Here is a 57,110-nt window from a genome sequence, read left to right on the forward strand (position 1 = left end):
CGGACGCCCTGCTGGAGGCCGAGCTGGGCGTGGACTCGGTCAAGCAGGTCGAGCTGCTCGCACGGGCCTCGCAGCACTACGGGCTGCCCGCGCGGGGCTCGGACTTCCGGCTCGCCGACTACGACACCCTGGACCGGATCGTCGACCTGATCGAGGGCGAGCTCGGACTCCACCAGCTGGAAGGCGCTGCCGCATGAGCCCGTCGGGAGAGCTGGCGGGGAAGGTCGCGCTCGTCACCGGCGGTGCCAAGAACGTCGGCAGGGCGATCGCCACGAAGCTGGCCGAGCGGGGCGCCCACGTCCTGATCAACTACTTCCACTCGCACGAGCAGGCAAAGCGCACCCAGGAGGAGCTGCGGGCCGGAGGCGCCGAGGTGGATCTGCTCCGGTTCTCGGTGGCCCGGCCCGAGCAGGTCACGAAGATGTTCGCGGAGATCGAGCGCAAGTTCGGCAGGCTCGACATCCTGGTCAACAACGCGGCCGACGGCGCGCTCGTACCGGTGGACGAGGTCACCGACGACCACCTCGACAAGGCGATCGACACCAACTTCAAGGGCGGCCTGCGCTGTGCGCGGGCGGCGGCGCCCCTGATGGCGCGCGGTGGCGGCGGTTCCATCGTCACCGTCTCCGCGCTCGGCGGCTCCTCCATGGTGATGGCCAACTACCTGGCCTGTGCCCCCGCGAAGGCCGCGGCCGAGGCCGCGACCCGCTATCTGGCCGTCGAGTTCGCCCCTGACAACATCCGGGTCAACACCGCGTCCGCCGCGGTGCTGGCCACCGAGGTGGCCGACGCGTTTCCGGACGCCGCCGCCATGCAGGCCGCCGTCGTGGCGGGTACGCCGCTGGGCAGGTTGGGCCGGCCCGAGGAGTTCGCGGAGGTCGTGGCCTTCCTCGCGTCGGAGCGGTCCGGCTGGATCACCGGCCAGGTGCTGCTCGCGGACGGCGGACTGAGCCTGGGGGCGCGCCTGATGTCCCCCGAGGCAGCTCCGGTCACGGACCGGGCGCAGGGCGGGCCGGCCGTTGTCGGGGAACCGGCCGGCGAGGCGCCGGTGGCCGAGGCCGTGGTGGCCGGCGAGCCGGTGGCCGGCGAGCCGGTGGCCGAGGCGCCGGCCGTCGGGGAGCCGGCCGTCGGGGAGCCGGCCGTCGAAGAGCCGGCCGGGGAGGGCTGGGACGAGGAGATAGCCGTCGTCGGGATGGGGCTGGCCGTCAGCGGTGCCAGCAGCCCCGACGAGTTCTGGCAGTTGCGTACGAGCGGCCGCGAGCTGTTCATCGAGGTTCCCGAGGACCGCTGGGAGCGGGCCAACTTCTCCTCGTCGGACCGCACCGACGAGGACAAGTCCTACCAGGACACCTGCGTCTTCATCACCGACTTCCAGCCCGTGGAGGGCGCGCTCCGGGGCCTGTCCGCCGAGCCGGACGAGTCCGAGCTGACCACCGCGTGGCTGCGCCACTCGCTCGTGCAGGCGCTGGACGGGGTGCACCGGAAGCAGGACGACCGCTACTCCTTCCACGTCGGCTACACCGCGGACGGCAGCCAGCACCTGGAGGAGGCCGGGGTGCTCGCCGCGACCAGGCACCTCGCCTCGGAGATCACGGACGGGCTGGACATCGGGGCGGTGGACCGCGAGCGGCTGCTCGCCGGCGTCGACCGCGCCCTGTCCGGCCGCTACCACCGGGGCGCCGCCGCCGCTCCGCGCTTCCTGCCGCACCAGGTCGGCCACGAGGCCATGGCGGGCGTGCTGCCCGAGGGCACCCAGTTGCAGATGGTGGACACCGCCTGCTCCTCCTCCCTGTACGCCATCGACATCGGCATCAAGGGCCTGCTCATGGGCAAGCAGGACATCGCGGTGTGCGGCGGGGCCTTCGCACTGGCGCCGCGCGGCACCGTGCTGTTCTCCAAGCTCAAGGGGCTGTCCCAGCGGGGCGCGGTGCACGCCCTGGACGCGGACGCCGACGGAGTGATCTTCGCGGACGGCGCCGGCGTCGTCGTCCTGAAGCGGATGAGCCGGGCCCGGGCGGACGGTGACCGGGTCCTCGGCGTGCTCAAGGCGTTCGGGTCCTCCTCCGACGGCAAGGGCAAGGCGGTGTACGCGCCGAGTTCGGCCGGACAGAGCCTGGCCGTGCGCCGCGCGCTGGAGGCGGGCGGCGTCGACGGGGACGACATCGACTGGGTCAACGCCCACGCCACCGGCACTCCGGCCGGTGACCTCGCCGAGTTCACCACCCTCCGCCAGTACTACGGGGTCGGCCGTTCCGCCGCCGTGACCTCGAACAAGTCCCTGATCGGGCACACCGGGTGGGCTGCCGGTGTCGTCTCGCTGATCGAGTCGGTGCTGGCTCTCCAGGAGGAGACGATCCCGGGGCAGTTCCGCTTCCGCGGTGCGCCCGACAGCTTCGAGCTGAGCACGACGGAGCTGGACATCTCCAGCAGCCCGCGTCCCTGGCCCGCCTCGCCGTACCGGTGCCGTACGGCGGCGATCTCCGGCTTCGGCTTCGGCGGCACCAACGCGCACCTCATCCTGACCGAGGAGTCCCCGGAGTCCCCGGAGTCCCTCGCGTCCCCCGTACGGCCGCGGCATCGGCCGCTGCCCGACACGGACCGGATCGCCGTCGTCGGCTGGTCCGCCAAACTGCCCGGCGCGGAGAGCCCGCAGGACGTACGGGCGTGGCTGTCCGGTGCCCACGAGGTGGCGGCTACGTTCGGCGACAAGTATCCGGCGCCGCCGTTCCAGCAGGTCCGGATGCCTCCGGCGACCGTACGGACCATCGACCGCTGCCAGCTGATGATCCTCCAGTGCGCGCACTCGCTGCGCGACCAGCTCCACGACTTCTGGCAGGAGCACGCCGACCGTACCGGTGTCGTCATCGGTCACATGGGGCCGACCCGGGCGGCGATGCAGTACGCGGCCCGCTGCTACCTCGACGACATCGAGCGGTGCCTGCGCGACGACGCCGCTCTGGGGAACTCGCCGTATCTGACCGGTCTCCTGGGCGCCCTGCGCGAGCGGGTCCGTTCGCTGGTGCCGCCCTCGAACGAGGACTCCTTCCCGGGCATGATGCCCAACGTCATCTCGGCACGGGTCGCCAACTACTTCGACCTGCACGGACCCAACCTCACGGTGGACACGGGGCTCGCCTCCACGCTGTCGGCGTTCGCCACCGCGACCCGCTACCTGCGCAGCGGGGAGTTGGATTTCGTCCTGGCCGGCGGCATCAACGGCAACAGCCTGCCCGAGTACCGGGACCTGCTGACCGAGGTCTTCGACGGCCCGCCCGCCGAACTGGCCGAAGGAGCGTTCCTGTTCGGCCTGACGACCGAGAGCCGGGCCCGCCGGGCGGGACTGGAGGTGCTCGCGTACGTCGACGAGGCGGCGGCGGGGCGCCGGAGCGCGGCCGGCGCGGTGCTCGACTGCGGTTCCGACGGGGACTTCGGGGGCTACCTCGGAGCATCGGGCGGCGCGGAGATCCTGCGCGCGCTCCAGCGGCCCGTCGGCACCACGGAGATCCGCTGCCACGAGAACGGGACCGACGCGGCCACCCGGCTCCTGGTGTCCGCGCCCGACGACGCCCCGACCCCGACCCCCGCCACTGCCCGGGCCGTGCCCGAGGCCGAAACGATGGTGCAGCGGTACGTCACCTCGCTCCGCCCCGACCCCGGCGTGCCCACCGGCCGGGTCGGCGCGGCCGTGCCGGACGGGGCACTGGTCCTCACCGACCGCCGGGAGCTGGCCGAGCGCTTCGCCGGGACGGCCGCCCGGGTGACCGTCCTGAGCACCGAGGAGGTCGAAGCCACCCCGCAGGACGTACGGGCGGCCCTGGAGTCCCTGCCGGGCCGGCTGCGGCACCTCGTCGTGGTGAGCGACCTGTCCCTGACCACACCGACCGCCACGGCCCTCACCTCGGACGCGGCCCCGGTCACGGCCCTGCACGACCTGACGTTCCTGGTGGTCCAGCAGCGTGCCGAGGAACTCGACGACCCCGCGGCTTCGGTCGTGCTCGCTCTGCTGGGCGCGGCGACGGACGGCGTGCCGCACCCGTTCGCCGGGCTGTTCACCGGCCTGGCCAAGTGCGTGGACCTGGAACTCGCCGAGGCGTCCTGCTTCGCCCTGCTCACCTCCACCGGTGACCCGGCCGAGGCCGCGGCGCTCGTCGGCAAGGAACGGGCCACCGGGCGGGTCTTCCCCGTCGTGCACCACGACGGCGGGCGCCGGCTCGTCCCCGCGCTCACCCGCCGCCCTGCCGAAACGGAAGCAACCGCCGGAACGGGCGGACGCGAGCCGCTGGAGCGGGACTCGGTGGTCCTCGCCCTCGGCGGCGCGCGCGGCATCACCGCCGAACTGCTGACGGCCCTCGCCGAGCGGTACCGCAGCCGGATCCACGTACTGGGCAGCAACCCGGTCGACGACTACCCGGCCGAGGTCTTCGAGGGAACGGACGAGGAGTTCGCGGCCACGCGCGCCGCCTACATCACCGCCCGGCTGCGGGAGGGCGCCGGCCCCGTCGCCGGAATCAACAGGCGGTTCGACCGGATGGTGGACGCACGGGCCGCCCGCCGGAACCTCGCGCGGATGGCCGCGCACTGTGGCGAGGGCCGGGTGACGTACCTGCCCTGCGACGCCCGTGACGAGTCCTCCGTACGGGCCGCGGTCGACGCGGTCATGGCGGAGCACGGGCGGATCGACCTCGTGATCAACGCACCCGGGCTCAACCGGTCCGCGCTGATCCGTGACAAGGACTTCGGGGAGTTCCGCGGGATCCGCGACCTCAAGGTGGCCGCGCACCGGAACCTGCACCGCGCCCTGGCCGGGCGCCCCCCGCGCATGTGGTGCGACTTCGGTTCGCTGCTCGGGTACTTCGGCCAGCGGGGTGAGGCCGACTACGCGTCGGGCAACGACTACCTCGCCACCGCCGCCGCGCATGCCGCGACGACCACGGGCACGGACGAGTTCGTCGTCGGCTGGACGCTGTGGGACGAGGTGGGCATGGGTGCCGACCCGCTGACCCGCGACTACTTCAAGCGGGCGGGCTCCTACAGCCACATGCCGGTCGCCGAGGGCATCGGCCACTTCCTGGCCGAACTGGGCGGCTCCCGGGGAGCGGCGTCGACGGTGCACCTCGGTGACGCCGAGCGGGCCACGGTGGAGACGTTCTACCCGGGCTACCTGGGCCGGGAGGCCGGGGACGGCGGGGCGAGCGGGGAGAGCGGGGCGAGCGGGGAAGGAGGCGGCAAGGGCCGGTTCTACCTGCGGCGGGCCGTCGGGGTCGAGCGGCAGGACGGCCAGGACGCCGTCCGCTTCGAGTGCCGGTTCGACCTGGACTCGGACGCCTACCTGGAGCACCACCGCGTCCGCGGCATCGCCACCCTGCCCGGGACCTTCGTCACCGAGATGGCGGCCGAGGCCGCCTTGGCCCTGGTGCCCGGCGGCCGCGTCGTGGCGTTCGAGGACCTGCGCTTCCTGCACTTCCTCCAGGTGCGCCGCGACGTGCGGCAGTCGCCCAAGCGGATCACCGCCCGGGTCGTCGAGCGGGCCGGCGATCTGACCACCGTCGCCGTGGACGTCTCGCACGACGTGATCGCCCCCTCGGGGGTCCTGCTCCGCGCCGACCAGCCGCACTTCACGGCGCGCGTCCTGGTCGGACCCCGGTTCCCCGACGCCCCGCGGTGGCCGACCTGGGAGGCCACGGTGGAACGCCCGGTCGTCGACCCGTACCACGTCACATCGGCGCCGGTGCTGCTCACCGGCCCCTTCGAGGCGACCACGGAAACCCGTCGGCACCCGCAGGGCGCCCGCTCCACCTTCCGGCCGCGGCTGGAGACGGATCCGGGCCCCTGGAACTCCTTCCTGATGCCGACGGTGCTGCTCGACGCGCTCGCCCGGACCGGGGTGCTCGATCCGGCCGACGGCCTGGTCCCGGTCGCGGCCCCGCTGTCGATCCGGCGCATCGACCTCTACCAGCAGGCCAACGACCTGGAGCTGACCGCACGGCACGGACAGCTGGACCTCTACGTCACCTCCCCGGGCTTCTCGGGGATCGGCGGCGGCGAGGGGCGGGCCGAGAACCGCTTCGTCGCGGTCGCGCCCGACGGGCGGATCGTGGCGCAGATGAAGGGCCTGGACGCCGTGGTGATCGGCCGCCTCGACCCGCTGACGAACGTGGTGCACCCGCCCGCTGCCGCCGCGGCCGACACGGTCCCGGCCGGAGCGGCCGGATGAACGCGATGACGACGCCGATCACCACGGCGCCCGCCGCCGCATCGGCCACGGCACCGGTCACGGGACCCCCCGCCGCATCGGCCACGGCGTCCGCCGACGGAACGCGGCCGGTGCACCGCATGGTGTGGAACCTCGCACCGGCCGGCCCCGCGCCCGCGGCCCGTCCCCTGGCGGGCCGCACCGTCGTGGTCGTCGCGGCCGAGGGAGAGACGGCCGACCGGGTCCGCGCACTGCTGCGCGAGCGGGGCGCCGAGGTGACCGACGCCGGAGCCCCGGCCGACGCGGGAGGACCGGGCGGACAGGTCCCCGACACCGTCGTCGACCTCACCCTGGCCGAACCGTTCGCACCGGGTGCGGGGCGGCAGTGGCCCGACGCGCTGGCCCGTACGTTCGCGGTCCTGCGCAGCTGCTACCCGGGCTGGAGCACGGAGACGGCCGCCGGTCGGCTCACCTACCTCGCCGTCACGTACCTCGGCGGCGGCATGGGCTACCACCCGGACGACGACCTGGCCCAGCCGCTGGGCGGTCTGTGGGCCGGGCTGGCCAAGACGCTCCACCGGGAACTGCCCAACTGCGCGGCCCGGGTCCTCGACGTGCCGCTGGCGGACGCCGGGCGGCTGCCCGCGCTGGTCGCCGACGAGCTGCTGCTCGGCGGGCTCAGCGAGATCGGTCACCGGGACGGCCACCGCTGGACCCTCATCCCCGAGGCCGCCGGACCGGGCCCCGCCACGCTGGCCTTCGACGCCTGCGACACGCTGCTCATGAGCGGGGGCGGGCGGGGGATCGGCATGGCCCTGGCCCGTCGTCTCGCCGCCGAGCACGGAATGCGGGTCGTGGTCACCGGCCGCTCCGCGCTGCCGGCGCCCGCGACCTGGGCGGACCTCACCCCCGAGGCCCTCCAGGAGCGGCGCCGGGAGCTGTGGGCGCAGCACGGTGCGGGGCGTCCGGTCACCGAGATCCGCCGGGACATCGCCCGGGCGGAGAGTACGTGGGAACTCGTCGGGAACCTGCGCCGTGCCCGGGCCGACGGCCTGCGCATCGACTACCGGTCCTGCGACGTCACCGACCGCGAGGAGGTCGAGGCGCTCGTCGCGGGCCTGCCCGGGCTGACCGCCGTCATCCACAACGCGGGGGTCGACCGGCCCGTCCGGCTACCGGGCAAGTCCGATGCCGGCATCGCCGAGGTCGTGGCCACCAAGGTGGACGCGTTCGTGCACCTGTTCCAGGCCGTACGGGAGAGGGACCTGAAGGTCTTCTGCACGGTGGGTTCCCTCACCGGGCGGCTCGGCGGGATGGTCGGCCAGTTCGACTACGCGGCGGCCAACGAATGCCTGGCCCGGCTCGGCCTGTGGGCCCGGCGGCAGGTTTCCTTCCCGGTGATGACGCTGGCCTGGCCCACCTGGGCCCGGCTCGGTCTGATCGCCAACTTCGAGGCCAGCCTGCGGTACATGGCCGCGATGGGGGTGGCCGAGGGCCTGGACCACTGGCACGCCGAACTGCTCGCCGGTACGCGCGGGGAGGTCAGTTTCGTCGGGCCGCTGGGACAGGCGCTGGATCCGGTGCAGGCGGTCAGCTATCCGCTGGCGGAGTGCCTGCCCGGTTTCGCCGAGACCTATCCGAAGATCTTCCACCTCGGGGTGCCCGAGTACTTCCGGCCGCACGAACGGCTCGTCTCGCTGGTCGAGTTCGACCCGGACAGCACTCCGGCCGTGGGTGACTTCACCGTGCACGGCGAGCCCGCCGTGCCGGTGGGGCTGCTCCTGGAGAACGCCGCGCGCGCGGCCGAATGGATCGTGCCGGAGCACCTGCCCCACCAGGTCCTGCTCGCCGTGGAGGATCTGTCGGTGCCCTGGGCGCTGCTGCGCCCGGGTGCGGACGGGCGGATCCGGCTGCGCCGCGAGGTGCGCGGCCGCGCCGCGGACGGCCGGTGGCACGTCGAGGTCACCTTCCGCGCGGAGGAGTCCGGTCCGTGTGCCCGGATGCGGCTGGTCTTCGGCAGCCCGGACGACACGGACCGGCCCGAACCGGCGCCGGCCGCCGCCCGGCACGGGGGCGAGGCCACGCTGTTCACCCGGGCGCCCGTACTGAGGTGGCAGGGGCTGGCCGTACCGCTCGCCGGCTGGCGCCGGGAAGGGGCCGGCCGGCTCGTCACGGAGGTGGGCAGCGCTCATCCCGGCGATCTGTGGGCGGTGCCGCGGCCCCCGTCGTGCGCGATGCCCGTCGCCGCCGTGGAGAACATCGTGCGGGCCGTGTCCGAGCGCATCCCCGGGCTGCCCAGCACCCCCGACCCGCTGACCGTGCACGCCATCTCGATGCGCGGCCCGGTGCCGGACCGCACCCGGATCACGGCGGATCCCGCCCTCGGCGTCTGGCGCGTCACCGATGCCGCGACGGGCGCCCCCGTGGCCGTGGTCCACCGGCCCTGCCACACCGACTGACCCACTGAACCGAGGGAGACGTTCCATGTCCGACACCAGCGCCAACCGCCGCCTGCTGGAGCACTACTACGAGGAGTGCCTGAACAAGGGCAACCTCGACGCCGTCTACGAGAAGGCCGTCCCGGAACACGTGAGCCACGGCACGGTGGCCGAGGGCTTCAGCGGGCTCGAACACCTGCGGGAATGGGTCCGGATCCAGCGGGCCTCCTTCCCCGACCTGCACGTGACCGTGGACGAATGGATCGAGGAGGGCGACCGCAAGGTCGTCCAGCGGTTCACCGCGCGCGGCTCCCACACCGGGGAGAGCTACTACGGCATCGAGCCGTCCGGCCGGAGCTTCGAGATCTGGGGCATCGTCATCGACCACTTCGAGGGCGGCCGGATCGTCGAGAGCTGGTTCTCCATGGACAGCATGGAACTCGTCAAGCAGCTCGGGGCCTTCGGGTGAGCACGCGACGCCCCGTCGCGCTCGTCACCGGATGCTCGTCCGGCATCGGCCGGGCCACCGCCGTCAGGCTGCACCGGGCCGGATTCCGGGTCGTCGCCACGGCCCGCGACCCCGGCACGCTGGCGGAGCTGCGGGAGCTGGGGGCGGACACCCGGGCCCTGGACGTCACCGACGAGGAGTCGCTGCGTACGGCCGTCGAGGGCGTCCTCGCGGAGCACGGCCGGATCGACGCCCTGGTGAACAACGCCGGCTACGGCCTGTCCGGCACCTTCGAGGAGACCGGAATCGACCGGGTGCGCGAGCAGTTCGAGACCAACGTCTTCGGTCTGGTCCGCCTCACCCAGCTGGTGCTGCCGGGCATGCGGGAACACGGCGGCGGCACGGTCGTCAACGTCTCCTCGATCTTCGGCCGGTACGCGGCCCCGGGCGGCGGTTTCTACCACGCGAGCAAGCACGCGGTCGAAGCGCTCAGCGACGCGCTGCGGCTGGAGGTCTCCGGCTTCGGCGTGCGCGTGGTGGTCGTCGAGCCGGGCCCCGTCCACACCGCGTGGGGCCGGACCTTCGTCGGCCACCTGCCGCCGCCCCGCGAGGACTCCCCGTACCGGCGCTTCCACGAACGGACGGCGGAGTACTACGACGCCGTCTACAACCGCACCCGCACGACCCTGGCCGGCTCCTTCGCCATCGAGGCGGACCAGGTCGCCGCGGCCATCGAGAAGGCGGTACGGGCCCGCAGGCCGCGGGCGCGCTACCCGGTCGGGCTGCTCGCCGCGAGCACCCTCGCGCTGCGGCGGCTGGTGCCCGACTCCGTCTTCGACAGCGCGTTCATCCGCCGGCAGTTCCCGGTGCCGTAACCAGTCGATCCTTGAGGTGACGACAGCATGACGACCACGTCGCGTACGGCGGCCCCGCGGCAGATCCCGGGGCCGCGAGGGGTGCCGGTCCTCGGCAGCCTGCCCCAGTGGAAGAAGTCCACCGCCGAATTCCTGCTCCAGGTCCAGCGCGACTACGGCGAGATCAGCCGTATGAAGCTCGGTCCGCAGACCGTCCATTTGGTGTCGGCCCCGGACGCGGTCGGCCGTGTACTGAAGGAGAACAGCGGCAACTACGTCCGCGGAACCCTCTACGAGCAGTTCAAGACCGTCATGGGCGAGGGCCTCCTCACCACGGACGGCGACTTCTGGAAGTCGCACCGCCGGGCCGTCCAGCCCGCGTTCCTGCGCAAGGCCGTGACCGCCGTCGGCCCCTACGTGGTGGACGCGACGAACGAGATGCTCGACGAGTGGGAGGAGCGGGCGCGTCGCGGCGAGCCCGTCGACCTGATCACCGAGACGCTGAAGCTGACCCTGGTCACGTTGAGCCGCTCCCTGTTCGGCTTCGACGTCAGGCCCGCGGCGCCCGTGCTCAAGGACGTCGTGGACAACGTCGTCGAGGTGATGTTCAAGCACGGTTCGGTGACCGAGATGCTGCCGTCCTGGCTGCCGACGAAACGCAACCGGACCATCGCCCGTGACCGCAGGGTCTTCGGCCGTCTCGTCGAGGAGATCCGCGAGCGGCACGCGCGGACCGGTGAGGGCCGGCTGATGGAACTGATCGAAGCCGCCACCGACCCGGTCACCGGGGAGCGGTGGAGCGACGAGGAGATCCGCGACGAGATGCTGACCATCTACCTCGCCGGGCACGAGACCACCGCCGTGGCCCTGCTGTGGACGCTGGTGTCCGTCGCCAACAACCCTTCCGTACAGGACGAGATGGACGAGGAGATCACCCGGGTCATGGGCGGCCGGACGCCCGGCCCCGAGGACGTGGAGGGCCTCCAGTACACCAAACAGGTCATCGACGAGTCCTTGCGCATGTACCCGCCGATCTGGGTCTACCCGCGCGATGCCGTGGGCGAGGACGAACTCGGCGGCTACCCCATCCCGGCCGGCTCCTCGGTCCTGCTCTCGCCCCTCGTCTCCCACCGCAACCCCCGCTTCTGGGACAACCCGGAGGCCTTCGACCCGCACCGCTTCGATCCCCATCTGGTCAAGCAGCGGCCGAAGATGGCCTACTTCCCCTTCGGTGCGGGCGCCCGCATGTGCATCGGGAACTACATGGCGCTGCTGGAACTGCGGATCGCCGTCGCGATGATCAGCCAGCGCTTCCGGCTGAGCCTGCTGCCCGGCAACTTCATCCGCTACGGGGACACCTCGATCTCCCTGCGCCCGATGAGCGACGTCTGGGTGAGGCTGCACCCGCGCGAGTCCGGGTCCGCCGCCCCGGCCGCGGCCGGGGCGTCCGATGCGGCCTCCCGTACGGGCGTCATGCCGTGACCGCGGTGGCCTGCCCGCAGGAGGTCGTCTCCCGCGACCCGCGCGACGGACGCGAGCTGGGCCGCTACCCGGTCCGCTCCGCCGCCGAGGTGGGCGCCGCCGTCGAGGACGCCCGCGCGGCGGCACGCGTCTGGTGGGGCATCGGCCACGACGCCCGTCGCAAGCACCTCGACGACTGGCGGCGGCTGATGCTGCGGCGCTCGGACGAACTGGCCGGCCTGATCTCCGCGGAGACGGGCAAGACCAGAGCCGACGCCCAGCTCGAAGTGATCCTGATGGTGGACCACCTGCGCTGGGCGGCGGCCCACGCGGAGAAGGTGCTGCGGCGCCGCCGCGTCAGCCCCGGGCTGCTGATGTTCAACCACAGCGCCACCGTCGAGCACCACCCGCTGGGCGTGGTCGGGGTGATCGGACCGTGGAACTACCCGGTGTTCATTCCGATCGGGCCGATCGCCCACGCCCTGGCGGCCGGCAATGCCGTGGTGTTCAAGCCCAGCGAGTACGCCTGCGGGACCGGGCAGTGGCTCGCCGACACCCTGGCCGAGGCCGTGCCCGGGCACCGGGTCCTGCGGGTCGTACCCGGCTTCGGGGAGACCGGCGGGGCGCTCTGCCGGTCGGGGGTGGACAAGGTGGCCTTCACCGGCTCGACCGCCACCGGGAAGCGGGTGATGGCGGCGTGCGCCGAGAGCCTCACCCCGGTGCTGCTGGAGTGCGGGGGCAAGGACGCGGTGATCGTCGACGCCGACGCGGACCTGGCAGCGGCGGCGGAGGCCGCGGTGTGGGGCGGCCTGTCCAACGCCGGCCAGACCTGCGTGGGCGTGGAGCGGGTCTACGTGCACCGGGCGGTCGCCGAGCGGTTCACCGCGCTCGTCGTCGCGCACGCGAAGCAGGTGCGCGCCGGGGCCTCGCGCGACGCGGACATCGGGCCGATGACCACGGCGGAGCAGCCGGACACGGTCGCCCGGCACATCCGTGACGCCCTGGCCCGGGGCGGTACGGCACTGCTCGGGGGCCCCGGTTCGGTGCGCGCCCCCTACGTGGACCCGGTGGTGCTCGCCGAGGTGCCCGAGGACGCGGCCGTCCTCACCGAGGAGACCTTCGGACCGGTCATCGTGATCAACCGGGTCGACTCCATGGGTGAGGCGGTCGACAAGGTCAACGCCTGTGCCTACGGGCTCGGCGCCGCCGTCTTCTCGCGGACGCGGGGCCCCGAGATCGCCCGGCGGCTGCGGACCGGAATGGTGTCGGTGAACTCGGTGCTGGCCTTCGCCGGAGTGCCCGGACTGCCCTTCGGTGGTACCGGGGCCTCCGGATTCGGCCGGGTACACGGACCGGAGGGGCTGCGGGAGTTCTCCCGTACGCAGTCCGTGACCCGGCAGCGGATGCGGCCCGTGCTGCAACCCCTGTCCTTCCGGCGCACTCCCCGCACGATGGACGTCCTCATGCGTCTCGTCCGGGCCGTGTACGGCTGAAACCCGCCTGTCCATTGAAACCCGCCTGTCCATTCCTTCTGTGAACACCGGAGCTGACGTGGGAATACCGAACGAGACCGATGTGCTGGTCGTGGGCAGCGGCCCGGCCGGCGCCCTGTTGGGCTGTCTGCTCGCCCGCCGGGGCATCGACGTACTCGTCGTGGAGAAGCAGCACGATTTCGAACGGGACTTCCGGGGCGAGAGCCTCGCCGCGCCCTCGGTCATCGCGCTGCGCCGGCTCGGGTTCGGCGCGGACCTGGAGCGGCACGGCTATCTGGAGAGCTCCGGGGTCACCATGTGGCTGGAGGGGCGGCGGATCTTCCACGTCGACTACCGCCGCTTCTCGCTCGGCACCCTGCCGATCGAATTCCCGCAGCCCCCGCTGATCCGTGCCTTCCACGAGGCCGCCGCCGGGCTGCCGCACCACACCTTCGCCTCGGGTACCCGGTTCACCGGACTGCTGGAGGAGGACGGGGCGGTGCGCGGCGCGGTGCTCAAGCAGGCCGACGGTACGGCGGTCGAGGTACGGGCCCGCCTCGTCGTGGGCGCCGACGGACGCTTCTCCAAGGTGCGCAAGGCGGCGGGGTTGGACCCGCGGATCGTCCAGGCCGAGCGGGACCTGCTCTCCTTCCGGCTGCCCCGGCCCGACGGATGGGCCCTCGAATCGGAGCTCGTTGTCACCGGAGACCGGCACTTGGCCGTACTGCCGACGTACCCCGATGCCCTGCGGGTCAGCCACAACCTCCCCAAGAAGGGACTGGGCGAGTTGCGCAAGGCGGGCATCGGTGCCTTCCGCGAGCGGGTAGCCGCCATCGATCCGCGGCTGGCCCCGCTGATCGAGGAGCACCTGCGGTCCTGGGACGACACCGGCTTCCTGGAGGTCTTCAATGCCCAGGTGGACCGTTGGGCGCGGGACGGACTGATCCTCATCGGGGACGCCTCCCACACCTGCACGCCCACCCTCGGCCAGGGCGTCAACCTCGCCTTCCAGGACGTGGTCGGAGTGACCCCGCTGATCGCCGCCGCGCTGGCCCGGGGCGGACGGGGCGGCGTGGTGAGGGCGGACGTGTTCGCCGCCTTCGTCGCGGAGCGCCGCAAGCACAAGGAGTTCGTGACGGGGTTCCAGCGGCGCCAGGAGACCTCGCTCGCGATGAGCACGCCCTGGCAGACGGCCCTGCGGCGGGCCCGGATGCGGACGCTGAACGCCCTGCCGCTGAAGTACCGCGTCTTCGACCGGCTGCTGAACCTGCCGCACGCGATCGCCCCGGACGACGCGCGCTGAGCCCGGCCCGGGCCGCAGCACCGGCATGCAGCAGCACCGGCATGCAGCAGCCGAAAGACCCACGACCGCGAGACCCACGACCCCGAGACCCACGACCGCGAGACCCCACGACCGCGAGACCCGCAGCACCGAGAAAGGAAGCAGCGTCATGCCCGCACTGCCCGCCGTCAGCCGTGAATGGCACCTCGTGGCCCGCCCCGAGGGCGAGCCGAAGCCGGAGGACTTCGCCCTGCGCACGGCCGCCGTCCACGCGCCCGCCGAAGGCCGCGTCCTGGTCCGCAACCTCTACTTCTCGGTTGACCCGTACATGCGCGGCCGGATGGGGATCACCCCGGGCTACGCCTACTTCCCGCCGTACGAGCTGGACGAGGTGCTCGGGGGCCACGCGGTCGGCGAGGTCGTCGCCTCGAACGCGCCCGGTTTCGCGGTCGGCGACCACGTCGTGCACTTCGGCGGCTGGCGGGAGTACGCGGACGCCGCCGCCGCCGAACTCACCAAGGTGGAGGCCGCGGAAGGGGTCCCGCTCACGGCGTACCTCAGCGTCCTCGGCATGACCGGCCTGTCCGCGTACGCCGGGCTCTTCGAGGTCGCCGCCTTCAAGAAGGGCGACGTGGTCTTCGTGTCCGGAGCCGCGGGGGCCGTCGGCAGCCAGGCCGGCCAGCTCGCCCGGCTCGGAGGCGCCGCACGAGTCATCGGATCGGCGGGCACCGACGAGAAGGTCGCGGCGCTCACCGGCCGGTTCGGCTTCGACGCCGCGTTCAACTACCGCACCGCGCCCGTCGCCGAGCAGCTCGCCGAAGCCGCTCCCGACGGCATCGACGTGTACTTCGACACGGTCGGCGGCGACCACTTGGAGGCGGCCATCGGCTCGCTCAACGAGCACGGCCGGGTGGCGCTGTGCGGGGCCATCGCCCAGTACAACGACGTCGAAGCGCCGCCGGGCCCGCGCAACCTCGCGCAGGCCATCGGCAAGCGGCTCAGCCTGCGCGGGATGCTCGTGACCGATTTCGAGGCCCTGCAGCCGCGTTTCGTCGAGGAGGTCTCGGCCCGGATCCGCTCCGGCGAACTCACCTGGCGCGAAACGGTCGTCGAGGGCATCGAGAACGGTCCGCAGGCCTTCCTCGGGCTCTTCCGGGGCGACAACACCGGAAAGATGATCGTCCGCCTCGGCCACTGACCGGTGACGGGTGACGCGACGACCGGCACGCAAGCAGCGGACGAAGAGGGAGGGAACATGGCCGTAGTCGGCAGGCATGCCGTGGTCGTCGGGGGATCGATGGCCGGGCTCATGGCGGCCCGGGTCCTCGCGGAGCACTTCTCCGCGGTGACGGTGTTAGACCGGGACGAGCTCCCCGCCGCACCCGGCTCGCGCCGCGGCGTGCCGCACGCGGAGCACGGGCACGCGCTGCTGCTCGGCGGCAAGCGGAAACTGGGGGAGCTGTTCCCCGGGATCGACGCCGAGCTGCTCGCGGCGGGTGCGGTGGCCTTCGACCCCGGACTCGACCTGCTGATGCACCAGATGGGCGCACTGCGCCGCCGCTTCCGCAGCGGCGACCAGGGCCTCAGCCTCACCAGGGCCCTGCTGGAACACACCGTACGGGCCCGGGTCGCGGCCCTGCCCACAGTGGAGGTCCGCGACCGTACGGCGGTGTGCGGACTGACCGGCACGGCCGGACGGGTCACCGGAGTGGAACTGGAGGGCGGTACGACGCTTCCCGCCGACCTCGTCGTCAACGCCTCGGGGCGCGGGGGCGCGGGCGCCGACCACTGGCTCCGCGCGCTCGGCTGCCCGGCCCCGGTGACGGACGCCGTGAAGGTGGACGTCGGCTACACCACCCGGCTCTTCCACCGGCAGCCCGGTGAACGGCTGAGCGACGGAGGCCTGTTGCACCTGATGGCGGGTGCGAACGGCGACAAGCGGGCCGCCGCCGTGTTCGCCGTCGAGGGCGACCGCTGGATGGTCACGCTCGGCGGCTGGCACCGCGCCCACGCACCCACCGATCCGGCGGGCTTCGCCGACTTCGCCTCCGGCCTGCCCAGCCGGTCCGTACGCGACATCGTGGCCCGCTCCGAACCGGTCTCCGACGGCGAGGCGAAGAAGTTCACCTTCCCGGCCGCCCGCCGCCGCCGCTTCGAACGGCTGGCCGTCCTGCCGTCCGGCTTCGTCGCCATCGGCGACGCGCTGTGCAGCTTCAACCCGCTGTACGGGCAGGGCATGACGGTCGCCGCCCTGGAGGCCGTGGCGCTCGGCCGTGCCCTGGGCCCGGCGGGCAGTACGGGCGCCGCCATGGCCCGCTCCTACTACTCGGCCGCCGCCAGGATCATCGACGCGCCCTGGCAGATGGCGACCGGGGGCGACTTCGCCCACCCCGAAACCACCGGACCCAGGCCGCGCGGCACGGCCTTCCTCAACTGGTACACCGGCCGCGTCCTGCTGGCCAGCCACGTCTCCGTACCGGTCAACCGCGTGCTGATGGACGTGCAGCAGCTCCTCGCACCGCCGACCGCGGTGCTGCGTCCCACCACGGCCGTACGGGCCCTGTTCGCCGCCCGGCGCTCTCCGGCGCTCGGCGCGGCCCTCATCCGAATGAAGGAGAACTCCCATGTCTGACACGTACGAGGACCCGACCCCGCTGACGGGTGCGCGGGAGTTCGCCGGCCGGACGGCCCTGATCACGGGCGGCGGCTCGGGCATCGGCCGGGCCGTGGCCCACCGCCTGGCCGGGGCCGGGGCGGCCGTCGTCGTCACCGGCCGGGACGGGGCCAGGCTGGAGAAGGTCGTCTCGGAGATCGAGGAGCGCGGCGGCCGGGCCCTGGCCTTCGTCGCCGACGTCACCGATCCGGACGCTGTCGGTGCGTCCGTCCGCGCGGCCGTCGACACCTTCGGCGGACTGCACCTGGCGGTCAACAACGCCGCGATACCCGGCCCCGCGGGCATCACCGGGGAGTTTCCGCCCGCAGCGTTCCAGGAGGTCATCGCGACCAACCTGGTCGGTGTCTTCAACAGCCTGCACCACGAACTGCCGGCGATCGTCGCCTCGGGCGGCGGCGCCGTCGTCAACATGGGCTCCATCCTGAGCGTGAAGGCGCTGCCCGGATCGCCCGCGTACACCTCCGCCAAACACGGACTGATCGGACTGACGAAGACCTCGGCGCTCGAATACGCCCCGCTGGGCGTGCGGATCAATGCGGTGGGGCCCGGTTTCGTCGAGACGGATTTCCTGGTGGATTTCGACGGGCCCACCAAGGCCCATTTCGCGGCGCTGCATCCGGCGGGCCGGTTCGGCACCACGGAGGAAGTGGCGGAACTGACGGCCTTCCTGCTCTCCGACCGGGCGTCCTTCGCGTACGGCAGCTATTACCCGGTCGACGGAGGTTACGCGGCCGCCTGAGCCCGCCCGGGGGGTCTCGGCCGGTGGGCACACATTGCGGTAACCACTATTCAATGTCACCCCCGGCTTTTCCGCAGCACATAATTGAACAACCGGTACGTTTTCCTGGGTCTCACCGGCCCCGCACGAGGCCGGTGAGATGCGTCACATCCCCACCGGATCCCTCACCTCTGAAGCAACCCGGTCGACTGTGGTCGCTTTGTCGGGATACTTCGCCCGCGTGACGGCCTTCCCCTGGCCGGCCGTGCGGCGGTGTGACCCCGACGACGTCGATCTTGATGGCGAAAAAACTGAACGCATGTTCAACTGGCGGCTGTTGCTGAAGGCAAACGGGGGCTTTCGCGATCACGCTCAGTGATCGGATTGCTGTGTTCAGAACGGGGTGCAGGACGTGTCCGGTATCAATGCGTTACGGAGTGGTGTCGGTCGAGGATTCGCCGAGGAATCGGCTTCGGAATTCTCCCGGCGCATGCTGACTTCCCTCCCGCGTCGCGATCAGCGGGAGCGGGGGGAATGGTACGTATCGGGGCTGCTTTCCCTACCGGGGCGGAAGTCCATGCGTTCCATAGCGTCCCTGGTGGGCGGAAGTGCCGCCGAGCAACGGCTCCAGCACTTCATCAGTAAGTCCTCCTGGGAGTGGGAGCCGGTGCGCAGGGCGCTGGCCGCCCACGTCGACCAGGTCCTGGCGCCGCAGGCCTGGGTGGTGAAGCCGATGGTGGTCCTGAAGACCGGGGACCAGACGGTCGGGGTGCAGGAGTCGTTCGTCTCCCAGCTCGGCAAGGTGGCCAACAACCAGCGCTCGTACAGCGTCTGGCTGGCCAACGAGGAGCGGAGCGTGCCGGTCAACTGGCGCCTGGTGCTGCCCGAGAGTTGGGTGGGCGACGAGGAACGCCGCCGGCAGGTCGAGATCCCGGACGACGTCGGCGACAGCCGGCGCGGCCCATGTGCGCTCGAAGCCGCGCTCGAAGTCGCCGACGGATGGGGCCTGCGGCGCCGGCCGGTCGTGATGGACGCGCGGGAGTACGCGGCGGCCGAGTTCGTACGCGGCCTCGCGCGCGCGGGCCTCCCCTTCGTCCTCAGGATCGACTGCGCCACCCCCCTGGTGCCGTACGACGTGTCCGCTCCGGGCCGCCCCGGCCGGCCGGTCGGGGCGCGGGAGCTGGTCGCGGGCCTCAGATGGGCCTCGCGTGAGGTCGGCCGGGTCGAACCGGGCAGCCACCCGGCCCCGTCCGCCCTGGTCAGCGGGACCAAGGTGGTCCTGCCGCAGCGGCCGGCCGGTGCGGGGCGCCGGGATCCGGGACGGGAGGGCGGAGCCGGGCCGCTGTTGCAGCTGGTCGGCGTGTGGCCGGGCGGTACCCGCCGGCCCCGGGAGCTGTGGCTGTCGAACCTGACCGAGGTCCCGCCGGCCGTCCTGCTGCGGCTGGGCCGGCTCACGGCGCGGGCCGACCGCGACTTCTCCGAGGTGAGCAACCGGGTGGGGGCCATGGACTTCGAGGGCCGCACCTTCGGCGGCTGGCACCGGCACATGACCCTGAGCTCGGTCGCCCACGGCTTCGTGACCCTTTCCGCGTCCCGTCGCCAGGAACGCGAACGGGCCCGGCGCGGCCTCCTCTGCATGGTCTGACCGGATCCCCCGGCGGGTGCGCGGAGCAGCAAATTCCGCCGTACGGCGACCAGTACAGTACGGATCCAGCGTTCGATTTCGCAGGATCATCCAGGTGAAGAGGTTGAAATGGCGTCTCAGACCCGGGGTGCTCGAACGCGGCAACAGCTGTTGAACGCGGCCGCTTCGGCCTTCCTGGAGTACGGGTACGAGGGCGCCAGCATCGGCGAGATCACGAAGCGCGCGGGCCTCACCAAGGGAGCCGCCTACTTCCACTTCAGTTCCAAGGAGGCGCTGGCCCGGAGCGTGCTCGCCGAAGCGGTGACGCTGGGCGGCGTGCTGCCGCAGAAGCTCAAACTGCAGGAACTGGTCGACATCACCATGGCGCTCGCCTACCGCCTGCCGCGGGATCCGGTGCAGGCGGCGGCGCTGCGCCTCGCGGTGGACAATGCCGCACGACGGCTGCTCGGCACCGCGTGGCCCGAGTGGATCGTCGTGGTCACGGAGGTCCTCGAAGAGGCGAAGCGCCGCGGGGAGGTGCTGCCGCACCTGGATCCCGTACAGACGGGCCGGGTCCTGATGAGTGCCTGGACCGGCATGTCGCTGGTGCTGGACGAGGTGCCCTGCGGCGCGGACCTGGAGTACCAGATCAGTTCGCTCCTCGACCACTTGCTGCCGTCCATCGCGGTCCCCGCGGTGCTCGCCCAGCTGGACACGGCCCCGGGTCGCGGGGCCCGGGTCGCGACCGGACCGGTCGGGGCGGTGCTCTGACACTGCCGTACGAAAGCTCCCCCGGCCCGTGCGAACGCGGGCCGGGGGAGCTTTTTCCGTACGGCTGCCCGGCCCTCGGGATCGGCGGTGAGGCGCTCGGTGCGGGAGGCGGCCAGGGTGGAGAGGACCGCGACCCCGAGGGCCCTGCCGATCTGCTGGGTGGTGAAGTAAGGGCCCGCGGGTGTCCCCCGTACGGCCCAGTCGCAGGGCCGCCGGGCCCGGGGTGTCCGAGAGTGGGGGCAGGCACCGAGCCAGGGGGCCACACACGCCGGAGGCGCACGCACATGGGACTCTTCGATTTCCTGAAGTCCGACAAGAAGAAGGAACACGAGGCGGAGAAGACGCGGGAACAGGTGGAACAACGGTCCGCGGCGGCTTCCCCGCCCGCGGCGCCCAACGCGCCGGCCGACATCGGATCCAAGTACACCGACGCGGCGGCGGCCACCAAGGCGGCCGCCGACCGGATGGCCGCGGCCGCGCCGCCGAAGCCGGCCGCGACGCACGCCGCGCCCGGCCCGACGTCCGCCGCGCACAAGGCGGTGCCCGTGGCGCCACGGCCCCCGGGCACGCCCAAGTCCGCCGCGGCGCCGCCCAGGAGCACCGCGCCCGGGGCCCCCGCGGCGCCCAGCCCGACTTCGGCCGCGCACAAGGCCGTTCCGGTGTCTCCCAAGCCCGCGGCCGCGCCCAAGCCGGCGGCGGCGAAGAAGCGCACCTACACGGTCCGGGCCGGGGACTCGCTGTCCGCCATCGCCCGCCGCGAGCTCGGCAACGAGGGCCGCTGGCGCGAGCTCTACGCCATGAACCGGGGCGTCGTCGGCCCCAACCCGGACCTCATCCACCCGGGCATGGTGCTCACCCTCCCGGGCTGATGCCGTGACGCGCGAAGGGGCCCGGATCCTGGTGGATCCGGGCCCCTTCGCGTACCGCCGTTCCTCGGAGCCGCTCCCGTGCGGGGGCCGCTGCCTTCGGAACCGTTGGTCAGAGCTGCTTGTTGGGGGTGCCCTCCGGGTCGGCCCCCGCCTCGCGCTCCTTCTGCGCCAGTTCCTCGTCGAAAGCGGCCGGGTCGGCGTCGCGGTCCGACAGCTCGGTGGCCGCCGGGGGCTCCACGAGCCAGTCCGGGTTGGACTGGCGGTCCCACCACTTCCAGGCGGCGAAGGCGCCCAGTGCCACGACGCCGAACAGGGCGACGCCGCGCGCCGCCCGACCGCACTTCGCGCGCCGTTCGTGGCGGCGCACCAGCTTCTGGACCTCCTTCGCCGACACCTGGCCGCGCAGCGCCGCGAAGGCGGCCGTCGACCGGGAAGCGGCCTCCTCCGCCACGGGCGTGGCGGCCGCGATGGCGCTCTCGATCCTCGGCTGGGTGTAGTCGGCGGCCTGCCGCGCCGCGTGGCGCGTGGAGACCACGGCCTGCGTCGCGGCCCGGTCCACGCCCGGCGGTACGTGGGTGCGCGCCTGCTTCAGGCGTGGATGCACATGGCTGTCGTACGTCGTACGGGCCTGCCGGGCGGCCTCGTTGGCCGCGTTCGACATGATCGGCGCCAGTCGCTCATTCGCCTCGTGTGCGTAGTGCACAGCCGCGTCCTTGGCGGTTTCCGCGTACGGCGCCACCACTTCCGCTGCGTGCCGGACGGTATCCCTGGCGCTTTCGGCGGCCAGGCGCACGCTGTCCTTGCGGGTCACGGGATTCTCCTCCTCGGTGGCGGACACGGTTCACCTTTCCACCCTTGCTCGGATCATGCCTGCCCTGACGCCGCCGGGCATGTGTGACAGGGCATACGGGTGGAGGATTTCTGTACGGCGCTGCCCTCCGTGGGAGGATCGGGACTGACAGTGATGACTATGGAAGGCAGACTCGTGGCCGAGAAGCTCTACGCCACCCTGAAGACCAACCACGGCGACATCGAGATCGAGCTGCTGCCGAACTTCGCCCCCAAGACCGTCCGCAACTTCGTGGAACTCGCGACGGGCGCCCGCGAGTGGACCCGACCCACGGACGGCCAGAAGACCACGGCCCCGCTCTACGACGGCACCGTCTTCCACCGCGTCATCAGCGGCTTCATGATCCAGGGCGGCGACCCGCTCGGCAACGGCACCGGCGGCCCCGGCTACCAGTTCGCCGACGAGTTCCACCCGGACCTTGCCTTCACCAAGCCCTACCTGCTCGCCATGGCCAACGCCGGGCCGGGCACCAACGGCTCCCAGTTCTTCATCACGGTCGCCCCGACCGCCTGGCTGACCCGCAAGCACACCATCTTCGGCGAGGTCAGCAGCGCGGCGGGCCGCAAGGTCGTGGACGACATCGCCTCGGGCGCGACCAACCCGCGCACCGAGCGGCCGGTCGACGACGTGATCATCCAGTCCGTCGTCATCGAGAAGCGCGGCGCGAGCCTCGACAAGGGCTGACCGCTCCCCCGACCCGCCTCCCGGGAACCTTTCCGCCCCGCCCGTCCGTCCTGGTTGTGTACCGGACCGGCGGGGCGCCGCTGTCCCGCCGCCGATCGAGGGGACCGATGGACACCGACCGTCTGCCGGGCTGCTACCGCCACCCGGACCGTGACACGGGCATCACGTGCGCCCGCTGTGAGCGCCCCATCTGCCCGGAGTGCATGATCAGCGCCTCGGTGGGCTTCCAGTGCCCCGAGTGCGTGCGCGGCGGCTCGGGTACGGGGCACGCGGCCGCGGCCAACACCCCGCGCACCGTCGCGGGCGGGATCGTCGCCGGCGATCCGGTACTCGTCACCAAGGTCCTGATCGGGATCAACGCGGCCGTGTTCCTCGCCGCGTTCCTCGTTCCGGGGCTGGCCATCCAGCTGGAGCTGCTGGGCCGCTACGTCGAGTACTGGGGAGCCCCCGTCGAAGGGGTCGCCACCGGCCAGTACCACCGGCTGCTGACCTCGACGTTCCTGCACGTCGAGTGGTGGCACATCATCGGCAACATGCTGGCCCTGTGGGTGATCGGCGGCCCGCTGGAGGCGGCCCTGGGCCGCGTCCGCTACCTGGCGCTCTACCTGCTGTCCGGGCTCGGCGGCAGCGCGCTCGTGTACCTGCTGACCGCGCCGAACACCCCGACGCTCGGCGCCTCGGGCGCCATCTGCGGACTCCTCGGCGCCACCGTCGTCCTCGCCCGCCGGCTGCGGTACGAGATGCGGCCGGTGATGGTCACGCTGGTGCTGATGTTGGTGGTGACCTTCGTACCGTTCGGCGGCAGCTGGTCGGTGTCCTGGCAGGCCCACATCGGCGGGCTGGTGACCGGTGCGCTGGTGGCGCTGGGCCTGCTCGGCCCGGCCACGGGCAGGAAGCGCACACTCATCCAGTGGGGCACGTGTGCGGCGGTGTTCCTGCTGGCGGTGGCGGTGGTCCTGGTCCGGACGGCCGCACTCACCTGATCACACCGGCGTCAACTCTCCACAGAGTTATCCACAGATCTTCTGCCTTTTCCTCAGGTGTGGATGACGCTGTGGATAACTCATGGGGAGAGCTTGCGTTCCGGCGCCGGATGCGCCTCGGGCCGGCGCCGGACGCGTGCTACTTCCACTGCGTGGAGACGCCGAACCCCGCTGCGATGAAGCCGAAACCGACCACGATGTTCCAGTTGCCCAGGGCCTCGACCGGCAGCTGGGTATCGGTCACGTAGAAGACGACGATCCACGCGAGACCGATGAGGAAGAACGCCAGCATGACCGGCGCGACCCAGCTGCGGTTCGTCAGCCTGATCGTTTGCGCCTGCTTCGCCGGCGGCGGGGTGTAGTCGTCCTTCTTGCGGATACGTGACTTCGGCACGAGGGGCTCTCCTGTCGATGCGCTGGGGGACCTTGCCTGCCCCGGGCGTCCGTTAGCCTAGTGGACCTGTGGCGTTGAAGGAGAAGGGTACGTTGAGCAATTCCGACGACTCCTCCGCGGGTCCCCGTATGCGGGCCGGATCGGTCCGGCTGCTGACGGCCGCCGTTTTCGCCCTGGCCGGCCTCATTTTCGTCACCAGCTTCAACACGTCCAAGGGTACGAACATCCGCACGGACACGTCTCTGCTGAAGCTGTCCGACCTCATCCACGAGCGCAGCGCCGACAACGCCGAGCTGGAGAGGAGCGCCGCGGCCCTGCGCCGCCAGGTCGACGCCCTCGCCGACCGCGACGACGGCAGCACCAAGGCCGAGGACGCCAAGCTGGCCGCCCTGCGCACAGCCTCGGGCACCGAGGAGCTCTCCGGCAAGGGTCTGACCGTCACCCTGAACGACGCGCCGCCGAACGCCACGGCCCGCGTCCCGGGCGTGCCGGAACCACAGCCGAACGACCTCGTGATCCACCAGCAGGACCTCCAGGCCGTGGTGAACGCCCTCTGGCTCGGTGGCGCCGAGGGCATCGAGGTCATGGGACAGCGGCTGATCTCCACCAGCGCGGTGCGCTGCGTGGGCAACACCCTCATCCTGCAGGGCCGCGTGTACTCGCCCCCCTACAAGGTGTCGGCGGTCGGTGACCCGGGCGCGTTGCGCAAGGCCCTGGCGGACTCCCCCGCGCTGCAGAACTACCAGCTCTACGTCAACGCCTACGGGCTGGGCTGGAAAGTGGACGAGGAGAAGAAGCTGACACTGCCCGGCTACTCCGGCACAGTGGACCTCCACTATGCGAAGCCGCTGGAGTCCGCCGCGCCCTGACGTCGTACTGCGCCTGGTGGTACGGACGTTCAGCGAGGTGTGCCTGACGGTCGGCACGCTTATCGTCCTCTTCGTCGCCTACGTGCTGCTGTGGACCGGGGTGAAGGCCGACCGCGCCATGGACGGCGAACGGGACCGGCTGCGCGCCGGCTGGGCCGCCGCGGCCCCGGGGGCTCCCTCGGCCCCGTCCCCGCCCTCCCGGCGGCCCGGGGAACCCGCCGCGGCCCCGGCCGCGACCGCGGCCCCCGCGCCCCCTCCGACGGGCGGTCGGGCCTTCGCCGAGATGACCGTCCCGCGCTTCGGCGCCGGCTGGACCAAGCCCGTCCTGGAGGGCACGGACCCCGAGCTGCTGAAGAAGGGCGTCGGCCACTACGCGGGCTCGGCCCTGCCCGGCGGAACCGGCAACTTCGCCGTCGCCGGGCACCGGCGGACGTACGGAGACCCGTTCAAGGACGTCCCGAAGCTGCGGGCGGGGGACACCGTGGAGGTCCGGGACGCCACGCACCGGTACACGTACACGGTCCGCGCCCCCGCCCTGCGCGTCCTGCCCACCGAGACGGGGGTCGTGGACGCGGTACCGGAGAAGTCCCCCTTCACCGCGCCCGGCAAGTACCTGACCCTGACCACCTGCGAGCCGGAATGGGGCCACAGCCACCGTCTCGTCGTCTGGGCGGAACTCACGGACACCCGCTCCGCGGAGCCCGCCCGAGCAGGGGGATCGTCCGGGTGACCCACCCCGCGGGGCCGCTGCCTTTAGGCTGTGGCGGTACCGCCCCCGCGGTGCGTGGAGCGAAAGGGACGCGGACGGAATGTACGGCTGGATCTGGCGGCACCTGCCGGGCAATGCGTGGCTGCGCGCGCTGATCTCACTCGTACTGGTCCTGGCGGTGGTGTACGTGCTGTTCCAGTACGTCTTCCCGTGGGCCGAGCCGCTCCTTCCGTTCAACGATGTGACGGTGGACGAGGGATCGGGAGCCACTCCGTGAGCGCGCGCATTCTGGTTGTCGACAACTACGACAGCTTTGTCTTCAATCTGGTCCAGTACCTCTACCAGCTCGGCGCCGAATGCGAGGTGCTGCGCAACGACGAGGTCGAACTCTCCCACGCCCAGGACGGCTTCGACGGCGTGCTCCTTTCCCCCGGACCCGGCACTCCGGAAGAGGCCGGCGTCTGCGTCGACATGGTCCGCCACTGCGCCGACACCCGCGTCCCGGTGTTCGGGGTCTGCCTCGGCATGCAGTCGATGGCCGTCGCCTACGGCGGCGTCGTCGGCCGGGCCCCCGAGCTGCTGCACGGCAAGACCTCGCCCGTGGTGCACGAGGGCCTGGGCGTCTTCGCCGGACTGCCCTCCCCCTTCACCGCAACCCGCTACCACTCGCTCGCGGCCGAGCCCCTCACCCTGCCCGACGCGCTGGAGGTCACGGCGCGCACCGAGGACGGGATCATCATGGGCCTGCGGCACCGGGAGCACGACGTCGAGGGCGTGCAGTTCCATCCCGAATCGGTCCTGACCGAGTGGGGGCACCGGATGCTCGCGAACTGGCTGGTCCGCTGCGGGGACGCGGGAGCCGTCGAGCGCTCGGTGGGGCTGGCCCCGGTGGTGGGCAAGGCCGTCGCGTGACGACGGTCGCGCCGTCCGCGCCCACCGAGGGCCGGGCCGCGCGGCGCAAGGCCGCCCAGGAGGCCGCGAAGCGCTCGCACGCACGGGGGCGCCGCCGGGGCGGGCGGGGCCGCAGGCGCGGCCGTCCACGCTCCGGGGGGCCGGTCGTGGTGCTGAGCCGGGCGGTCGGTGAGCTGTTCATCACTGTCGGCCTGGTGATGCTGCTGTTCGTCACCTATCAGCTCTGGTACACGAACCTGCTGGCGCAGCGGACCGCGAACGGGGCCGCCGGCTCCCTGCGGCAGACCTGGGAACGCGCCCCGGACCCGGCGACGGCCGGCGGGAGCGCGCCCCCGCCGGCCGCCTTCGAACCGGGGCAGGGGTTCGCGATCCTGCACGTCCCGAAGCTGGACCTGAAGGTGCCGGTCGCGGAGGGCATCAGCAAGCCGAAGGTGCTGGACCGGGGCATGGTCGGGCACTACGGCGAGGGCGCGCTGAAGACGGCGATGCCGTCCGACCCGCAGGGGAACTTCGCGGTGGCCGGCCACCGGAACACGCACGGCGAACCCTTCCGCTTCATCAACAGGTTGGCGCCGGGGGACCCGATCGTCGTGGAGACGCGGGACGCGTTCTACACGTACGAGATGACCTCGATCCTGCCGCAGACTCCTCCGACGAACGTCTCCGTGATCAAGCCGGTGCCCGAGGGCTCCGGATTCACCGGCCCGGGCCGGTACATCACACTGACGACCTGCACTCCCGAGTTCACGAGCACCTACCGGATGATCGTATGGGGCAGGATGACCGAAGAACGCCCCCGCAGTCAGGGCGCACCGCCCGCGCTGAACAGCCCGTAAGGACGAATCCGCAGTGTCTCGTGCCCGCCGCCGCTCCGCACCGCCGCCCCGAAACCGCAGCGTGATCGCCGGGTTCCTGAGCCTGCTGGGGGAGCTCCTGATCACGACGGGCCTGGTCCTGGCCCTGTTCGTGGCGTACTCGCTGTGGTGGACGAACGTCCTCGCGGACCGAGCGGCCTCGGCGCGCGGCGACGAGATCCGCCAGCTCTGGCAGGAGAGCCCGCCGCCCGCCGCCGGCGCGCCCGCCGAACCCGGCGCCCTCGACACCGGGGACGGCATCGGCTTCCTGCACGTACCGGCGATGAAGAACGGCGAGGTGCTGGTCAAGCCGGGTACCGCGCCGGACATCCTGGACGACGGGGTCGCCGGGTACTACACGGAGCCGGTGAAGTCCGCCCTGCCCTGGGACGCCAAGGGCAACTTCTCGCTGGCCGCGCACCGTGACGGGCACGGGGCGAAGTTCCACAACATCGACAAAATGAAGAACGGCGACGCGATCGTCTTCGAGACCCGGGACACCTGGTACGTGTACAAGGTCTTCGCCGAGCTGCGGCAGACCTCGAAGTACAACGTGGACGTCATCAGCCCGGTCCCGAAGGAGTCGGGCCGTACGGCCCCCGGGCGCTTCATCACGCTGACCACCTGCACGCCCGTCTACACCTCGAAGTACCGGTACATCGTGTGGGGCGAGCTGGTGCGGACGGAGAAGGTGGACGACAAGCGGACGCCGCCGGCGGAGCTGCGCTGAGTGCTGTCGGCTCGTGTTTCACGTGAAACGGGCCCTCAGCCGTTCACGTGAGACAGGGTCTCCGTCGTTTCACGTGAAACAGGCCCGGCCCCTCTCCTTGGAGAGGGGCCGGGCCTTGTTCGTGCGGGGTGGGGCGGGCGGTCAGCGGCCGCCCAGGCCGCCGATGAAGCCTCCGCCGCCGCCGTTGTTCCCGCCGCCCTGCTGGCCGCCCTGGCCGCTGCCGGGCGAGGTGTGGACGTTGATGACGGTGCCCGCCGGCTGCGGGGTACCGGCCGTGGGGTCGGACTGCAGGATCGTGGCGTTCTCGTCCGCCGGGCCGGACAGCACCGATCCGAAGACCAGGCCCGCCCGCTTGAGGTCGTCCTTGGCCTGGGCCACCGTCCGACCGAACAGCAGCGGTACCGGGGTCGGCGCCGCCGCCGCCTTGGCGATGCTGACGTTGACCGGGGTGTCCTTGGTCAGCTGCTCACCCGGCTGGTACTGCTGCTGGACGATCGTTTTGGGCGCCGCCCCGGGCTGCTCGACCTCGGTGGTGCTGCCGAGCTTCAGCTTGGCGGCCGTGAGCAGCTTGATCGCTTCCTCCCGGGTCTTCCCGGTGAGGTCCGGGACGGTGCCCTTGGAGACTTCCTTGGAGACGATCAACTTGATGACCGAGCCCTTCTCGGCCTCGGTCCCGCTCTTGGGGTTCTGCTCCAGGACGATGCCCGGGCTGGCGTCGGACGACTCCCTGAGTTCCTTCTCGACCTGGAAGTTCTTGTTCTTCAGCGTGGACTCGGCGAGCTCGTACTTCATGCGCACCACGTCGACCACCGGGACCTTGGGGGCGCCCGCGGACACCTTCACCTTGACCTCGGTGCCCTTGTCGACCTTCAGGTCGGCGGCCGGGACCTGCGAACAGATGTTGCCCTTCGGCTGGTTGTCGCAGGGCTCGTCGCCCTCCTTGACCACCTTGAGGCCCACGCTCTGGGCCCGGCCCTGTGCCGATTCGAGGGTGTCGCCGATGAACTTCGGCACGTTGGGCCGGTTGTCGGCGGTGTTGCTGGAGAGGGCCTGGCCGATCAGGATCGCGCCGACCAGGACCAGCACGCCGGCGAGGACGAGCAGGACCGTGGAGGCCCGGCTCTTCTTCTGGCGGCGGCCGTGGCCGTTCTGGTCGTAGCCGCCGCCGTGGCCCTGGTCCCCGTAGCCGTTGTCGCCCGGGGGCATCGGCGGCAGCATCGAGGTCTGGCCCGAGTCGGGGGAGCGCAGGGCGGTGGTGGGCTGGTCGTAGCCCTGGTGGCCGTAGCCGCCCTGGTCGGGGTAGCCGTACCCGGCCGCTCCCATGGAGGCGGTGGCGGCGACGGGCTGGCCTTCGAGGCAGGCCTCGATGTCGGCCCGCATCTCGTCCGCGGACTGGTAGCGGTAGTCGGGGTCCTTGACCAGTGCCTTGAGGACGATGGCGTCCATCGTGGGCGTGATCTCGGGGTCGAAGTTCGACGGGGGCTGGGGCTCCTCGCGGACGTGCTGGTAGGCCACGGCCACCGGGGAGTCCCCGACGAACGGCGGCCGGACGCACAGCAGCTCGTAGAGCAGGCAGCCCGCGGAGTAGAGGTCCGAGCGCGCGTCGACCTGCTCGCCCTTGGCCTGCTCGGGGGAGAGGTACTGGGCGGTGCCGATCACGGCGGCCGTCTGCGTCATCGTCATGCCGGAGTCGCCCATGGCGCGGGCGATGCCGAAGTCCATGACCTTGACCTGTCCGGTCCGGGTCAGCATCACGTTGGCGGGCTTGATGTCGCGGTGCACGATGCCGGCACGGTGCGAGTACTCCAGGGCCTGGAGGATGCCGATGCACATCTCCAGGGTCCGCTCGGGCAGCAGCTTCCGGCCGGAGTGGAGCAGCTCGCGCAGGGTCGAGCCGTCGACGTACTCCATCACGATGTACGGGATGGAGATGTTGTCGACGTAGTCCTCGCCGGTGTCGTACACGGCGACGATCGCCGGGTGGTTGAGCGACGCGGCCGACTGGGCCTCACGGCGGAACCGGGCCTGGAAGGACGGGTCGCGGGCGAGGTCGGCGCGCAGGGTCTTGACGGCGACGGTACGGCCGAGCCGGGTGTCGTGGCCGAGGTAGACCTCGGCCATGCCACCACGGCCGAGCACGTGGCTCAGCTCGTACCGGCCGCCGAGGCGACGCGGCTCTTCCATAACGTTTGCAGCCCTCTCCGTCAGTCCCGACCGCACCGGTGTGTGGTCCGGCGGTGTGCTGTTCGCGGCAAGGCTACCGGCCGATCGTCGGTGATCCGTTCGTGACCACAGGCTGATATCGGACCGGTACCGGGCACTCGGACCCCGCCCCCGCGTGTCATCCCTTGTTCTTCAGTACGGCTTCCATGACGGCCTTGGCGACGGGAGCCGCCTGACCGCCGCCGCTGATGTCCTCGCGGTCGGCGCCGCTGTCCTCGATGACCACGGCGACCGCGACCGGCGAGGTGCCGTCGGGGTTCTCGGCGTAGGAGATGAACCAGGCGTAGGGGCGCTTGGCGTTCTTCTCGCCGTGCTGGGCGGTACCGGTCTTGCCGCCGACGACGGTGTCCTTGATCTTGGCGTTGCTGCCGGTGCCCTTGTCGACGACGTTGACCATCATCTGCTGGAGCTTCTGCGCGTTCGCGGCGGAGAGGGGTCGGCTCATCTCCTGCGGCTCGTGCTTCTCGATCACGTCGAGGTTGGGCGCGGTCAGCTGGTCGACCATGAACGGCTTCATCAGCTTGCCGTCGTTGGCGATGGCGGCGGAGACCATGGCCATCTGGAGGGGGGTGGCGGCGGTGTTGAACTGGCCGATGGAGCTCTGGGCGTTGCCGTCCCGGCCCATGGTCTTGTCGTAGACGCTCGCGAAGGCGCGGACCGGGGTGTCGATGGTGTCGTTGAAGCCGAACTTCTCGGCGGTCTGCACCATCTTGTCGCGGGTGACCTTGTCGCCCAGGTTCGCGAAGACCGAGTTGCAGGACACCCGGAGCGCTTCGTTGAGGCTGGCCTTCTCGCAGCCGCTCGCGTGGTTGACCATCGGCGTGCGGGTGCCGGGCAGGATGTACGGCTCGGGGGTGTCGGTCGGCGCGTTGATGTCGGTGACGACGTCGTTCTCGAGCGCGGCGGCGGCGGTGACCACCTTGAAGGTGGAGCCCGGCGGGTAGGTCTCGCGCAGGGCGCGGTTGACCAGGTTCTTGTCCGGGCTGGCGTTCAGATCGGCCCAGGCCTTGCCGTCGGCCTGGGAGAACCCGGCGAAGCTGGACGGGTCGTAGGACGGGGTGCTCGCCAGGGCCAGGATGGCGCCGGTGCGCGGGTCGATGGCGGCGGCGGCGCCCTTGCGGTTGCCGAGACCGGTGAAGGCCGCCTTCTGGGCGGCCGCGTTCAGGGTGGTGACGACGTTGCCGCCCTGCTTCTTCTCGCCGGTGAACATGCCGATCGTGCGGTCGAAGAACAGCCGGTCGTCGTTGCCGGTGAGGATGCCGTCGTCGATGTTCTCCAGCTGGGTGGAGCCGAACACCTGCGAGGCGTACCCGGTGACGGGCGCCCACAGGGGGCCGTCGACGTAGGTCCGCTTGAACTTGAAGTCGCTGCCGGGGGTCTCCGCGGAACCCGTGATGGGCTGCCCGCCCTGCACGATGATGTTGCCGCGCTCGGTGGCGTACTGGGCGATCAGGACCCGACGGTTCTCCTTGCGGGTGCTGAGGTCCTCGGCCTGGACGTACTGCAGCCAGTTGGTCCGGATGAGCAGCGCGAGGACGAGCAGCCCGCAGAACAGCGAGATGCGGCGCAGGGGCTTGTTCATGACGGGCGGACCACCTGGGTCATCTCGGAGTCGGGGGACGGGGCGGGGGCCGGGGCGGGTCGGCGTGCGGTGTCGCTGATCCGGATGAGGATCGCGATGAGCACCCAGTTCGCGAGGACCGAGGAGCCGCCCGACGCGAGGAACGGCATGGTCATGCCGGTGAGCGGGATGAGGCCCATGACGCCGCCGGCGACGACGAAGATCTGCAGGGCGAAGGCGCCGGAGAGCCCGATGGCGAAGAGCTTGCCGAAGGGGTCGCGGGCGGCGAGGGCGGTGCGCACGCCCCGTTCGATGATCAGGCCGTAGAGCAGGAGGAAGGCCATGACGCCGGTGAGGCCGAGTTCCTCGCCGACGGTGGAGAAGATGAAGTCGGAGTTCGCGGCGAAGCCGATGAGGTCGGAGTTGCCCTGTCCCCAGCCGGTGCCGAGCACCCCACCGGAACCGAAGCTCATGATCGACTGGCCGACCTGCTCGCAGGCCCCCGACGTCGCGTAGCAACCGAAGGGGTCGAGCCAGGCGTCGACACGGGCCTGGACGTGGCTCGCGAAGGACGCGACGACCACGGCCCCGCCGATCGACATGAGCAGACCGATGACGATCCAGCTGGTCCGCTCGGTGGCCACGTACAGCATGATCACGAACATGCCGAAGAACAGCAGCGAGGTGCCGAGGTCGTTCTCGAAGACGAGGACGAGCAGGCTCATCGCCCAGATCATCAGGATCGGGCCGAGGTCGCGTCCGCGCGGCAGGTAGAGGCCCATGAACCGGCGGCTGGCCAGCGCCAGGGCGTCGCGCTTGACCATGAGGTAGCCCGCGAAGAACACCGCGATGACGATCTTCGCGAACTCGCCGGGCTGGATGGAGAAACCACCGACGCTGATCCAGATCTTGGCGCCGAAGACGTCCGCGCCCAGACCCGGGATGACCGGCAGGATCAGCAGGATCAGCGCGCCGGCCATGGAGATGTACGTGAACCGCTGGAGCACGCGGTGGTCCTTGAGGACCAGCAGCACCACGGCGAACAGGGCGATGGCCATCGCCGTGTACATCATCTGCCGCGGCGCGGACTCCGAGAAGGCGCCGAAGTTGTTCTTGGCGAGCTTCTGCAACCGCTCCGACTGGTCGAGCCGCCAGATCAGGACGAGACCCAGACCGTTGAGCAGCGTGGCGATCGGCAGCAGCAGCGGGTCCGCGTACTTCGCGTAGCGGCGCACGATGAAGTGCGCGATGCCGGCGAGCACGGCGAGGGCGAGCCCGTAGAGCAGCATGCCCGGAGGGAGCTCGTCGTGGATCGCCAGGCCGACGTTGGCGTACGCGAAGATCGGGATGACCACGGCGAAGACGAGCAGCATGAGCTCGGTGTTCCGCCGGCTCGGCGCCTCGATGGCGCCGATGGTGGTCGTGTTGGTGACAACGCTCATGGTGTGGCAGGCCCCCTGTGCCCGCGTATCTCTACTGCTTTTCGCACAGACCGGCCATCGTCTGCTCCGTGGGAGTCAGAACGGGGCCGGGCGTCTGGTTGTTCTGCGCCTCGGCGGCGCGGCGGGTCTCGTCCTTCTTGCAGGCCGCGACCTGGGTGCCCAGCTCGTCGACCTTCTTGCGGGCGCCGTTGAGACTGCCTTCGGTGATGGTGGCCTCGACCTGCTTGCGCTTGAAGGACGGCAGGTACTTCAGTTCGATGTCGGGGTGATCCGTCTCCACCTTGGAGAGGTGGATCCAGGCCAGGTTCTGGCTGATGCCGCGGTACACCGCGACGTGCTCACCCTTGACGCCGATGTAGTACTGGGTCTGCGTCCACCGGTGCGCCGCGTACAGCCCACCACCCACGACACCGGCCACGATCAGCAGGATCAAGGTGCGGGTGGTCCACTTGCGCCCTTTGCTGCGGCGCCTGCGCGGGTGGTCGTACGTGTCCTCGTACTGCGCGTCGGCTTCGTAGGCGTCGGGTTCGCCGAAGCTGCCGTAACCGCCGCCGCCCGGGTTCTGGTCGGGGTGTCCGTAACCCTGGGCCTCGCCGCTGCCGGGAGGGCCGAAGGACCCGGCGGGCGGAGCGGCCTGCCGGCCGAGGCCGGAGGCGCGTCCGGCCGGGGTCTGCATGGCGTTGCCGCCGTCGAAGAGCTGGTGCTGGTTCTCGGCGACCGCGCCGACGACGATCGGGGTGTCGTTCAGCTGGGCGGCGAGGGTGTCGCCGCTGTCGGTGTCGAGGACGTCCGCGACGATGCAGGTGATGTTGTCCGGACCGCCGCCGCGCAGGGCGAGCTGGATCAGGGACTGCACCGTCTCGTTGGGGCCGTGGTAGTCGGCGAGGGTCTCCTCCATGGTCTGGTGGGAGACGACGCCGGACAGTCCGTCGGAGCAGATGAGGTAGCGGTCACCCGCCCGGACCTCGCGGATCGAGAGGTCGGGCTCCACGATGTCGCCACTGCCCAGCGCCCGCATGAGGAGCGAGCGCTGCGGGTGGGTGGTGGCTTCCTCTTCCGTGATGCGCCCCTCGTCGACGAGGCGCTGCACCCAGGTGTGGTCCTGGGTGATCTGGGTGAGGACGCCGTCGCGGAGCAGGTAGGCGCGCGAGTCGCCGACGTGGACGAGCCCGAGGCGCTGACCGGTCCACAGCAGGGCGGTGAGCGTGGTGCCCATGCCCTCCAGTTGGGGGTCCTCCTCGACCATCACGCGCAGCTGGTCGTTGGCCCGCTGCACGGCCACGCTGAGCGCGGTGAGGATGTCGGAGCCCGGGACGTCGTCGTCGAGCTGCACGAGGGTCGAGATCACCTCGGAGCTGGCGACCTCGCCGGCGGCTTGGCCGCCCATGCCGTCGGCGATCGCGAGGAGCCGGGGACCGGCGTAGCCGGAGTCCTCGTTGCCCTCGCGGATCATGCCCTTGTGCGATCCGGCGGCGAAACGCAGGGACAGACTCATGCGCACCTGCCCTGTCGACGCTGCCTCCGGGTACAACCGGTCTCGAGCCACACTGCCCACCCTCCGGTCGGGAGCGCGCTCGGGTCCGTGTCCCCGGTGGGACGGACCGCCGCGGCTCGCTCGCTCCGCTCGCTCATTCTCGTACTACTTCCGCAGCTCGATGACGGTCTTGCCGATGCGGATCGGTGCGCCCGGCGGAATGGGCGTCGGGGTGGTGAGCCGGGTCCGGTCGAGATACGTGCCGTTGGTGGACCCGAGATCCTCGACGATCCACTGGCCGTCACGGTCGGGGTAGATCCTGGCATGCCTGCTGGAGGCGTAGTCGTCGTCCAGCACGATCGTGGAGTCGTGGGCACGGCCCAACGTGATCGTCTGGCCGGCGAGGGCCACCGTGGTGCCCGTGAGGGTGCCTTCGGAGACGACGAGTTTGGTCGGCGCACCCCGGCGCTGGCGCTGCTGGGGTGGCGCGGACTGCCGCCCGGCCTGCTGCGGCGCACTGGTGGCGCCGCCGCGGCGCGAGCCGCGTTGGGTCACTCTCGTGCCGAACAGGTCGCTGCGGATGACCTGAACGGCCACGATGACGAACAGCCACAGAACGGCCAGGAAACCCAACCGCATGACCGTCAGGGTCAGCTCTGACATTGCCCCCGCTTCACCCTTCGGCTTGCCGGTAAATGATGGTGGTGCTGCCCACGACGATCCGCGAGCCGTCGCGGAGCGTAGCGCGGGTGGTGTGCTGTCCGTCCACCACGATGCCGTTGGTGGACCCGAGATCCTGGATCGTCGGGGGTGTTCCGGTCCGGATCTCACAGTGCCGGCGCGATACGCCGGGGTCGTCGATCCGCACATCGGCCTCGGTGCTTCGGCCGAGTACGAGCGTGGAGCGCGACATCTGGTGGCGTGTGCCATTGATCTCGATCCAGCGGCGCGTGGTGCCGGGGGCGCCGGTGGGAGCCGGTCCGCCCGGTCCCGGGCGGTTGCCGGGTCCGCCCGGAGGCGGTCCCGAGGGCATGGGCGGGGCGGCGACCGGCGGATAGCCGTATCCGCCCTGCTGACCCTGCTGCTGTTGCTGCCCGGCCTGCGGTCCGTCCTGGGAGGTGCTGGAAGCCAGCGTACGACTGCGAACCCGGTACAGACCGGTGTCGAGGTCGTCGGCCTTCTCCAGGTGCACCTTGATCGGGCCCATGAAGCTGTACCGCTGCTGCTTGGCGTAGTCGCGGACGAGGCCCGCGAGTTCGTCGCCGAGCTGGCCGGAGTAGGGACTCAGGCGCTCGTAGTCGCCCGCGCTGAGCTCCACGATGAAGTCGTTCGGGACGACGGTCCGCTCGCGGTTCCAGATGGTGGCGTTGTTGTCGCACTCCCGCTGGAGGGCTCCGGCGATCTCCACCGGCTGGACCTCGGACTTGAACACCTTGGCGAAGGTGCCGTTCACCAGACCTTCGAGTCGCTGCTCGAACCGCTTCAGAACTCCCATGGGGCACCTCCTCCGTCGTTGTCGCCCTGTACTGCTTACTGATCGTATCCACGCGTGGCGGATTCGGCTGGTTCCCCTCCGGTCCCGTGCGCAGGAGTGTTGGTGCTCACAAGGGATCGTAGGGGTGCTCAGGTGACAGTGTCCCGCACCCGGCGGGGAGTGCGGGAGGGGCCGTCCCGGACGCCCTGCCGGAGTGCCGAAAAAGCGATGTGAATCCACCCCGTCCGACGTGCTAATCTTTCGACGTCGCCAGGGGAACGGCCCGAAAGGGAAGATCCACTGGAGAGCTGCTCGGGCGAGTGGCGGAACGGCAGACGCGCTGGCTTCAGGTGCCAGTGTCCTTCGGGACGTGGGGGTTCAAATCCCCCCTCGCCCACATCGAGGAAGCCTCGATCCGGAATCCGGATCGGGGCTTCCTGCATTGTCGGCCATCGGGCCCCTCCCGTGGAGGAGGGCACGGCCGAGTGACGGCGGCGGGTTCGCCGCCGGGGCCACGGCCGCCCCGAACTCCTTCGGTTTTCCGTCCGTCGGCCGCGGTCCGCCCGCCGTCCGACTTTCGTCGCGCGGGCTGCGACGAAAGGAGGCTGACCGGAGGTGTGGCGGGTGTCTAGGGTCGCTCGGGTGGATACGAGGGCGAGAGCGCGGGCGGGCTGGGACTGGCTGACAGGGCCGGAGCCCTGGTCCCGGGGCGCGTTCGCGGGGGACCTGACGATCGCCGCGGTGATAGCGCTGCTCGGCGTGGGCGTCGACGAACTCAGCCAGAGCTCCGGGCTGAAGACGACCGCGGCCGCCGTGCTCGTGGTCGCGCTGACGCTGCTGCGCCGGCGGCTGCCCGCGACGACCCTGATCGTGGGCGCCGCGGCCAGCGGGCTGCTGCCCGGTGTGTTTCTCGTGACGATCGTGCTGGGCTGGTCCGCGGGCCGGCGGATCGTCGGCGTCGGTCGGGCGCTGAGCGTCTTCGTCGTCGCCTTCGTCGCGGAAGTGGGCATCAGCCTCATCGACCAGTGGTCGCAGCTGCGTCCGCTGCTGGTGATCGTGTTCTCCACGCTGATGTTCCTGGCGTCGACGGTCATGCCGGGTCTGGCCAGCCGGTACTGGCACCAGCGCCGGACCCTGCTGAGCGCCCTCCAGGAACGCAACGCCCAGCTCGTGCGCGAGCGGACGATGGTGGCCGGGCAGGCCAGGCTGCGGGAGCGGCAGCGGATCGCCCAGGACATGCACGACAGCCTGGGCCACCAACTGGCGCTGATCTCCGTGCACACCGGGGCGCTGGAGGTGGATCCAGCGATCACCGAGCGGCAGCGCGAGGCGGTCGGCGTGCTGCGGCAGGCCTCCGTTGCGGCGATGCACGAACTGCGCGAGGTCGTCGGCATCCTGCGGGACGGGGTGGAGGCGCCGCTGCCCGTGGAGGAGGCGCAGCCCGCCGCCCGTGGGGTCGCCGGGATCGGCGGGATCGTGGAGGCGGCGCGGGGCTCCGGGACCGACGTACGACTTTCGGTGACGGGGCAACCCCGTCCCCTGGCCGCGGCCTGCGACCACGCCGCGTACCGGATCGTGCAGGAGGGGCTGACCAACGCCTACAAGCACGCTCCGGGGGCCGCGATCACCGTGGAACTGCGGTACGAGGACGACTCCCTGGTGGTGGAGATCGCCAACGGGCCGGCGGCCGGCCCCGGGGTCGGCGAGGTGGTGTCGGGCGGGCAGGGGCTCACCGGGCTGCGGGAACGGGCCCGGTTGGTCGGCGGCATGGTGCACGCGGCCGCTGCCGAGGGCGGGGGCTTCCGGGTGGCCGGGGTGCTCCCGTACGGCGCGGAGCCGGCCGGGTTGGTCGACGACGTCGCCGACGACTTCGGGCAGCGTTCGCAGGCCGTGGCGACGGCGGCGAAGGGAGCGCCTCCGCTGGACTGGGCGGCGGTGGACCGCGAACTGGCGACGCCCCTGCGCAATCGGACGGGGGGCTGGGCCCTGGGCTGTGGGATCGCCGTCGCGGCCCTCGTGCTGCTGATGATCGTCGTGGGTGCCGGGGTGGCGTTGTTGGTGGGCTCCGCGAACAAGGCGATGATCGGCCGCGACGAGTACGACGCGGTGCGGATCGGCGAGGCGGAGCAGACGATCCGGGACCGGCTGCCCTCCGGGGACAGCATCCTGACGTCGGGCCTCGACCGTAAGGGGCCCGCCCGGCCCGAGGGGGCGGAGTGTCTGGCGCTGTTGTCGGAGGACGACTCGGACGACCTGTCCACCGACGACGTGTTCCGGTTCTGCTTCAGGGACGGCAAGCTCGTCGAGAAGCAGACCTACGAGGTCAAGCAGTAGGAGCGCGGGTGACAGCCAAAGTGATCAGAGTCGTGATCGCCGACGACGAGCCACTGATCCGGGCGGGCATCAGGATGATCCTGACCTCCGCGCCGGACATCGAGGTCGTCGCGGAGGGCGGGAACGGCCGGGAGGCGGTGGAACTCGCCCGCTCCCACGCGCCCGACGTGGTGCTCCTCGACATCCAGATGCCGGTCATGGACGGACTGACCGCGCTGGGCGAGCTGGGGCGGGCCGTACCGGACGTGCGGGCGTTGATCCTGACCACCTTCGGGGAGAAGGAGAACGTGCTGCGGGCGCTCGGTGAGGGCGGCGCGGGCTTCCTGCTGAAGGACTCGGCGCCGGGCGAGCTCATCGGCGCGGTCCGGGCGGCCGCCGCCGGGGACGCCTACCTCTCCCCCTCGGCGACCCGGCACGTGGTCGACCAGTTGGCGACCGGCCGGGTCGCCGGCCGGGGCGAGGCCGCCCGGCGGCGGGTGGCCGAACTGAGCGAACGCGAACGCGGGGTGCTGGCCCTGCTCGGGGAGGGCCTGTCCAACGCGGACGCGGGCCGCCGGCTGCACATGAGCGAGGCCACCGTGAAGACGTACGTGAGCCGGATCCTCGCGAAGTTGGGCTGCGACAACCGCGTACAGGCGGCCCTGCTGGCCAGGGATGCCGGGCTCTAGATACGGTCGGGCCGAAAACGGCCGGGCCGACAGGGAGTCGGCCGCCTCGGCCGACACGAGCGACAGGTGCGGGGGCGGCGGGACATGGTGACGGTACCGGAGCAGAGCACGGTGGGCGGGAGAGCCGGCGGGGTCGCGGCCGCGATCACGGCGGCGTCGTCGGAGCCCGTGGGCGGGCGGATTCCGCAGGTCGAGGGGTTCGCTCCGCGGCCGCTGGCGGGCTCGGCCAAGGAGGCCGGCAAAGCCCTGCGCCGGCGGGTGCCGCGTGCGGCCCACGCCCATTTCGAGGCTCCCACCGACCGGCCCGACGCGGTGCGGGCCGTCGAGGAGTCCAACGAGGGCAGGGTTCCCGAGCTGACCCCGATACGGGTGGGCCGGATGGCCGCGAACCCCTTCGCGTTCCTGCGCGGGGCGGCCGGGCTGATGGCGCACGACCTGTCCGGAGGCCCGGTGACCGGCGTCGCGGCGCAGATCTGCGGCGACGCCCACGCGGCCAACTTCGGTCTGTACGGGGACGCGAGCGGCCGGCTCGTCATCGACCTCAATGACTTCGACGAGACCGTCGTCGGGCCGTGGGAGTGGGACGTGAAGCGGCTGGCCACCTCGCTGGTGCTGGCCGGGCGGGTGGCGGGCGCGGACGAGGACACCTGCCGGGCGGCGGCGCTGGACGCGGCGGGCGCGTACCGCAGGACCATGCGACTGCTGGCGAAGCTGCCGGCGCTCGACGCGTGGAACGCCATCGCGGACGAGGAGCTCGTCTCGCACACCGACGCCCGGGACCTGCTCGGCACGCTGGAACGGGTCTCCGCGAAGGCCCGCAACAACACCTCGGCCCGGTTCGCCGCCAGGTCCACCGAGATCGGGGCCGACGGCGGGCGGTGCTTCGTCGACGCGCTGCCGGTGCTGCGCCGCGTCGGTGACGAGGAGGCGGGGGCAGTGGCGGCCTCGTTGGGCCCGTACCTGCAGACCCTGTCGGGGGATCGGCTGCCGCTGCTGGCGCGCTACGCGATCCAGGACGTGGCGTTCCGGGTGGTGGGGACGGGCAGTGTCGGGACGCGTTCGTACGTGGTGCTGCTGCTCGATCACCGGGGTGATCCGCTGGTGCTCCAGGTGAAGGAGGCCCGGCCGTCGGTGCTGCTGCCGTACCTGCCCGGGCTGGGCTTCGACGCGGCGGCGGAGGAACACGAGGGCCGTCGGGTGGTGGCCGGGCAGAAACGGATGCAGGTGGTGTCCGACATCATGCTGGGCTGGACCACGGTGGAGGGGCGCCCCTTCCAGGTGCGCCAGTTCCGCAACCGCAAGGGCAGCGTGGATCCGGCGGCGCTGACCGCCGCGGAGTTCGACGACTACGGGCGGATGACCGGCGCCCTGCTGGCCCGGGCGCACGCGCACAGCGCCGATCCGCGGCTGCTGGCGGGGTACTGCGGCAAGAACGAGGAGTTGGACGAGGCGATGGCCGCCTTCGCGATGGCGTACGCCGACCGGACCGAGGCGGACCACGCCGACCTGGTGGCGGCCGTCCGGGCCGGGCGGATCGCGGCGGAGGCCGGGGTCTGAGGGAGTGCCGGCGGAGCCCGGGAGCGTGCGTCATGAAGCCCGCGGGGACGTTTCACGTGAAACCGGGCGGTGTTTCACGTGAAACACCGCCCGGGCGGACGGGCCGTAGGCTGGCCGGGTGAGCGAGCAGACCGAGCACCCCGAGCGCACTGAGCACCCCGAGCCGGCAGTCCCCGGCGGGCCCGAGGCTTCCGCGGCCTCGGCGGCTCCCCCGGACTCCGCCGACGAGCGTCCCGAGGCGCGGCTGGACCGGGCCGTGCGGGCCGCCGAGCAGGCCCTCATCGAGTTCGAGATCGCGGTCGAGACCTTCCGGGTCGAGGTCGAGAACTTCTCCCGCCTCCACCACCAGAAACTCGGGCCGATGTACTCGCGGCTCGACGAACTCGACGCGTTGATCGCGGAGGCCAAGGCGGAGCGCAGCGGGGATCCCGAGGACCTGCGGCGGGCCGGTGAGGCGCGCTCCCTGGTGATGCCGATGCCCGGCGTCGACGAGCTGTTCCACGACTGGCTGGACTCCGACGGGATGCCGGACGACGCGTCCGCGATGCTCACCGGCCGGTCGGTCAAGCCCCCGCAGCGGGTGCGGCCCTCGGAGGAGGTTCGTCGGCTCTACCGGGAGCTGGTCCGCAAGGCGCACCCGGACCTCGCCCAGGACGAGGCCGAGCGCGAGCGCCGGGACGCGTTCATCGCGCGGGTCAACGCCGCCTACGGGCGCGGGGAGGAGCAGTCGCTGCGCGAGCTGGCCGAGGAGTGGGCGGCCGGTCCGGTGCCGGCGGCCGCGCGGCCGAGCGAGAGCGAGGAGCTGTACGCCCGGCTGGAGTGGCTGGCCCGCCGCAAGGAACGGTTGTCCGTGCTGGCCCGGGAGCTGGAGGACAGTGCGATCGGGTCGATGCTGCGGATGGCGCCGGACGACCCCGACCGGCTGCTGGAGGAGATCGCGGAGCAGCTGCTCGCGCAGGTCTCCGAGCGCGAGGCGGAGCTGAAGGCCCTCGCCGGGTAGGTTGGCAGGCCAGATCCGCGAAGAGAGAAGGCGACAGCTATGAACTTCGGACCGCTCCCCTCGGTGGACGCCGCCGCGGTGCCCTCCGAAGGCTTTGTCCTGGACGTCCGCGAGGACGACGAATGGGCGGCCGGGCACGTCGAGGGCGCGCTGCACATTCCGATGAGCGACTTCGTGGCGCGCTTCGGTGAGCTGACCGAGGCCATCGCGGAGGACGGCCGGGTGCACGTGATGTGCCGGGTCGGCGGCCGTTCGGCCCAGGTCACCCAGTACCTGGTGCGCCAAGGCATCGACGCCGTGAACGTGGACGGCGGAATGCAGGCCTGGGAGGGCGCCGGGCGCCCGATGGTCACGGACAACGGGAACCCGGCCTTCGTGCTCTGACGTGCTTTGACGCTCTGCTAGGCCACCCTCGCGGGCCGGTTCAGGCGAGGGGGTGGGCGGCCAGCAGGTCGCCCAGGGCCTCCTCGTGCGCCGCGGCCGGCCCGAGTTGCAGCTCCAGTTGCTTGGCCCAGGCGTGGAAGCGGTGCAGCGGGTAGTCGGTGTCGGCGCCGAAGCCGCCGTGCAGGTGCTGGGCGGTCTGCACGACTCGGCGTACGCCCTCGGAGGCCCAGATCTTGGCGACCGCCACGTCACCGGAACTGGGCAGGGGGCCGCCCGCGCCGTCGGTCGCCGCGTCGAGGCGCCAGGCGGCCTGCCAGAGGGTGACCTCCATGGCGCGCAGATCGATGTAGCGGTCGGCGGCCTGTACGGCGACGGCCTGGAAGGTGGCCACGGGGAAGCCGAACTGCTCCCGCTTGCCGGTGTATTGACTGGTCATGGTGAGGACGCTCTCGCCGAGGCCGAGTGCGAGGGCGCAGGTTCCGGTGGCGAGGAGCTGACGGAGCCGGTCCCAGGCGCCGGGGGCTTCGATGAGGTGGGTCGTGGGCACCCGGACCCCGTCGAGGGTCAGTTCCGCGAGCCGCTCCCCGGTGGTGGAGTACTGGTCGGCGAGGGTGAGCCCGCCGGCGGGCCGCGGGACGAGCGCGAGCACGGCCTCGCCGTCGCCCCGGTGGGCGGGTACGGCGATCCAGTCGGCGCTGTGCGCCCAGGGGACGGAGGTCTGCACCCCGTCCAGGGTCCATTCGGCGCCGTCGCGGCGGGCGATGACGGCGAGTTCGGCGGGGTCGTGGCCGGTGCGGCCGTGCGCGGCGACGGTCAGGACCAGCGTGCCGGCGCCGGCGCCGGGCAGCAGGGCGGAGGCCAGTTCGGGGCTGCCGTGGGCCTGGACGGCCATGGCGGTGGCGCAGTGTTCCAGCAGCGGTACCCGGGCCAGTACCTTCGCCGCCTCGCGCAGCACCAGGCACAGGGCGATGGTGTCGAGGCCGGCGCCGCCGTGTTCCTCGGCGAGGACGAGGCTCAGCAGGTCGGACCCCGCGAGGCTGCCCCACAGCGGCCGGTCGAACTCGTCGGCGACGGCGCCCGGGGTGAGTGCGGGGCTCGGCACGCTGTCGGGGGCGACGTCCGCGAACACGGCCTTGGCCGCCTCGACGGCCGCCTGCTGTTCTTCGGTGAAGGTGAAGTCCACTGCCTGTCCTCCCGCGTGCACCGGAGCGGTCCCGCTCGCGTATCTGACGGTCCGTCAACATAGAGCAGGCGGGAGGAATTGCACAGGGGGGAGGGCCCGGGCCGTCCGGGTTCGCTCGGCGGCCCGGGTTCCGCGGTCACCGGCCGGCGGGTCAGCGGTCGAAGTCGATCTCCACTTCCTCGCTCACCGCGTGCGACTGGCAGGCCAGCACGAATCCGGCGTCCGTCTCCTCGGCCTCCAGCGCGAAGTTGCGGTCCATCCGGACCTCGCCGCCGACCAGGAACACCCGGCAGGTGCCGCACACGCCGCCCTTGCAGGCGTACGGGGCGTCCGCGCGGCCCCGCAGCACGGCGTCCAGCAGGGATTCGCCCTCCTGGACGGGCCAGGTGCCCGACCGGCCGTCGAGCCGGGCGGTGACGCGCACGCGGGACGGCGCGGCGCTCGGGGCGGGGGTCTGCGGCGCGGTGTCCTCGACGTGGAAGATCTCCTCGTGCACCCGGGTACGGGCGACGCCGAGTTCGCCCAGGGCCCGCTCGGCGCCCTGGACCAGTCCGTACGGTCCGCACAGGAACCAGCCCGTCACCTCGGCGACCGGCAGCAGCGCGGGCAGCAGGGCCGTCAACCGCGCCTGGTCGAGCCGGCCGGACGGCAGGCCCGCCTCCTGCTCCTCGCGGGACAGCACGGTCACCAGCTGGAAGCGGTCGGGGTAGCGGTCCTTGAGGTCCGCCACGTCGTCCAGGAACATCGTCGAGGCGGCCGAACGGTCGCTGCGGACCAGGCAGAAGCGGGCGTCGGACCGGGCGGCGAGCAGGCTCGCGGCGATCGAGAGGACCGGGGTGATCCCGCTGCCGCCGACGACGGCCGCGTAGTGCGCGGCGGCCGGGGCCGCGGCGGGGTCCAGCACGAAGCGACCGGCCGGGACCATCACGTCGAGCACGTCCCCGGCAGCGATCTCCTTGTGCGCGAACGTGGAGAACTCGCCGCCCTCCACGAGCCGCACCCCGACCCGCAGCGCGACGGGGCCCGGGCCTGCGACGGTCGGGGCGGGCGAGCAGATCGAGTAGGTGCGGCGGACGCCGCCGCCCTCGGAGCCGGTGCGGCGCAGGGTGAGGTGCTGGCCGGGCGCGTGCCGGTACTCCTCGCACAGTTCCGGGGGCACGGCGAGGGTGAGCGCCACCGAGTCGTCGGTGAGCCGCTCGACCGCCGCCACCGTCAGCGCGTGGAAGGCGCCGTGGCGCGCGGGGCGCGTGGGGCCCGGGTCCGCCGAGGGCACAGACACGGCCATCTACAGCTCCTTGAAGTGGTCGAACGGTTCGCGGCAGGCGACGCAGCGGCGCAGCGCCTTGCACGCGGTGGAGGAGAACCGGCTGAGCAGCTCGGTGTCGGTGGAGCCGCATTGGGGGCAGCGCACCGACAGGGTCAGCGGGACCGCCCCGCCGGCGGCGTGCGGACGGGGCGGCGCGATGCCGAACTCGGCCAGCTTGCGCCGGCCTTCGGCGCTGATGTCGTCGGTCGACCAGGCCGGGGCGAGCACGGTGACGACCCGCACCTCGGGGATGCCGTGGCCGGTCAGCACCCGCTCGATGTCGGCCGACATGGCCTCGATCGCCGGACAGCCGGTGTAGGTCGGGGTGAGGGTGACCTCGGCGTGCCCGTCCGGGTGCATTCGGACTCCGCGCATCACGCCCAGCTCGGCGAGCGTGAGCACCGGCAGTTCCGGGTCGGGGACGGAGCCGGCGAGTTCGGCCAGCTCCGCCTCCAGGCGGGTCATGCCCAGGGCTCCCGCGGTCCCGGTCACCAGGACGCTCCCGGGTGGCTGCGGTGCAGGTGCTGCATCTCCGCGACGAGCCGCCCGAACGGCTCGGTGTGCAGGCCCTCGCGGCCCGCGCCGGCGGCCCAGGCCCCCGTACGCGGCCCTTCGGGAAGGGCGAGGCCGGCCCGCTCCAGGACGCCGCCCACGGCGGTCAGCCAGCGAGCCTCCAGGTCGGCCCGGTCCAGGCCGAGGCCGTCGGATCCGTCGAGGCCGTCGGATCCGTCCAGTCCGGTGAGGGGCCGGAACATCTCGCCGGTGTACTTCCACAGCGAGTCGAGCCCGGCCCGCATCCGCCGGCGGCTCTCCTGCGTGCCGTCACCGAGGCGCAGGGTCCACTGCTCGGCGTGGTCGCGGTGGTAGGCGGTCTCCTTGACGGCCTTGGCCGCCAGCGCCGCGAACGGGCCGTTCCCGGCGGCCAGCGCCCCGTACAGCTCGTGCTGGTGGAAGGAGAAGTAGAGCTGCCGGGCGATGGTGTGGGCGAAGTCGCCGTTGGGCTGCTCGACCAGTTGGAGGTTGCGGAAGGACCGCTCCTCGCGGAGGAAGGCCAGTTCGTCCTCGTCGCCCACCATGGACAGCAGGACGCGCGCCTGGCCGAGCAGGTCGAGGGCGATGTTGGCGAGGGCCACCTCCTCCTCCAGGACGGGGGCGTGACCGGCCCATTCGCCCAGGCGGTGGGAGAGGATCAGCGCGTCGTCGCCGAGGGCGAGCGCGGCCGCGGCCGTCGAGCCGGTGAGGAGGGTGGTGTCGGTGCTGCTCACAGGTGACGCACCCCCTCGGGAATGTCGTAGAAGGTGGGGTGCCGGTAGGGCTTGTCGGCGGACGGCGCGAAGAACGGGTCCCGCTCGTCCGGCGAGGAGGCGATGATCTCCGTGGAGGGCACGACCCAGAGGGAGATGCCCTCGCCGCGCCGCGTGTAGAGGTCGCGGGCGTTGCGCAGGGCCATCTCCGCGTCCGGGGCGTGCAGGCTTCCCGCGTGCGTGTGCGAGAGGCCGCGGCGCGAGCGCACGAACACCTCCCACAGGGGCCAGTTCTGCGTCATGCCTGTACCTCTCGTCCGGTGCTGGTGTGCTTCTCGGCGTAGGCCGCCGCGGCCTCGCGGACCCAGGCGCCTTCCTCGTGCGCCGTCCGACGCTGGTTGATCCGCTGCTCGTTGCACGGGCCGTTGCCCTTGAGCACGTTCCAGAACTCCGACCAGTCGATGGCGCCGAAGTCGTGGTGCCCGCGCTCTTCGTTCCACTTGATGTCGGGGTCGGGCAGGGTCAGGCCGAGGGACTCGGCCTGCGGGACGGCGATGTCCACGAAGCGCCGGCGCAGCTCGTCGTTGGAGTGCCGCTTGATCCGCCAGGCCATCGCCTGGGCGGAGTGGACCGACTCGTCGTCGGGCGGGCCGAACATCATCAAGGAGGGCCACCACCAGCGGTTCACGGCGTCCTGCGCCATCGCGTGCTGCGCCTCGGTGCCCTGCGAGAGGGCGAGGAGCAACTCGTACCCCTGGCGCTGGTGGAAGGACTCCTCCTTGCAGATGCGGACCATGGCGCGGGCGTACGGGCCGTAGGAGCAGCGGCAGATCGGCACCTGGTTGGTGATCGCCGCGCCGTCCACGAGCCAGCCGATCGCGCCGACGTCCGCCCAGGTCAGGGTGGGGTAGTTGAAGATCGAGGAGTACTTCTGCTTGCCGGCGTGGAGCTTGTCGAGCAGCTCGTCGCGGCTGGTGCCGAGGGTTTCGGCGGCGCTGTAGAGGTAGAGGCCGTGGCCCGCCTCGTCCTGCACCTTGGCCATCAGGATCGCCTTGCGGCGCAGCGAGGGCGCCCGGGTGATCCAATTGGCCTCGGGCTGCATGCCGATGATCTCCGAGTGGGCGTGCTGGGCCATCTGTCGGACCAGCGAGGCGCGGTACTCGTCGGGCATCCAGTCGCGCGGCTCCACGCGCTCTTCCGCCGCCACCGCGGCGTCGAAGGCCGCGGCGAGCTGCGCGACGAGGTCTTCCTCGATGCCGCCCGTCGTGCCTGCCGCCGCTGCCGTGCCCGGGCCCGATTCCGGGGTCACTGCGACCATCTCGGCTCCCTGTCAGATTCTTCCGTCCGCCCGACCGACCGATCGTTCGGTTCATCCTCTTCAATGGTGAGACGGCGGCCCGTAGGGTGTCAACCTCTGTGGGCAACCCTGTGGACGCCGGATGATCGGGGCGGGATGGTTTCGAACGAGCACGAGCCTGCGGAAGGAGTCCTTCCGACGGCCGTTCCGGCACCTTCCGGCCCGGCGGAGGACGCCCGCGCGGCGCCACCGGAGGCCGCGGATCCCGTACTGGATCCCGCCCCGGATTCCGGCCCGGATCCGGCCCCGTCCGAAGGGCCGGACGGGCCCGCCGCGCCGCCCCGGACCCCCGGTATCGCGGGCCTGCCCACCCCGTACCGGGTCGTGGCGGCCCTGGGGCTGGCGGCCGTGGCCGTCGCCGCCGGCCTGCACCTGGCGCTCGTCTTCCTGCACGTCGCGCCCTCGAACACGCTGAGCAAGCAGCACGCGGACCTGGTCGACGGATGGGTCTATCCCGAGTTCGAACAGAACTGGAAGCTCTTCGCGCCGAACCCCCTCCAGCAGAACATCTCCGTGCAGGTGCGGGCCGAGGTCCGCGCCCCCGGGGGCGAGGTGGTCACCGGAGGCTGGCGCGACCTGTCCGCCGAGGACGGCGCTGCCATCCGGCACAGCCTGCTGCCGAGCCACACCGAGCAGAACGAGCTGCGCCGCGCCTGGGACTTCTTCACGGGCTCCCACGACGAGAACAACCGCCCGAACGGCGACCGCGGCGCGCTCGCCGAGGAATACCTGCGCCGGATCGCCCTGGACCGGATCACCGAAGGCGAGGGCAGTGGCGCCGCCGGCCGCCGGATCGAGCGGATCCAGCTGCGCTCGGCGACCGCCGCCGTCGCGGCGCCGAGCTGGAGCACCGAGAAGACGGACACCCAGACGTACTACCGGGAGCTGCCGTGGTGGACGGTGTGAAGCGGCCGGGTCCCCGGGCCCGGGCGGCCGCCGCCCTGACCCGGGTGACGGGGCGGGCGCTGGGCCCGTACCAGAGCGCCGTGGTCCGCATCGGCTTCGCCGGGACCTGGCTGTTCTTCCTGCTTCGCGAGCTCCCGAACCGCCACGAGCTGTACGGGCCCGACAGCCCGTGGAGCTGGCAGCTGGCCGAGCGGCTCATCGCTTCGAACCGGGCGTTCACGGTCCTGATGTGGTCGGACTCCACGCTGTGGTTCGAGATCGTCTACGCCCTCTCCGTGCTCGCGAGCCTGCTGCTGGTGCTGGGCTGGCGCACCCGTGCGACGTCCGTGGTCTTCATGGTCGGCGTGCTGTCCCTGCAGAACCGCAGCGTCTTCATGGGCGACGGCGGGGACAACGTCATCCACCTGATGGCGATCTACCTGGTCCTCACCCGCTGCGCTCAGGTGTGGTCGCTGGACGCGCGCCGGGTCCGGCTGCGCGGCAGCGCCTCGGCGGGCGCGGCGGGGCCGGTGCTGTGGGGCGTGCTGGGCGTCGTACTGGCGTACGGGGCGCTGACCGGGCGGTTCAGCACCGGTTGGCTGGCCGCGTTCGCCGCGCTGTGGGTCGGGCTCGGGCTGTGGTGGCTGGTCGACCGCTTCGAGCCGGACGGCGACGCCCGGGCGGTGCTCGATGTACTGGCGAACGTGCTGCACAACGCCGGAATGCTGGTGATCATGGCGGAGGTGTGCCTGATCTACGCGACGGCCGGCTGGTACAAGATCCAGGGGTCTCGCTGGCAGGACGGGACCGCGCTGTACTACCCGCTCGGGCTGGACTACTTCACCCCGTGGCCGGGGCTGTCCGGGCTGCTGGCGGGCAGCGGAACGCTGGTGATGCTGCTGTCGTACGGGACGGTGGCGGTGCAGGTCGCCTTCCCGTTCACGCTGTTCGACCGGCGCGTGAAGAACGTGCTGCTGGCGGTGATGATGCTGGAGCACGCGGGCATCGCGCTGCTGCTGGGGCTGCCCTTCTTCTCGCTGGCGATGATCGCCGCCGACGCGGTGTTCCTGCCGACGGCCTTCCTGGTGTGGCTCGGGGCGCGGGCCGCGGCGCTGCGTCCCGTACGGGGGCGGGGGCCGGGCCGAAGGCGGGTACGGGTGCCGGTCGCGCGGGAGCCCGCGGCGGAGCAGGAGCCCCGGGCCCCGCAGGAGCCCGTCGCGGCGGAACCCGGCGCGCCGGCGCGCTGACGGCGACGGAGGCGACGGAGGCGGCGGCGGCCGAGGCCGCGGCGGTGACGGCAGGGGCGGTGACGGCAGCGGTGGTGGAGCGCGGGGCTGGGGCCGGCGCCCCGCCCCCGGCGTCGTAGGGTCGGCGCATGAGTGAGCAGCGGAGTCCCGAGGAGACCGTGCGCCGGTGGCGGGAGGAGGCGGGGCGGGACGGGGCCGTCCTGCTTGACGGGTTCCACGCGCTGAAGCACGCCCTGCGCTTCGGCGCGGAGGTCCGGGCGGTCGTCGCCGACGACCCCGACGCCGTACGCGCCCTGGCCGCGGAGCTGGCTCCGGACGTGGCCCCGGAGGTGGGACGGCTGGTGCTGCGGGCCCCGCTCAGGGACCTGCTGCCCCGCGTCCACCCGACCGGCGTCGCGGCGCTCGCCGTCCGGCCCGACCGGGCCGCCGGGCGGGCGGCGCTGGCCCGGCGGCCCCGGCCGGCGCCGATCGTGGTCCTCGACAACCCGCGCAACCTCGGCAACGTCGGCGCCGTCGTCCGCCTCGCCGCCGGCTTCGGCGCCACGGGCGTCGTCACCCGTGGCGACCTCGACCCCTGGCACCCCAACGTGGTCCGGGCCGGCGCCGGCCTGCACTACGCCACCACGGTCGAACGGCTCGCCCTTGAGGAGCTGCCGGCCGGGCCGCTGTACGCGCTCGACCCGGAGGGCGCGGACATCCGCGGCCTCACCCTCCCCGACGACGCCCTCCTCGCCTTCGGCTCCGAGCGGCACGGCATCTCACCGGAGCTGCGCGCCCGGGCGGACCACCTGGTCTCCCTCCCGATGCGCCCCCAGGTCTCCAGCTACAACCTGGCCACCAGCGTGGCCATGACCCTCTTCCACTGGGGCGGCCCCCCGGCCGGAGCGCAGGGCGGCGAGGACGCCTAAGGGCGGCCGCGCCGCAGGATCACGGAGCGGGACTGGCATGTCCCGCCCGACAGTCCGCAGGCGCGGGCCCTGGCCACCGCGACGGCGACGCTGTCCCGGATCGGGCACGGCGGCTTCGCGGAGGTGCTCGACGCGTACGCGACGGCGGCGGAGGCCGTGGCGCGGGCCGACCTGGCGCACGTGGGGCGCGGGGGTCGGCGCGGGAGCACCTCATCGAGGAGGTTGTGGTCGGCATCGTCATGGGCGACGCGATGTTCGCGGCGGCCCTGCGCAGGATGGCGCGGGTGGACGGCTCCTCGCGGGCCTTCGGGGCGGGAGGAGCCGACGGGTCCGACGACCCGGACGGCCGGCGTTCCCGGCTGAGCCGGGCCGGCCGGGCCGCCGGTACGGACCCCGCCCCGACCGGGAACCCCGGCCGATACCGGGGGCCCGCCCGGCCGGGATCCCCGGCCGATACCGGGGGCCCGGGCCGACCGGGGGCGTTCCGGTCGGCCCGGCGCCCCGTACGGGTTACGCCTGGCGGCGGACCTCCACCACCCGGAACCGGTTCGCGACGAACGCGCCGTCGCACAGGGCGGCGTTCGCCGCCGGGTTGCCGCCGGAGCCGTGGAAGTCGGAGAACGCCGAGGTCTGGTTGACGTAGACCCCGCCGGTCAGGTTCAGCGAGAGCTGCGCCGACTCCTCCAGGCAGACCTCCTCGATGGCCCGCTCGGTGTCCGGGGACGTCGTGTACGCGCCCACGGTCATCGCGCCCTTCTCCCGCACCGTGCGGCGCAGCAGCTCCAGCGCGTCGGCGGTGGAGTCCACCGCGACCGCGAAGGAGACCGGACCGAAGCACTCCGAGAGGTAGGCGGCGTCCGGGTCCGGCTTGCCGGCGTCCAGCTTGACCAGGACCGGGGTGCGCACCACGGCGTCCGGGAACTCCGGGTTGACCACGTCGCGGGAGGTCAGCGCGACCTCGCCGAGGGAGGCGGCCGCCTCCAGGCGGGCCTTGACGTCCGGGTTGACCAGCGCGCCGAGCAGGGCGTTGGCCCGGGCGTCGTCGCCCAGCAGGCCGCCGACCGAGGCGGCGAGGTCGGCGACGACCTCGTCGTACGACTTGTGGCCGGCGTCCGTCCCGATGCCGTCGCGCGGGATCAGCAGGTTCTGCGGGGTGGTGCACATCTGGCCGCTGTACAGGGACAGCGAGAACGCCAGGTTGGAGAGCATCCCCTTGTAGTCGGAGGTGGAGTCGACGACGACGGTGTTGACGCCCGCCTTCTCCGTGTAGACCTGTGCCTGGCGGGCGTTGGTCTCCAGCCAGTCCCCGAACTCCGTCGAGCCGGTGTAGTCGATGATCCGGACCTCGGGGCGCAGCGCGAGGGTCTTGGCGATGCCTTCACCCGGGCGCTCGACGGCGAGGGCCACCAGGTTCGGGTCGAAGCCGGCCTCGGCGAGGACCTCGCGGGCCACCTTGACGGTGAGCGCCAGCGGCAGGACGGCGCGCGGGTGCGGCTTGACCAGCACCGGGTTGCCGGTGGCGAGGGAGGCGAACAGGCCCGGGTAGCCGTTCCAGGTGGGGAAGGTGTTGCAGCCGATCATCAGTGAGACGCCCCGCGGGACGGCCGTGAAGGTCTTGCCGAGCTCCAGCGGGTCGCGCTTGCCCTGCGGCTTCGACCAGTCGGCCCGGCCGGGGACCCGGGTCTGCTCCTCGTACGCGTAGGCGATGGCCTCCAGGCCACGGTCCTGGGCGTGGGGGCCGCCCGCCTGGAAGGCCATCATGAAGGCCTGGCCGCTGGTGTGCATGACCGCGTGCGCGAATTCGTGCGTTCGCGCGCCGATCCGGGCCAGGATCTCGACGCAGACCAGGGCGCGGGCCTCGGGCCCGGCGTCCCGCCAGGCGCTCATGCCGGCCCGCATCGCGGGGATCAGGACGTCCGGGTCGGCGTGCGGGTACTCGACGCCCAGCTCCGGGCCGTACGGGGAGACCTCGCCGCCCGTCCAGCCGTCGGTGCCGGGCTGGTCGAGGTCGAAGCGGGTGCCGCGGACGGCCTCGAAGGCGGCGAGCCCGTCGGCCGGGGCGGTCTCCCCGTACGCCTTGGGGTGTTCGGGGTGCGGGGACCAGTAGGCGCGGCTGCGGATGGCAGCCAGCGCCTGGTCCAGGGTGGGCCGGTGCTTTTCGGACAGCTGGGGGAGGGTGAGCTCGGCGGCCATCAGGGACCAACTCCTCGTTGAGCCGGGCAGGATCAGGCTGATTTCGCAGGCTGAGATCAGGCAGGGGCGGGTGAAGAAGAGCAGACTGCAGTTAGAGTAACCGAACGATCGGTCGGGACAAGAGGGCCCGGCAGGCCTGTGGATAAGTCGGTGCGGGAGGATCAGGACATGACAGCAATCGAGCGGTCCCGCACTGTGGCGGTCGTCGGCGCCGGCACCATGGGGCAGGGCATCGCCCAGGTCGCCCTCCTCGCCGGTCACCGGGTGCTGCTCCACGACATCGACCCCGCCTTCGCCGAGGCCGGGGCGGGCCTGGTGCGCGACCGCGTCGAGCGGATGGCGGCCAAGGGCCGCCTGGACCGCGCCGAGGCCGAGGACGCGATCGGCCGGATCGGCGCGGCGCGCACGCTCGCCGACCTCGCCGACGCGGCCCTCGTCATGGAGGCCGTCGTCGAGGACGCCACGGTCAAGCGCACCCTCTTCGCGGCCCTGGAAGCGGTGATCGCCCCCGAGGCGGTGCTGGCCACCAACACCTCCTCCCTCTCGGTCACCGAACTCGCCGCCGACCTGCTCCACCCCGGCCGCTTCCTCGGCCTGCACTTCTTCAACCCCGCGCCACTGCTGCCCCTCGTCGAGGTCGTCAGCGGACACGCGACCGACCCCGCCGTGGCCGAGAGCGTCCACGGCACGGTCCTCGGCTGGGGCAAGACCCCGGTCAACTGCTCCGACACCCCGGGATTCATCGTCAACCGGATCGCCCGCCCGTTCTACGCGGAGGCCTTCGCGGTGTACGAGGAGCGCGGCGCCGACCCGGCCACGATCGACGCCGTGCTCCGCGAGAGCGGCGGCTTCCGGATGGGGCCGTTCCAGCTCACCGACCTGATCGGCCAGGACGTCAACGAGGCCGTCACCCGTTCCGTCTGGGACTCGTTCTTCCGCAGCCCCAAGTTCACCCCCTCGCTCGCCCAGCGCCGGCTGGTCCAGTCGGGTCGGCTCGGCCGCAAGTCCGGACAGGGGTGGTTCCCGTACGGGGAGGACGTCCGGCGGCCCGAGCCGCACACCGCGGGGCCCGAGGAGGCGCCGGACAAGGTCACCGTGGTCGGCGACCTCGGCCCGGCCGCCGTCCTGGCGGAGCTCATCGAGGAGGCCGGCATCGCGGTGACGGCCACCGGACACGGCGGTCCGTACATCCAGCTGCCCGGTGAGGGGCAGCTGGTGCTGGCGGACGGCAAGACCTCCGTCGAGTTCACCGACGTCGTCTACTTCGACCTCGCCCTGGACTACCGCGGCGCCGGCCGCGTCGCGCTCTCCGCGAGCGAGGACGTCAGCGCGCGGACCCTGGCGGAGGCCGTCGGTCTCTTCCAGAAGCTGGGCAAGAAGGTCTCCGTCATCGGCGACGTCCCCGGCATGATCGTCGCCCGGACCGTCGCCATGCTGATCGACCTGACCGCCGACGCCGTGGCGCGGGGCGTCGCGGACGCCGCGGACATCGACACCGCGATGACGCTCGGCGTCAACTACCCGCTGGGCCCGACCGCCTGGCACGAGCGGCTCGGCCCGGACTGGGCGTACGACCTGCTGCACAACCTGGACGAACGCTGTCCCGGCGGCCGTTACGCGCCCTCGCTGGCGCTGTTCAGGCTGGGCTACGCGGCGGGCGGGGAAGACGAGGGGGAGGACACGGCATGACCACGGTCAGGCGGGACACCTACACCCCGGAGACGCTGCTCGCGGTGGCCGTCCAGGTCTTCAACGAGCGCGGCTACGACGGCACGTCGATGGAGCACCTCTCCAAAGCGGCCGGCATCTCCAAGTCCTCCATCTACCACCACGTCGCGGGCAAGGAGGAACTGCTCCTGCGGGCCGTCAGCCGCGCGCTGGACGGCCTCTTCGCCGTCCTCGACGAACCCGGCGCCGTACGCGGCCGGGCGGTGGAACGGGTCGAGTACGTGACCCGGCGGACGGTCGAGGTGCTGCTCGGCGAACTGCCGTACGTGACGCTGCTGCTGCGGGTCCGGGGCAACACGCGCACCGAACGCTGGGCGCTGGAGCGGCGCCGCGAGTTCGACCACCGGGTCGCCGACCTGCTGAAGGCCGCCGCCGGCGACGGGGACCTGCGTGCGGACGTGGACATCCGGCTCGCCACCCGGCTGCTGTTCGGCATGGTGAACTCGCTCGTCGAGTGGTACCGCCCGCACCCCGGCGCGGACCACGGGCAGCTCGCCGACGCGGTGGTCCACATGGCCCTCGACGGGCTCCGCGCGACCCCGAAGGGGCGCGACGCCGCTTCGTAGGGACGCGGTGGCGCGACCCGCGATGTGAGTGCGACCGAGTGCGCCCCCCGGAATCCGGGGGGCGCACTCGCGTTGTCGACCGCCCCCTCGCACCACCCGGTCGGATCAGTCGTACCGGTGTCCTGTGCGGGGCGGTCGTTCACTCCTCCGTGAGGGCCGGCCCGGTGGCGGGGCCCGGGTCGAGGAGGTCCGTCTCCTCGAAAACCAGCAGCGTGCGCGTGGAGAGGACCTCCGGGATGGACTGCAGACGCGTCAGGACCAGCTCGCGCAAGGTCCGGTTGTCCGGGGTGTGGACGAGCAGCAGTACGTCGAAGTCGCCGCTGACCAGTGCGATGTGCGCCGCGCCCGGCAACTCGCGCAGCTGCTCGCGCACCGTCCGCCAGGAATTCTGGACGATCTTCAGGGTGATATAGGCGGAAGCGCCCTGACCTGCCCGTTCGTGGTTCACCCGGGCGGTGAACCCACGGATCACCCCGTCGTCGATGAGCCGGTTGATCCGGGCGTAGGCATTGGCCCGCGACACGTGGACCTGCTCGGCCACCGAGCGTATGGAGGCCCGGCCGTCGGCCTGGAGCAGCCGCATGATCGACCGGTCGATCGGATCCAGGGGGCGGGAAGGCACCGGAGGGGCGCCCGTGACCGCCCCCGGCGGGACCGGGCCGGAACCGGCTCCGGCCATTTGTTCATCCGGCATTGCCCGATGCCTCCCTCTCCTGGACGTCCTGCACCCATCCCACGGCCCCGGCGCCAGTTTGTCCACAGCCTGGAGCCGCCTGTAGCCAAATTGCCCGGACAACCGAACAATCGGTTGGTGAGGGGCCTCACATCCGGGGCACTCCCTGCCCGCTTCCCACGAGGAGGTGTACGCCGCCATGACGGTCCAAGAGCTGCCCGGTGCCGGTGCGTCCCACCGTGTAACCCCGCCGCCCGCCTGGAGGCCCCGTACGGACGCAGCGGCGCTGCTTCCGGACCCCGAGCCGTACCGGGTGCTGGGCACCGAGGCGGCCGACCGCCTCGACCCGGCGCTGATGCGCCGGTACTACGCCGAACTCGTGCGCGGCCGCCGCTACAACGCGCAGGCCACCGCGCTGACCCGGCAGGGCCGTCTCGCCGTGTACCCGTCCACCGTCGGCCAGGAGGCCTGCGAGATCGCGGCCGCGCTGGTCCTGGAGGAGCAGGACTGGCTCTTCCCGAGCTACCGGGACACCCTGGCGGCCGTGGCCCGCGGTCTGGACCCCGTACAGGCGCTCACGCTGCTGCGGGGCGACTGGCACACCGGGTACGACCCGCGCGAGTACCGGATAGCCCCGCTGTGCACCCCCCTCGCCACCCAGCTGCCGCACGCGGTGGGCGTCGCCCACGCCGCCCGGCTGCGCGGGGACGACGTCGTCGCGCTGGCCATGGTCGGTGACGGCGGCACCAGTGAGGGCGATTTCCACGAGGCGCTGAACTTCGCGGCCGTCTGGCAGGCCCCGGTGGTCTTCCTGGTCCAGAACAACGGCTTCGCCATCTCCGTCCCGCTCGCCAAGCAGACCGCGGCGCCCACGCTGGCCCACAAGGCCGTCGGCTACGGCATGCCCGGCCGACTGGTCGACGGGAACGACGTCGCGGCCATGCACGAGGTCCTCACCGAGGCCGTCCAGCGAGCCCGCGCCGGCGGCGGACCCACCCTCATCGAGGCCGTCACGTACCGGATGGAGGCCCACACGAACGCGGACGACGCGACCCGCTACCGCACCGACGCCGAGGTGGAGGCCTGGAAGGCGCACGACCCGGTGGAACTGCTGGAGCGCGAGCTCACCGCCCGCGGGATCCTCGACGAGGACGGCATCCGGGAGGCGCGCGACGCGGCCGAGGCGATGGCCGCGAACCTGCGCGAGCGGATGAACGCCGAACCGGTCGTGGACCCGATGGACCTGTTCGCGCACGTCTACGCGGAGCAGACCGGACGACTGCGCGAGCAGGCCGACCTGCTGCGCGCCGAACTGGAAGCCGAGGAAGAGGCGTGAGCACGGTGGCACAGCGGGCGGTGAAGCCCGCGACGATGGCGCAGGCCCTCACCCGGGCCATGCGCGACGCGATGGCCGAGGACCCGACCGTCCACGTGATGGGCGAGGACGTCGGGGCGCTCGGCGGGGTCTTCCGGATCACGGACGGCCTCGTGAAGGAGTTCGGCGAGGACCGAGTGACGGACACCCCGCTCGCGGAGGCCGGGATCCTCGGCACCGCGGTCGGCATGGCCATGTACGGGCTGCGGCCGGTCGTGGAGATGCAGTTCGACGCGTTCGCGTACCCGGCCTTCGAGCAACTCATCTCGCACGTCGCGAAGATGCGCAACCGCACCCGGGGCGCGATGCCGCTGCCGATCACCATCCGCGTCCCGTACGGCGGCGGCATCGGCGGCGTCGAGCACCACTGCGACTCCTCCGAGGCGTACTACGTCGCCACGCCCGGTCTGACGGTCGTCACCCCGGCGACCGTCGAGGACGCGTACGGGCTGCTGCGCGCATCGATCGCTAGCGACGACCCGGTGGTCTTCCTGGAGCCCAAGCGGCTGTACTGGTCGAAGTCGCCGTGGTCGCCGGAC

50 protein-coding genes, 1 tRNA gene and 1 pseudogene (2 of these 52 running past the window's edge) are annotated in these 57,110 nt (G+C 72.1%); 36 read left to right on the forward strand and 16 right to left on the reverse strand.

Annotated elements, in window-relative coordinates; all coding sequences use genetic code 11:
- The 15 genes from ACZ4XJ_RS14845 to ACZ4XJ_RS14915 all read left to right on the forward strand — a co-directional run.
- A protein-coding gene (locus ACZ4XJ_RS14845) for an acyltransferase domain-containing protein (RefSeq protein WP_468496383.1) crosses the window boundary here: on the forward strand, window positions 1–197 show its end. It extends 1,261 nt beyond the left edge of the window; only the last 197 of its 1,458 coding nucleotides appear in the window; the start codon falls outside the window, past its left edge; it ends in the stop codon at window positions 195–197.
- Entirely contained in the window at window positions 194–6,214 is a 6,021-nt protein-coding gene (locus tag ACZ4XJ_RS14850) for an SDR family oxidoreductase (protein ID WP_468496384.1), read from the forward strand. The genes ACZ4XJ_RS14845 and ACZ4XJ_RS14850 overlap by 4 nt, the downstream gene beginning before the upstream one ends.
- Window positions 6,211–8,652, forward strand: coding sequence for a KR domain-containing protein (locus ACZ4XJ_RS14855; protein ID WP_468496385.1), 2,442 nt, complete (start codon window positions 6,211–6,213; stop codon window positions 8,650–8,652). The genes ACZ4XJ_RS14850 and ACZ4XJ_RS14855 overlap by 4 nt, the downstream gene beginning before the upstream one ends.
- Before the next feature lie 25 nt (window positions 8,653–8,677).
- Complete coding sequence (locus ACZ4XJ_RS14860; protein WP_468496386.1) at window positions 8,678–9,100, forward strand: ester cyclase; 423 nt, start codon at window positions 8,678–8,680, stop codon at window positions 9,098–9,100.
- Window positions 9,097–9,954: an SDR family NAD(P)-dependent oxidoreductase gene (locus ACZ4XJ_RS14865; protein WP_468496387.1), complete on the forward strand. Its 858-nt coding sequence runs from the start codon at window positions 9,097–9,099 to the stop codon at window positions 9,952–9,954. Before ACZ4XJ_RS14860 ends, ACZ4XJ_RS14865 begins: the two co-directional genes overlap by 4 nt.
- Window positions 9,955–9,981: 27 nt before the next feature.
- Window positions 9,982–11,415, forward strand: a complete 1,434-nt coding sequence (locus tag ACZ4XJ_RS14870; protein ID WP_468496388.1) for a cytochrome P450 — start codon at window positions 9,982–9,984, stop codon at window positions 11,413–11,415.
- Window positions 11,412–12,887: an aldehyde dehydrogenase family protein gene (locus ACZ4XJ_RS14875; protein WP_468496389.1), complete on the forward strand. Its 1,476-nt coding sequence runs from the start codon at window positions 11,412–11,414 to the stop codon at window positions 12,885–12,887. The genes ACZ4XJ_RS14870 and ACZ4XJ_RS14875 overlap by 4 nt, the downstream gene beginning before the upstream one ends.
- Before the next feature lie 58 nt (window positions 12,888–12,945).
- Window positions 12,946–14,169, forward strand: coding sequence for an FAD-dependent monooxygenase (locus ACZ4XJ_RS14880; RefSeq protein ID WP_468496390.1), 1,224 nt, complete (start codon window positions 12,946–12,948; stop codon window positions 14,167–14,169).
- Window positions 14,170–14,317: 148 nt separating this feature from the next.
- Window positions 14,318–15,346, forward strand: coding sequence for an NADP-dependent oxidoreductase (locus tag ACZ4XJ_RS14885; RefSeq protein ID WP_468496391.1), 1,029 nt, complete (start codon window positions 14,318–14,320; stop codon window positions 15,344–15,346).
- A 57-nt stretch (window positions 15,347–15,403) separates the two neighbouring features.
- Window positions 15,404–16,780: an FAD-dependent oxidoreductase gene (locus ACZ4XJ_RS14890; RefSeq protein ID WP_468496392.1), complete on the forward strand. Its 1,377-nt coding sequence runs from the start codon at window positions 15,404–15,406 to the stop codon at window positions 16,778–16,780.
- Complete coding sequence (locus ACZ4XJ_RS14895; RefSeq protein WP_468496393.1) at window positions 16,773–17,561, forward strand: SDR family NAD(P)-dependent oxidoreductase; 789 nt, start codon at window positions 16,773–16,775, stop codon at window positions 17,559–17,561. The genes ACZ4XJ_RS14890 and ACZ4XJ_RS14895 overlap by 8 nt, the downstream gene beginning before the upstream one ends.
- 220 nt (window positions 17,562–17,781) lie before the next feature.
- Window positions 17,782–17,919 (forward strand): hypothetical protein, encoded by a 138-nt coding sequence (locus ACZ4XJ_RS14900; protein WP_468496394.1) that lies wholly within the window; start codon window positions 17,782–17,784, stop codon window positions 17,917–17,919.
- A 33-nt stretch (window positions 17,920–17,952) separates the two neighbouring features.
- Entirely contained in the window at window positions 17,953–19,185 is a 1,233-nt protein-coding gene (locus ACZ4XJ_RS14905; protein ID WP_468496395.1) for an IS701 family transposase, read from the forward strand.
- Between the two features lie 108 nt (window positions 19,186–19,293).
- Window positions 19,294–19,935: a ScbR family autoregulator-binding transcription factor gene (locus ACZ4XJ_RS14910; RefSeq protein WP_468496396.1), complete on the forward strand. Its 642-nt coding sequence runs from the start codon at window positions 19,294–19,296 to the stop codon at window positions 19,933–19,935.
- 284 nt (window positions 19,936–20,219) lie between these two features.
- Window positions 20,220–20,804 carry a LysM peptidoglycan-binding domain-containing protein gene (locus ACZ4XJ_RS14915; protein ID WP_362875152.1) on the forward strand — a complete coding sequence of 195 codons (585 nt, stop codon included), beginning with the start codon at window positions 20,220–20,222 and terminating at the stop codon, window positions 20,802–20,804.
- Between the two features lie 109 nt (window positions 20,805–20,913).
- Here ACZ4XJ_RS14915 and ACZ4XJ_RS14920 read toward each other — a convergent pair whose 3' ends face one another.
- Entirely contained in the window at window positions 20,914–21,642 is a 729-nt protein-coding gene (locus ACZ4XJ_RS14920; RefSeq protein WP_362875154.1) for a DUF5324 family protein, read from the reverse strand.
- Between the two features lie 147 nt (window positions 21,643–21,789).
- On the opposite strand from ACZ4XJ_RS14920, the gene ACZ4XJ_RS14925 reads away from it, so the two are divergent.
- Window positions 21,790–22,338, forward strand: a complete 549-nt coding sequence (locus ACZ4XJ_RS14925) for a peptidylprolyl isomerase (protein WP_362875461.1) — start codon at window positions 21,790–21,792, stop codon at window positions 22,336–22,338.
- Window positions 22,339–22,445: 107 nt separating this feature from the next.
- Entirely contained in the window at window positions 22,446–23,321 is an 876-nt protein-coding gene (locus ACZ4XJ_RS14930; RefSeq protein ID WP_362875155.1) for a rhomboid family intramembrane serine protease, read from the forward strand.
- A 139-nt stretch (window positions 23,322–23,460) separates the two neighbouring features.
- Here ACZ4XJ_RS14930 and crgA read toward each other — a convergent pair whose 3' ends face one another.
- The gene (gene crgA / locus ACZ4XJ_RS14935; RefSeq protein WP_030225155.1) at window positions 23,461–23,715 is read right to left on the reverse strand and encodes a cell division protein CrgA; all 255 of its coding nucleotides are present in this window, start codon (window positions 23,713–23,715) and stop codon (window positions 23,461–23,463) included.
- Between the two features lie 92 nt (window positions 23,716–23,807).
- Here crgA and ACZ4XJ_RS14940 point away from each other — a divergent pair, with 92 nt between their 5' ends.
- From ACZ4XJ_RS14940 to ACZ4XJ_RS14965, 6 genes and pseudogenes are all read left to right on the forward strand, one after another.
- On the forward strand, window positions 23,808–24,584 hold the full coding sequence (locus ACZ4XJ_RS14940; RefSeq protein ID WP_362875156.1) for a DUF881 domain-containing protein: 777 nt from the start codon (window positions 23,808–23,810) through the stop codon (window positions 24,582–24,584).
- Window positions 24,553–25,314: a class E sortase gene (locus tag ACZ4XJ_RS14945; protein ID WP_468496397.1), complete on the forward strand. Its 762-nt coding sequence runs from the start codon at window positions 24,553–24,555 to the stop codon at window positions 25,312–25,314. Before ACZ4XJ_RS14940 ends, ACZ4XJ_RS14945 begins: the two co-directional genes overlap by 32 nt.
- Before the next feature lie 79 nt (window positions 25,315–25,393).
- Entirely contained in the window at window positions 25,394–25,570 is a 177-nt protein-coding gene (locus ACZ4XJ_RS14950; protein WP_362875158.1) for a hypothetical protein, read from the forward strand.
- A complete protein-coding gene (locus ACZ4XJ_RS14955) occupies window positions 25,567–26,205 on the forward strand; it encodes an aminodeoxychorismate/anthranilate synthase component II (RefSeq protein WP_362875159.1) in 639 nt (212 codons plus the stop codon). The genes ACZ4XJ_RS14950 and ACZ4XJ_RS14955 overlap by 4 nt, the downstream gene beginning before the upstream one ends.
- Before the next feature lie 146 nt (window positions 26,206–26,351).
- Window positions 26,352–27,041 (forward strand): annotated as a pseudogene (locus ACZ4XJ_RS14960) (class E sortase); the annotation flags it as partial.
- A 13-nt stretch (window positions 27,042–27,054) separates the two neighbouring features.
- On the forward strand, window positions 27,055–27,789 hold the full coding sequence (locus ACZ4XJ_RS14965; RefSeq protein WP_468496398.1) for a class E sortase: 735 nt from the start codon (window positions 27,055–27,057) through the stop codon (window positions 27,787–27,789).
- Window positions 27,790–27,930: 141 nt separating this feature from the next.
- Here ACZ4XJ_RS14965 and pknB read toward each other — a convergent pair whose 3' ends face one another.
- From pknB to ACZ4XJ_RS14995, 6 genes are all read right to left on the reverse strand, one after another.
- The gene (pknB, locus tag ACZ4XJ_RS14970) at window positions 27,931–29,973 is read right to left on the reverse strand and encodes a Stk1 family PASTA domain-containing Ser/Thr kinase (protein ID WP_468496399.1); all 2,043 of its coding nucleotides are present in this window, start codon (window positions 29,971–29,973) and stop codon (window positions 27,931–27,933) included.
- Window positions 29,974–30,130: 157 nt separating this feature from the next.
- Window positions 30,131–31,594: a peptidoglycan D,D-transpeptidase FtsI family protein gene (locus tag ACZ4XJ_RS14975; protein ID WP_468496400.1), complete on the reverse strand. Its 1,464-nt coding sequence runs from the start codon at window positions 31,592–31,594 to the stop codon at window positions 30,131–30,133.
- Window positions 31,591–33,015, reverse strand: a complete 1,425-nt coding sequence (locus ACZ4XJ_RS14980; RefSeq protein WP_383987208.1) for an FtsW/RodA/SpoVE family cell cycle protein — start codon at window positions 33,013–33,015, stop codon at window positions 31,591–31,593. The genes ACZ4XJ_RS14975 and ACZ4XJ_RS14980 overlap by 4 nt, the downstream gene beginning before the upstream one ends.
- 31 nt (window positions 33,016–33,046) lie before the next feature.
- On the reverse strand, window positions 33,047–34,510 hold the full coding sequence (locus ACZ4XJ_RS14985; RefSeq protein ID WP_362875164.1) for a PP2C family protein-serine/threonine phosphatase: 1,464 nt from the start codon (window positions 34,508–34,510) through the stop codon (window positions 33,047–33,049).
- Window positions 34,511–34,654: 144 nt separating this feature from the next.
- Complete coding sequence (locus ACZ4XJ_RS14990) at window positions 34,655–35,152, reverse strand: FHA domain-containing protein FhaB/FipA (protein WP_329382467.1); 498 nt, start codon at window positions 35,150–35,152, stop codon at window positions 34,655–34,657.
- 10 nt (window positions 35,153–35,162) lie between these two features.
- Entirely contained in the window at window positions 35,163–35,984 is an 822-nt protein-coding gene (locus ACZ4XJ_RS14995; RefSeq protein ID WP_468496401.1) for an FhaA domain-containing protein, read from the reverse strand.
- 293 nt (window positions 35,985–36,277) lie between these two features.
- Between ACZ4XJ_RS14995 and ACZ4XJ_RS15000 the strand changes: the two genes are divergently transcribed.
- The 6 genes from ACZ4XJ_RS15000 (at window position 36,278) to ACZ4XJ_RS15025 (ending at window position 41,906) form a co-directional block, all read left to right on the forward strand.
- A tRNA-Leu gene (locus ACZ4XJ_RS15000) sits at window positions 36,278–36,360 on the forward strand.
- A 245-nt stretch (window positions 36,361–36,605) separates the two neighbouring features.
- Window positions 36,606–38,297, forward strand: coding sequence for a sensor histidine kinase (locus ACZ4XJ_RS15005; protein ID WP_468496402.1), 1,692 nt, complete (start codon window positions 36,606–36,608; stop codon window positions 38,295–38,297).
- A gap of 8 nt (window positions 38,298–38,305) precedes the next feature.
- A complete protein-coding gene (locus tag ACZ4XJ_RS15010; RefSeq protein WP_468496403.1) occupies window positions 38,306–38,965 on the forward strand; it encodes a response regulator in 660 nt (219 codons plus the stop codon).
- A gap of 84 nt (window positions 38,966–39,049) precedes the next feature.
- Window positions 39,050–40,522, forward strand: coding sequence for a DUF2252 domain-containing protein (locus ACZ4XJ_RS15015; protein ID WP_468496404.1), 1,473 nt, complete (start codon window positions 39,050–39,052; stop codon window positions 40,520–40,522).
- 118 nt (window positions 40,523–40,640) lie between these two features.
- Window positions 40,641–41,522 carry a J domain-containing protein gene (locus ACZ4XJ_RS15020; protein ID WP_468496405.1) on the forward strand — a complete coding sequence of 294 codons (882 nt, stop codon included), beginning with the start codon at window positions 40,641–40,643 and terminating at the stop codon, window positions 41,520–41,522.
- A gap of 39 nt (window positions 41,523–41,561) precedes the next feature.
- Window positions 41,562–41,906: a rhodanese-like domain-containing protein gene (locus tag ACZ4XJ_RS15025; protein WP_362875172.1), complete on the forward strand. Its 345-nt coding sequence runs from the start codon at window positions 41,562–41,564 to the stop codon at window positions 41,904–41,906.
- Between the two features lie 40 nt (window positions 41,907–41,946).
- On the opposite strand, the gene ACZ4XJ_RS15030 is transcribed toward ACZ4XJ_RS15025, so the two are convergent.
- From ACZ4XJ_RS15030 to paaA, 6 genes are all read right to left on the reverse strand, one after another.
- A complete protein-coding gene (locus ACZ4XJ_RS15030; protein WP_468496406.1) occupies window positions 41,947–43,089 on the reverse strand; it encodes an acyl-CoA dehydrogenase family protein in 1,143 nt (380 codons plus the stop codon).
- Between the two features lie 151 nt (window positions 43,090–43,240).
- Window positions 43,241–44,374, reverse strand: a complete 1,134-nt coding sequence (locus ACZ4XJ_RS15035; protein ID WP_468496407.1) for a 2Fe-2S iron-sulfur cluster-binding protein — start codon at window positions 44,372–44,374, stop codon at window positions 43,241–43,243.
- Window positions 44,375–44,860: a 1,2-phenylacetyl-CoA epoxidase subunit PaaD gene (gene paaD, locus ACZ4XJ_RS15040; RefSeq protein ID WP_362875463.1), complete on the reverse strand. Its 486-nt coding sequence runs from the start codon at window positions 44,858–44,860 to the stop codon at window positions 44,375–44,377.
- A 23-nt stretch (window positions 44,861–44,883) separates the two neighbouring features.
- The gene (paaC, locus tag ACZ4XJ_RS15045) at window positions 44,884–45,660 is read right to left on the reverse strand and encodes a 1,2-phenylacetyl-CoA epoxidase subunit PaaC (RefSeq protein ID WP_362875175.1); all 777 of its coding nucleotides are present in this window, start codon (window positions 45,658–45,660) and stop codon (window positions 44,884–44,886) included.
- Window positions 45,657–45,941: a 1,2-phenylacetyl-CoA epoxidase subunit PaaB gene (gene paaB / locus ACZ4XJ_RS15050; protein ID WP_362875176.1), complete on the reverse strand. Its 285-nt coding sequence runs from the start codon at window positions 45,939–45,941 to the stop codon at window positions 45,657–45,659. Before paaB ends, paaC begins: the two co-directional genes overlap by 4 nt.
- Window positions 45,938–46,957, reverse strand: coding sequence for a 1,2-phenylacetyl-CoA epoxidase subunit PaaA (gene paaA, locus ACZ4XJ_RS15055; protein WP_468496408.1), 1,020 nt, complete (start codon window positions 46,955–46,957; stop codon window positions 45,938–45,940). The genes paaB and paaA overlap by 4 nt, the downstream gene beginning before the upstream one ends.
- Before the next feature lie 135 nt (window positions 46,958–47,092).
- Between paaA and ACZ4XJ_RS15060 the strand changes: the two genes are divergently transcribed.
- The 3 genes from ACZ4XJ_RS15060 to ACZ4XJ_RS15070 all read left to right on the forward strand — a co-directional run bounded on the left by ACZ4XJ_RS15060 (window position 47,093) and on the right by ACZ4XJ_RS15070 (window position 50,036).
- Window positions 47,093–47,902: a DUF5819 family protein gene (locus ACZ4XJ_RS15060; RefSeq protein ID WP_468496409.1), complete on the forward strand. Its 810-nt coding sequence runs from the start codon at window positions 47,093–47,095 to the stop codon at window positions 47,900–47,902.
- Window positions 47,887–49,128, forward strand: a complete 1,242-nt coding sequence (locus ACZ4XJ_RS15065; RefSeq protein WP_468496410.1) for an HTTM domain-containing protein — start codon at window positions 47,887–47,889, stop codon at window positions 49,126–49,128. The genes ACZ4XJ_RS15060 and ACZ4XJ_RS15065 overlap by 16 nt, the downstream gene beginning before the upstream one ends.
- Before the next feature lie 128 nt (window positions 49,129–49,256).
- Window positions 49,257–50,036 carry a TrmH family RNA methyltransferase gene (locus ACZ4XJ_RS15070; RefSeq protein ID WP_468496411.1) on the forward strand — a complete coding sequence of 260 codons (780 nt, stop codon included), beginning with the start codon at window positions 49,257–49,259 and terminating at the stop codon, window positions 50,034–50,036.
- A 510-nt stretch (window positions 50,037–50,546) separates the two neighbouring features.
- Here ACZ4XJ_RS15070 and paaN read toward each other — a convergent pair.
- Window positions 50,547–52,229, reverse strand: coding sequence for a phenylacetic acid degradation protein PaaN (paaN, locus tag ACZ4XJ_RS15075; RefSeq protein WP_468496412.1), 1,683 nt, complete (start codon window positions 52,227–52,229; stop codon window positions 50,547–50,549).
- Window positions 52,230–52,397: 168 nt separating this feature from the next.
- On the opposite strand from paaN, the gene ACZ4XJ_RS15080 reads away from it, so the two are divergent.
- Both ACZ4XJ_RS15080 and ACZ4XJ_RS15085 read left to right on the forward strand, forming a co-directional pair.
- Window positions 52,398–53,918, forward strand: a complete 1,521-nt coding sequence (locus ACZ4XJ_RS15080; RefSeq protein WP_468496413.1) for a 3-hydroxyacyl-CoA dehydrogenase — start codon at window positions 52,398–52,400, stop codon at window positions 53,916–53,918.
- Window positions 53,915–54,523 (forward strand): TetR/AcrR family transcriptional regulator, encoded by a 609-nt coding sequence (locus ACZ4XJ_RS15085; protein WP_362875183.1) that lies wholly within the window; start codon window positions 53,915–53,917, stop codon window positions 54,521–54,523. The genes ACZ4XJ_RS15080 and ACZ4XJ_RS15085 overlap by 4 nt, the downstream gene beginning before the upstream one ends.
- A gap of 139 nt (window positions 54,524–54,662) precedes the next feature.
- On the opposite strand, the gene ACZ4XJ_RS15090 is transcribed toward ACZ4XJ_RS15085, so the two are convergent.
- A complete protein-coding gene (locus tag ACZ4XJ_RS15090) occupies window positions 54,663–55,217 on the reverse strand; it encodes an Lrp/AsnC family transcriptional regulator (RefSeq protein ID WP_383987158.1) in 555 nt (184 codons plus the stop codon).
- Window positions 55,218–55,395: 178 nt separating this feature from the next.
- On the opposite strand from ACZ4XJ_RS15090, the gene pdhA reads away from it, so the two are divergent.
- Both pdhA and ACZ4XJ_RS15100 read left to right on the forward strand, forming a co-directional pair.
- Window positions 55,396–56,532 carry a pyruvate dehydrogenase (acetyl-transferring) E1 component subunit alpha gene (pdhA, locus tag ACZ4XJ_RS15095; RefSeq protein ID WP_468496414.1) on the forward strand — a complete coding sequence of 379 codons (1,137 nt, stop codon included), beginning with the start codon at window positions 55,396–55,398 and terminating at the stop codon, window positions 56,530–56,532.
- A 35-nt stretch (window positions 56,533–56,567) separates the two neighbouring features.
- A protein-coding gene (locus ACZ4XJ_RS15100; RefSeq protein ID WP_362875466.1) for an alpha-ketoacid dehydrogenase subunit beta crosses the window boundary here: on the forward strand, window positions 56,568–57,110 show its 5' portion. Its footprint extends 426 nt past the window's final position; only the first 543 of its 969 coding nucleotides appear in the window; it begins with the start codon at window positions 56,568–56,570; its stop codon lies beyond the right edge, outside the window.

Source organism: Streptomyces sp. NPDC029836, from assembly GCF_055574495.1.

Coding starts and splice junctions, on each gene's coding strand:
- paaD (WP_362875463.1), bottom strand. CDS start 44,860: ATGACCCGCCTGGAGGCGGAGCTGGCCGAACTCGCCGGCTCCGTCCCC.
- ACZ4XJ_RS14895 (WP_468496393.1), top strand. CDS start 16,773: ATGTCTGACACGTACGAGGACCCGACCCCGCTGACGGGTGCGCGGGAG.
- ACZ4XJ_RS14850 (WP_468496384.1), top strand. CDS start 194: ATGAGCCCGTCGGGAGAGCTGGCGGGGAAGGTCGCGCTCGTCACCGGC.
- ACZ4XJ_RS14995 (WP_468496401.1), bottom strand. CDS start 35,984: ATGGGAGTTCTGAAGCGGTTCGAGCAGCGACTCGAAGGTCTGGTGAAC.
- pdhA (WP_468496414.1), top strand. CDS start 55,396: ATGACGGTCCAAGAGCTGCCCGGTGCCGGTGCGTCCCACCGTGTAACC.
- ACZ4XJ_RS14945 (WP_468496397.1), top strand. CDS start 24,553: ATGCGAAGCCGCTGGAGTCCGCCGCGCCCTGACGTCGTACTGCGCCTG.
- ACZ4XJ_RS15015 (WP_468496404.1), top strand. CDS start 39,050: ATGGTGACGGTACCGGAGCAGAGCACGGTGGGCGGGAGAGCCGGCGGG.
- ACZ4XJ_RS14885 (WP_468496391.1), top strand. CDS start 14,318: ATGCCCGCACTGCCCGCCGTCAGCCGTGAATGGCACCTCGTGGCCCGC.
- ACZ4XJ_RS14990 (WP_329382467.1), bottom strand. CDS start 35,152: ATGTCAGAGCTGACCCTGACGGTCATGCGGTTGGGTTTCCTGGCCGTT.
- ACZ4XJ_RS15025 (WP_362875172.1), top strand. CDS start 41,562: ATGAACTTCGGACCGCTCCCCTCGGTGGACGCCGCCGCGGTGCCCTCC.
- ACZ4XJ_RS14975 (WP_468496400.1), bottom strand. CDS start 31,594: ATGAACAAGCCCCTGCGCCGCATCTCGCTGTTCTGCGGGCTGCTCGTC.
- ACZ4XJ_RS15085 (WP_362875183.1), top strand. CDS start 53,915: ATGACCACGGTCAGGCGGGACACCTACACCCCGGAGACGCTGCTCGCG.
- ACZ4XJ_RS15090 (WP_383987158.1), bottom strand. CDS start 55,217: ATGCCGGATGAACAAATGGCCGGAGCCGGTTCCGGCCCGGTCCCGCCG.
- ACZ4XJ_RS14915 (WP_362875152.1), top strand. CDS start 20,220: ATGGGACTCTTCGATTTCCTGAAGTCCGACAAGAAGAAGGAACACGAG.
- ACZ4XJ_RS14870 (WP_468496388.1), top strand. CDS start 9,982: ATGACGACCACGTCGCGTACGGCGGCCCCGCGGCAGATCCCGGGGCCG.
- ACZ4XJ_RS15080 (WP_468496413.1), top strand. CDS start 52,398: ATGACAGCAATCGAGCGGTCCCGCACTGTGGCGGTCGTCGGCGCCGGC.
- paaB (WP_362875176.1), bottom strand. CDS start 45,941: ATGACGCAGAACTGGCCCCTGTGGGAGGTGTTCGTGCGCTCGCGCCGC.
- paaN (WP_468496412.1), bottom strand. CDS start 52,229: ATGGCCGCCGAGCTCACCCTCCCCCAGCTGTCCGAAAAGCACCGGCCC.
- pknB (WP_468496399.1), bottom strand. CDS start 29,973: ATGGAAGAGCCGCGTCGCCTCGGCGGCCGGTACGAGCTGAGCCACGTG.
- ACZ4XJ_RS15070 (WP_468496411.1), top strand. CDS start 49,257: ATGAGTGAGCAGCGGAGTCCCGAGGAGACCGTGCGCCGGTGGCGGGAG.
- ACZ4XJ_RS15035 (WP_468496407.1), bottom strand. CDS start 44,374: ATGGCCGTGTCTGTGCCCTCGGCGGACCCGGGCCCCACGCGCCCCGCG.
- ACZ4XJ_RS14855 (WP_468496385.1), top strand. CDS start 6,211: ATGAACGCGATGACGACGCCGATCACCACGGCGCCCGCCGCCGCATCG.
- ACZ4XJ_RS14950 (WP_362875158.1), top strand. CDS start 25,394: ATGTACGGCTGGATCTGGCGGCACCTGCCGGGCAATGCGTGGCTGCGC.
- ACZ4XJ_RS14910 (WP_468496396.1), top strand. CDS start 19,294: ATGGCGTCTCAGACCCGGGGTGCTCGAACGCGGCAACAGCTGTTGAAC.
- ACZ4XJ_RS14980 (WP_383987208.1), bottom strand. CDS start 33,015: ATGAGCGTTGTCACCAACACGACCACCATCGGCGCCATCGAGGCGCCG.
- ACZ4XJ_RS14985 (WP_362875164.1), bottom strand. CDS start 34,510: ATGAGTCTGTCCCTGCGTTTCGCCGCCGGATCGCACAAGGGCATGATC.
- ACZ4XJ_RS14930 (WP_362875155.1), top strand. CDS start 22,446: ATGGACACCGACCGTCTGCCGGGCTGCTACCGCCACCCGGACCGTGAC.
- ACZ4XJ_RS14890 (WP_468496392.1), top strand. CDS start 15,404: ATGGCCGTAGTCGGCAGGCATGCCGTGGTCGTCGGGGGATCGATGGCC.
- paaA (WP_468496408.1), bottom strand. CDS start 46,957: ATGGTCGCAGTGACCCCGGAATCGGGCCCGGGCACGGCAGCGGCGGCA.
- ACZ4XJ_RS15060 (WP_468496409.1), top strand. CDS start 47,093: ATGGTTTCGAACGAGCACGAGCCTGCGGAAGGAGTCCTTCCGACGGCC.
- ACZ4XJ_RS14860 (WP_468496386.1), top strand. CDS start 8,678: ATGTCCGACACCAGCGCCAACCGCCGCCTGCTGGAGCACTACTACGAG.